We start from the raw sequence: 57,083 nt of genomic DNA on the forward strand, positions 1-57,083 counted from the left end.
AACGCCACGGTGACAGCCAGGTCAGCCGCCTGTCGAGCACCTATTTCCGTGGCCTGAACTACCTGCTCAACGAGCAGCCGGACAAGGCCATCGAGCTGTTCCTGCACATCGCCGAGCTGGACAAGGAAACCTTCGAGACCCAGGTCGCGCTGGGCCATCTGTTCCGCCGTCGTGGCGAAGTCGACCGCGCCATCCGCCTGCACCAGGGCCTGGTCAATCGCCATGACCTGAGTGACGCACAGCGCGTGCAGGCCCTGCTGGCCCTGGGCGAGGACTACATGAAGTCCGGCCTGCTGGATCGTGCCGAGACCGTGTTCACCGAGCTGGCCCAGCTGGATCAGCGCGCACCGCAGGCGCTCAAGCACCTGATCGGCATCTACCAGGCCGAGCGCGACTGGGAAAAGGCCATCGACAACGCCACCCGGTTCGAGGATGTCACCGGCGAGCCGATGGGCAAGCTGATCGGGCAGTTCGAGTGCGAACTGGCCGAGCGATTCCGTGGCGCCGGCAAGCTGGAAGAGGCGAGGGCAGCGATCGCCCGCGCCTACCAGGCCGATGCGATGTCGGTGCGCGCCGGCATCATCGAGGGCCGGTTGGAAACCGACGCGGGCAATCCTGAGGCCGCCGTGCGCGCCTTCGAGCGCGCCGCGCGCAACGACCCCGAATACCTGCCGGAACTGCTGCCGGCGTTGATGCAGAACTATCGCAAGGTGGGCGATCTGGCAGGTGCGCGCGCGTTCCTGTCGGAGATGACAGAGCATTACCGTGGCATTGCCCCGGTGCTGGCGCTGACCCGGTTGATGGAAGAGCAGGAAGGCGTGGCCCCGGCGCGTGCCTACCTCGGCCGCCAGCTGAAGGATCGCCCGTCGGTGCGTGGCGAGTCCGCGCTGATCGACCTCACCCTGGCCGAGGGCGCCGATTCCACAGCCACCCTGCATGACCTCAAGCACATCACTGACCAGTTGCTGGTGCGCAACCCGGCCTATCGCTGCACCCGCTGCGGTTTCGGGGCGCGTACCCACCACTGGCAGTGTCCGAGCTGCAAGGAGTGGGGGACGGTCAAGCCGCTGCTGAACTACGCGGTGCTCTGATCCATGCCCTGGCTTGTGATGGGCGCGCTGCTGTCGCTCGCCCTGCTGAGTGCGGTGCTGACCTGGGCGGCACGCGGCTATGCGCTGCGCCAGCAGTTGATGGACCAGCCCGGCGAACGCCGCAGCCATAGCGTCGCTACACCGCGCGGTGGCGGCATCGCCATCGTCATCAGCCTGCTGGTGACTGCAGCCGTGGCCATCTGGGCCTGGCCCGAGAGCACGCCGACAGTACTGGTGGCCAGCCTTGGGCTGGTGCTGGTGGCCGGTATCGGCTGGTGGGACGACCACAAGCCCCTGCCAGCGATGCGTCGCCTGCTGGTGCATTTCATCGCCGCGACGCTGCTGGCCGGCCTGGTGAAGGTGAATGGCGGCAGCTGGCTGTTGGCGGCGCTGGTGCTGCTGTTCACCGCCTCACTGATCAACATCTGGAATTTCATGGACGGCATCAACGGCATTGCCGCCAGCCAGGCCGTCGTGGCGATGCTGGGGCTGGCGCCGGTGCTGCCGTGGCCGTACTCGCTGGCTGCCGTGGCCCTGGGCCTGGCCTGCCTTGGATTCCTGCCGTTCAACTTCCCTCGGGCCCGGATCTTCATGGGCGATGTCGGTAGTGGAGCGCTGGGGTATGCGGTCGCAGCGGTGCTGGCACTCGCCAGCGTGCGTACCGATATCAACTGGATCCTGCTGCTGGTCCCGGTTTCGCCGTTCCTCGTGGACGCGGGCTTCACACTGCTGGCGCGCATCATTTCAGGACAACGCTGGATGGAACCCCACACCCAGCACGTCTACCAGCGCGCGGTGCAGGCAGGAGCCAGTCACCCCCAGGTGACAGGGATGTACTTTGCTTTGGGCCTGTTCAGTATTACAGTGTTCAATGTCTGCTCCAATTTGCAGCCGAGGTGGGAGGCTGCCGTGGCGATCGCGTGGTTCACCGCGCTGAGCGTCCTCTGGCTCCTCCTGCGCAATGGAATGCGCTACCGACAAGGAAATACCTGACTTATGGCTTCACCCTGGCGGGACAGAATCCTCGGCCTGATGCCGCGTTCGGCCATCGTCTGCCACGACCTTTTCATGGTCTGGGCATGCTGGCAGTTGCTCCATGCAGGGCGTTACTCGATCCTGCCCAACGCTCCGGCGCTGCCCCTGTGGAACGTCGATACCACCCTGGTCCTGCTGCTGCAGGGCCTGGTGTTCTGGCGCGTGGGCCTGTATCGCGGGCTGTGGCGGTTCGCCAGCGTCAGCGACCTGCTGAACATCTTCAAGGCCAGCTTCATCGGCATGGTCGCCATTGTCCTGGTGCTGATGTGGAAGCGCTTCGACGGCGTGCCGATGTCGGTGCTGGTGATCTACCCGTTCGCGCTGTCGGCCCTGCTGGGCGCACCGCGCCTGCTGTACCGGGCCTGGAAGGACTATCAGGCCCTGCAGTCCGATTCCAGCGCCCGCCGCGTGCTGATCCTCGGCGCCGGCCAGGCGGCGGAAACACTGGTGCGCGACCTGCGTCGTTCCGGCAACTTCGAGCCGGTCGGCCTGCTCGACGATGCACCGCACCTGCGGGGTGCCAAGCTGCAGGGCCTGCCGATCCTCGGCACCCTGGATGACGCCCCGACAGTGGTCCGCGAGACCGCTGCCAAGCTGCTGGTCATTGCCATGCCGTCACTGGACGCCGCAGGCATGCAGCGCGTTGTCGCGATCTGCGAAAGCACCGGCGTTCCGTTCCGTACCGTGCCCAAGCTCAGCGACATCCTGCAGGGCCAGTCGCTGCCGGGCCAGCTGAAGGAAGTGGCGATCGAGGATCTGCTGGGCCGCAAGCCGATCATGCCGGACTGGAACCTGATCCGCGGCTGGTTGGGTGGGCGCACTGTGATGGTCACCGGCGCCGGTGGTTCGATCGGCTCGGAGCTTTGTCGCCAGTGCGCGCGGCACGGTGCAGGTCGCATCATCCTGCTGGAGATCAGCGAGCTGCTGCTGCTGACCATCGAGGGCGAGCTGCGGCGCAGCTTCCCCGATGTCGAGATCGAGGCGGTGCTGGGCGACTGCGGTGACCCGGCGGTGATTCGCCATGCGTTGTCGCTGCACCCGGTCGATACCGCTTTCCATGCGGCCGCCTACAAGCACGTGCCGGTGCTGGAGCGCCAGCTGCGCGAAGCGGTGCGCAACAACATCCTGGCGACCGAAAACGTCGCCCGCGCGTGCCTGGAAGCCCGCGTGGAGCATTTCGTGTTCATTTCCACGGACAAGGCGGTCGACCCGGTCAATGCGCTGGGTGCGAGCAAGCGCTACGCCGAGATGATCTGCCAGAGCCTGGACCAGAAGTCCACGCACACCCGTTTCGTCACGGTGCGTTTCGGCAACGTGCTGGCGTCGGCCGGCAGCGTGGTGCCGCTGTTCCGCGAGCAGATCCTGCGCGGTGGTCCGGTCACGGTCACCGACCCGGAAGTCAGCCGTTACTTCATGACCATCCCCGAGGCCTGCCAGCTGATCCTGCAGGCGGCCGCGTCGGCGTCGCATGGTGCGATCTACACTCTGGACATGGGCGAGCCGGTGCCGATCCGCGTGCTGGCCGAACAGATGATCCGTTTGACCGGCAAGCAGCCGTACAAGGACATCCAGATCATCTATACCGGCCTGCGCCCGGGCGAGAAGCTGCACGAGACGCTGTTCTATTCGGACGAAGACTACCGTTCGACCGCGCACCCGAAGATTCTCGAGGCCGGCGTGCGTACGTTCTCGCGCGACCTGGTGCTGGGCAACGTTCCGCGCCTGCGTGAGGCGATTGCCAGCTACGACACTGCCAGCATCCAGGAAATCCTGTTTGCGACGATGCCGGAATTCTCGCCAATCGAACAGGATGCTTACATTTCATCCGCTAAAGTCGTGCCCTTTCCGGCACGTGAGGCGAACAGGCACCAATGAGCAAGCGAATTCGCAAGGCAGTTTTCCCGGTGGCAGGACTGGGAACGCGTTTTTTGCCAGCAACCAAGACTGTGCCGAAGGAGATGCTGCCGATCATTGATCGGCCGCTGATCCAGTACGCCGTTGATGAAGCCATCGAAGCCGGCTGCGACACGCTGGTGTTCATCACCAACCGCTACAAGCACGCGGTTGCCGATTATTTCGACAAGGCCTACGAGCTGGAGCAGAAGCTCGAGCGCGCCGGCAAGCAGGAGCAGCTGGAGCTGATCCGGCATGTGCTGCCCAACGGCGTGCGCGCGATCTTCGTGACCCAGGCCGAGGCGCTGGGCCTGGGGCACGCAGTGCTGTGTGCCAAGGCTGTGATCGGTGACGAGCCGTTCGCGGTGCTGCTGCCCGACGATCTGATCTGGAATCGCGGTGCCGGTGCGCTGAAGCAGATGGCCGACCTCAATGAGGCCAGCGGTGCCAGCGTGATCGCGGTCGAAGACGTGCCGCACGAAAAGACCGCCAGCTACGGCATCGTCGCCACTGAGGCGTTCGATGGCCGCAAGGGCCGCATTTCGCAGATCGTCGAGAAGCCGAAGCCGGAGGACGCGCCGAGTGACCTGGCGGTGGTCGGCCGCTACGTGCTGAGCCCGAAGATCTTCGAACTGCTGGAACAGACCCAGACCGGTGCCGGCGGCGAGATCCAGCTGACCGATGCGATTGCCGAGCTGCTGAAGACCGAAGAAGTCGATGCCTATCGTTTCGAGGGCACCCGCTTCGACTGCGGTACGCACCTGGGTCTGGTGGAGGCGACGATCCGCTTCGCGCTGGACAACCCGAAGCTGGCCGGCCCGGCGCGGGAGAAGCTGGCGGCGATGCTGGCGGAATAAGGGATTTATCAAGCGCTCCGTCAGCGCTTTGATTGATACATGGGGGAGGGGGCGGATGGCCCTCTCCAAAACACGCCAAAGCCCTTCCATGGTGCTCGATGGCGCCATCCATGGCGCCAACGGTTTTGGAGAGGGCCATCCGCCCCCTCTCGACAGTTTCCTGCGGGCGCGGACGGGAAGGGCGGAATCAAAGGCAGAAGCAAAGCAAAAAGGCAGCCAATGGCTGCCTTTTTTGCTTGTTGGGGTCAGATCCCTTTGCGCAGCAAAGGGATCTGACCCCGGCCTTTGACCCTGCCTTTGCTCATCCCTCCGCCGCGGGGAGGCTGGAAGGGCCGGGTTGGCAGGGCTGCCCGGGACCGTTGGCGCCATGGATGGCGCCATCGAGCCCCCATGGAAGGGTTCACGGCGTGTCCCGGGCAGCCCTGCCAACCCGACCCACGCCATGAAGCCCAACGAGGCAACGCTTTGAACCTTACAGCGCCTCGAAAATACCCGCCGCGCCCATGCCGGTGCCGATGCACATCGTCACCATGCCGTACTTCTGCTGGCGACGACGCAGGCCGTGCAGCAGGGTGGCGGTACGGATCGCGCCGGTCGCGCCCAGCGGATGGCCCAGGGCGATCGCGCCGCCCAGCGGGTTGACCTTGCTCGGGTCCAGGCCGCAATCGCGGATCACTGCCAGCGATTGCGCGGCGAAGGCTTCGTTCAGTTCAATCCAGTCCAGCTGGTCCTGGGTCAGGCCGGCCTGCTTCAGGGCCTTCGGGATCGCGGCGATCGGGCCGATGCCCATCACTTCCGGGCGCACGCCGGCCACCGAGAAGCTGACGAAACGCGCCAGCGGGGTCAGGCCGTAATCCTTGATCGCCTGCTCCGAGGCCAGCAGCACGGCACCGGCGCCATCGCTCATCTGCGACGAGTTGCCGGCGGTGACGGTGCCGCCGAACTGGCCGTTTCGGAATACCGGGCGCAGCTTGGCCAGGCCTTCAGCGGAGGAGTCCGGGCGCGGGCCTTCGTCGGTGTCGGCCACCTTGTTGCGGGTGATGATGCGCTGGCCGTCGGCCAGGTCCGGCAGGTGCGAGACGATCTCGTACGGGCTGATTTCGTCCTTGAACTCGCCGTTCTGGATCGCGGCCATGGCCTTCTGGTGCGAGGCCAGGGCGAACGCGTCCTGGTCTTCGCGCGAGACCTTCCACTCTTCGGCCACCTTCTCGGCGGTGATGCCCATGCCGTAGGCGATGGCGACGTGGTCGTTGTCGAACACGCTCGGTGCCATGGCGATCTTGTTGCCCATCATTGGCACCATCGACATCGACTCGGTGCCGCCGGCCAGCATCAGGTCGGCGTTGCCCAGGCGGATCGCGTCGGCGGCCTGCGCCACGGCCTGCAGGCCAGAGGAGCAGAAGCGGTTCACGGTCTGCGCGGCGATGGTGTTCGGCAGGCCGGCCAGCAGCACGCCGATGCGCGCCACGTTCATGCCCTGCTCGGCTTCCGGCATGGCGCAGCCGATGATGGCGTCATCGATGCGGTTGACGTCCACGCCCGGGGCCTGGGCGACGACGCTGCGCAGCACGTGCGCAAGCATGTCGTCGGGGCGGGTGTTGCGGAACATGCCCTTGGGCGCCTTGCCAACCGGGGTACGGGTGGCGGCGACGATGTAGGCGTCCTGGATTTGCTTGGTCATTGCAATGATCTCTTGAATAGGGGTTGGAAGAGGTTGCCGGCCAGCGGCCGGCACTACCGATGTCTTCCGTCAGTTCCGCAGCGGCTTGCCGGTCTTCAGCATGTGCGCGATGCGGGCCTGGGTCTTTTCCTGCTGGGCCAGTTCGACGAAGTGCTTGCGCTCCAGGGTCAGCAGCCACTCTTCGTCAACCAGGGTGCCGCGGTCGACCTTGCCGCCGCACAGCACGGTGGCGATGCGCTCGGCGATCTCGTAGTCGTACGGGCTGATGAAGCGGCCTTCCAGCATGTTGACCAGCATCATCTTGAAGGTGGCGATACCCACGTCACCGGCCACCTGGATGCGGCGTGCCGGCAGCGGCGGACGGTAGCCCGCTTCGGCCAGGGCGCGAGCTTCGGCCTTGGCGATGTGCAGCGCTTCGTAGCTGTTGAACACCACCTTGTCGGTGCTGCGCAGCAGGCCCAGTTCCTTGGCGTTGACCGCCGAGTTGGACACCTTGGCCATCGCTACGGTCTCGAAGGTCTTCTTCAGTTCGGCGAATACATCACCGCCCGGGCCTGCGGCCTGCGAGGCGCGCACGGCCAGTTCCTTCAGGCCACCGCCGGCCGGCAGCAGGCCGACGCCGGCCTCGACCAGGCCGATGTAGCTTTCCAGGAAGGCCACGGTCTTGGCGCTGTGCATCTGGAACTCGCAGCCACCACCCAGCGCCAGGCCACGCACGGCGGCAACCACCGGCACCAGCGAGTACTTGATGCGCTGGCTGGTGCGCTGGAAGTTGGCAACCATTTCTTCGAACTGGTCGACCTTGCCGGCCTGCAGCAGGCCCAGTGCACCGGCCAGATCGGCACCGGCAGAGAAGGGCTCCTTCTGCTGCCAGATCACCAGGCCCTGGAAGTCCTTCTCGGCGCGGCTGACGCATTCCTGCAGGCCGTCCAGCACCTGGTCGGACACGGTGTTCATCTTGGTCTTGAAGCTGACCACGGCAATGCCATCACCGTCGTGCCACATGCGCAGGCCGTCGTTCTCGAACACGGTCTCGCCCGGCGCGAACTTCTCGCCCAACAGCGGATCCGGGAAGCGCTGGCGCTGGTACACCGGCAGCGACGAACGCGGCAGCTTGGCGTTGCGCGACGGGCTGTAGCTGCCTTCGGCGGCATGCACGCCGTCGCGGCCATCGAACACCCAGTCCGGCAGCGGGGCGTTGCTCATGCTCTTGCCGGCCACGATGTCATCGGCGATCCACTGTGCCACCTGCTTCCAGCCGGCGGCCTGCCAGGTCTCGAACGGGCCCAGCGACCAGCCGTAGCCCCAGCGGATGGCCAGGTCGACGTCGCGCGCGGTCTCGGCGATGTCGGCCAGATGGTAGGCGCTGTAGTGGAACAGATCGCGGAAGGTCGCCCACAGGAACTGCGCCTGCGGGTGCTGGCTCTCGCGCAGCTTGGCGAACTTCTCGGCCGGATTTTTGATCTTCAGGATCTCGACCACTTCCGGCGCGGCAGCGCGATCAGCCGGGCGGTAGTCCTGCTTCTCCAGGTCCAGTACGACGATGTCCTTGCCGACCTTGCGGAAGATGCCGGCGCCGGTCTTCTGGCCCAGCGCGCCCTTGGAAATCAGCGCATCCAGCCACTTCGGCGACTTGAAGAACTCATGCCACGGATCATTCGGCAGGGTGTCGCCCATCGTCTTGATGACGTGCGCCATGGTGTCCAGGCCGACCACGTCGGAGGTGCGGTAGGTGGCCGACTTCGGGCGGCCGACCAGCGGGCCGGTCAGGCCGTCCACTTCGTCGAAGCCCAGGCCGAACTGCTGGGTGTGGTGGATGGTGGACAGAATCGAGAACACGCCGATGCGGTTGCCGATGAAGTTCGGGGTGTCCTTGGCGTACACCACGCCCTTGCCCAGGGTGGTGACCAGGAAAGCTTCCAGGCCTTCCAGCACGGCGTCGTCGGTGGTGGTGGCCGGGATCAGCTCGGCCAGGTGCATGTAGCGCGGCGGGTTGAAGAAGTGCACGCCGCAGAAGCGGTGCCGCAGCTGTTCGGGCAGCACGTCGGCCAGCTTGTTGATGCCCAGGCCGGAGGTGTTGGAGGCCAGCACCGCGTGGTCGGCCACGAACGGGGCGATCTTCTTGTACAGGTCCTGCTTCCAGTCCATGCGCTCGGCGATGGCCTCGATGATCAGGTCGCAGTCCTTCAGCTGCTCCAGGCCGGACTCGTAGTTGGCCGGGGTGATGGCTTCGGCAAGCGACTTGCTGGCCAGCGGCGCGGGACTCAGCTTGCCCAGGTTGGCGATCGCCTTCAGCACGATGCCGTCGGCCGGACCTTCCTTCGCAGGCAGGTCGAACAGCACGGTGTCGACGCCAGCGTTGGTGAGGTGGGCGGCGATCTGGGCACCCATGACGCCGGCACCCAGCACGGCGGCGCGGCGGACTAGCAGGGAATTGGACATGGTGTAGGGCCTTTGTTGGTCAGCAGTTACTGGGTGGAATCAAACGGAAGCAGGCAGGGCGCTGGCGCGTGCGGCGGCGCGGAACCCGGCTTCGGCGAAATGGATCAGTTCGTGGGCGGCATGGGCACGATGCGCCGCTTCGGTGACACCGGCGGGACGCTTGATCAGCCCGAAATCGGCCATGGCATAGGTGAGCGAGCCGGCAAGGAAGTCCAGGCGCCAGTACAGCTCTTCCTTGCTCAGGTCCGGCACGCACTCGCCGATGGCCTTGCCGAACGCACGCAGCACGTGGCCGTAGTGGTCGGACAGGAACTTGCGCAGGTTGTCGTTCTTCTCGGCGTAGGCGCGGGCGATCACGCGCACGAAGGCGCCGCCGTTCTGGCGGTCCTGGGCCAGCGCCAGCGCCGGCTCGACGAAGGCGGCCAGCACCGGGCGCAGTTCGCCCGGGTGCTCGGCGCGGGCACGTTCGAGCTGTGACAGGCGGGCGCCGGTCATCTCGTCCATGCGGCGGCGGAACACCTCGTTGACCAGGTTTTCCTTGGAGCCGAAGTGGTAGTTGACCGCAGCGATGTTGACATCGGCCTGGCTGGTCACCTGGCGCAGCGAGGTGCCGGCGAAGCCGTGCTGGGCGAACAGCTCCTCGGCCGCGCCGAGGATCCGGTCCTTGGTCGAGAAGTGGGCGGGTTTGGCCATCGGCGGGCGGACCTTAATCAAACGATTGTTTGATACTAGGACCAGACGGTAGCGTATGGCATTTTGCAGTGCAGCAAAACTGCCCGGGCCGGTCAGATTTCACTCAGGTGGGTGAATGCGATGGGGTGGGGTCGGATCCTCGAATGGGGCTCCGACCCCAACGGTGGGCCCCGGAATGGGTCAGAGCCCCTGCGGGAATCCGACCCTTGGCCCGCGACGGGGTTGCCGGCCAGCGGCCGGCACTACCATGCCGCGGCTTTATCTTTTACAATTCGCCTACGTTTATCAGGCTAAGCCCGCGTCCCGACGCGGGTTTTTTTCATGTTACCCTTCGGGCCATCAGCGGCCCGATTCCATTGGAGACATCCCATGGCGCTGGAGCGCACCCTTTCGATCATCAAGCCGGACGCCGTTGCCAAGAACGTCATCGGCGAAATCTACGCCCGCTTCGAGAAGGCCGGCCTGAAGGTCGTGGCCGCCAAGTACAAGCAGCTGTCCCGTCGTGAAGCCGAAGGCTTCTACGCCGTGCACCGCGAGCGTCCGTTCTTCAACGCGCTGGTCGAGTTCATGATCTCCGGCCCGGTGATGATCCAGGCCCTGGAAGGCGAGAACGCCGTCCTGGCCCACCGCGACCTGCTGGGCGCCACCAACCCGAAGGAAGCCGCGCCGGGCACCATCCGCGCCGACTTCGCCGAATCCATCGATGCCAACGCCGCCCACGGCTCGGACTCGGTCGAGAATGCCGCGATTGAGATCGCCTACTTCTTCGCCGCCACCGAAGTCGTCTCGCGCTGAGAGTAATGCCGTGAACGAGGTCGTACAGTCCCCCGCCATCCAGCCGCTGCCGAAGTCGGCACCCACGGCTGGCAAGCAGAACCTGCTCGACCTTGATCGCGCGGGCCTGGAGAAGTTTTTCGTCGAGGTTCTCGGCGAAAAGAAGTTCCGTGCCCATCAGGTGATGAAGTGGATCCACCATCGCTACGTCACCGATTTCGATGAAATGACCGACCTCGGCAAGGTCCTGCGCGCCAAGCTGCAGGCCCATGCCGAGGTGCTGGTTCCCAACATCGTGTTCGACAAGCCCTCCGCCGACGGTACCCACAAGTGGCTGCTGGCGATGGGCGTGGATGGCAAGAACGCCATCGAGACCGTGTACATCCCGGACAAGACCCGCGGCACGCTGTGCGTGTCCTCGCAGGTCGGTTGCGGCCTGAACTGCACGTTCTGCTCCACCGCTACCCAGGGCTTCAACCGCAACCTGACCACCGCCGAGATCATCGGCCAGGTGTGGGTTGCCGCACGCCACCTGGGCAACGTGCCGCACCAGATGCGCCGCCTCACCAACGTGGTGATGATGGGCATGGGCGAGCCGCTGATGAATTTCGACAACGTCGTGCGCGCCATGAGCGTGATGCGCGACGACCTGGGCTACGGCCTGGCCAACAAGCGCGTGACCCTGTCGACCTCTGGCCTGGTGCCGCAGATCGACCGCCTGTCTGCCGAAAGCGACGTGTCGCTGGCGGTGTCGCTGCATGCGCCGAACGACGCGCTGCGCGAGACGCTGGTGCCGCTCAACAAGAAGTACCCGATCGCCGAGCTGATGGCCTCGTGCGCACGCTACCTGCGCGCCAACAAGCGCCGCGAGTCGGTCACCTTTGAATACACCCTGATGAAGGGCATCAACGACAAGCCCGAGCATGCCCGCGAGCTGGCCCGCCTGATGCGCCAGTTCGACAACGCGGTGCAGGCCAAGGATTCGGGCAAGGTCAACCTGATCCCGTTCAACCCGTTCCCGGGCACCCGCTACGAGCGTTCGGAAGAAGCGCACATCCGTGCCTTCCAGAAGATCCTGCTCGACAGCAACGTGCTGACCATGGTCCGCCGCACCCGTGGCGACGACATCGACGCCGCCTGTGGCCAGCTCAAGGGCCAGGTGATGGACCGCACCCGCCGCCAGGCGGAGTTCAACAAGACGCTGCAGGCGGGGAAGGGGAGCGATGCCGCGGCCTGACCGCCTCTGGCTGGTTCTGTTCGCAGGCGGGCTGGCCGTTGCGGTCGGCGGCTGCAAATCCCATCCCAAGGCCAAGCTTGGGCCGAGCCAGGCGCCGGTCTATTCGGTGGCTGACCCGGAAAGCGTGCGGCGCGAAGTGCGCTGGCGCGACCTGTTGACCCTGGCGACCCGTGACATGCAGGTCGGCAATCTCGACGCCGCCGAGCGCAAGGTGCGCGAAGCGCTGAAGCTGGCGCCCGAGGCGCCCGATGCGCTGGTGCTGCAGGCCGGCATCGATGACCGTCGTGGCCGCACCCGCCAGGCGGGCGAGAATTTCCGCAAGGCCGCCGAGCTGGCGCCGCAGCGCGGGGACGTGCTCAACAACTACGGTGCCTGGTTGTGCCAGCAGGGCCAGTCGGCCGAATCGCTGGTCTGGTTCGACCGGGCGCTGCAGGCGCCGGGCTATGCCACCCCGGGCGAAGCGCAGGCCAATGCCGGCAGCTGCGCACTGGACGCTGGGCAGCTCGAACGTGCCGAGCGCGACCTGCGCGCGGCACTCGTCGCGGCGCCGGCCAACCCGGTTGCGCTGGAGTCGATGGCCCAGCTGAGCTTCCGCCAGGGCCGCTACATGGAGGCCCGGGCGTTCGCCGAACGTAGGATTGCGGCTGCACCCGCAACGCGTTCCGTGTTACAACTTGCGTCTCAAATCGAAGTGAAGCTGGGCGATCAGGCGGCATCTGATCGTTATCTGCAGCGGATTCGACAGGAATTTCCGCAGGAAGCGGGCTCCTAACTCCAGGGTTGATGCATTGTGATTGATGACCAGACTGTGAGCGCTCTCGAGACTGCGGCCGGCTGCGGCACCCGCCTGCGCCAGGCCCGTGAAGCGGCCGGACTGACCCTCGAAGATGTCGGCTCGCGCCTGCGCATGCCGGTCCAGGTGGTCAAGTCGCTGGAAGAGGAACAATGGCAGAAGCTGGGGGCGCCGGTGTTCGTGCGCGGCCAGCTGCGCAGCTATGCACGCCTGCTCGACGTGGACGTGGGCGAGCTGCTGGAACAGGCCCAGGTCGGCCCGGTGGTTCCGCCCACCCTGGTCAGCCATACCCATACCCCCCGTGCGCGCCGCATTGCCGAGAATCTCGGTCGGCGCGTGCTGTATGTCGGCATCACCGCCGTGCTGGCGGTGCCGGTGTGGTTCGCCACCCGTGGCCACTTCGACGGCAGCGCGACCCCGTCGCCGAGCACCGCCTCGCTGGACGTGATCCCGGCCGCCGTGCCGGTCACGCCGTCCGCAGCCGGTAGCGAGATGGCCGCCCCGGCCGAAGCGACCACGGCCCCGGCCAGCAAGCCGGCGGCCACCCCTTACGTCGCCTCGCTGGCCCCGGTGCCGCGCCCGGCGCCGGCCCCGGCTGCCGGCAATGCGCTGGAAATGCAGTTCAGCGGCGACAGCTGGGTCGACATCGGCGGCCCGGACGGCAGCACCGTCGAGAAGGCACTGATCAAGTCCGGCGAGACCCGCAGCTTCACGCCGGGCCAGGTGACCCGGGTGACCCTGGGCAACGCCTCGGCGGTCCAGGTTCAGCAGAACGGCGCTATCGTCGATCTGACCCCCTACCAGCGAGCCAACGTGGCACGCTTTCAGGTATCCTCTGAAGGCTCCGTAGTCCCGGTTTCGCACTGAGGCGCGGTTTCACCACCTTCGATTAAACCCAATGGTCCCTCCCGACGGGCGGGGCGAGAGTACGCATGGCGATCGACGATCTGCTCGACGAGCACGAACAAAGTGAACGCGTCCGCAGCTGGCTGCGGAAGAATGGCGCCAGCATCCTCGGTGGCGTAGTCATCGCCATCGGTGCCATTGCCGGCTGGCAGTGGTACCAGAAGGAGCAGGGCAGCAAGCTGGCCTCGGCCAATGTCGAGTACCAGAAGGCCCTGCAGGGCCTGCAGCAGAACAAGCTTGACGACGCCGCCAAGGCGGTCAAGGCGCTCGAAGCCGGCCCGTCCAGCATCTACGGCGACCTCGCGGCGCTGCAGCTGGCCAAGGCCCAGGTCGACGCCGGCAAGAACGAAGAGGCACTGGCCACCCTGCGCAACGTGAAGGTCGAAGGCGACCTGCAGCGCGTGGTCGACCAGCGTGTGGCCCGCCTGCTGGTGGCCACCGGCAAGAGCGACGAGGCCATCAAGCTGCTGGGCAGCGCCACCGACAGCAGCAGCCTGGAAATCCATGGCGATGCGCTGATGGCGCAGGGCAAGCGCGATGAGGCCCGTGCACAGTACGAGAAGGCGCTGAAGACGCTGGACGTGGCAGCGCCGCAGCGGCGCCTGCTGGAAACCAAGGTTATGGACGCCGGCGGCACCGTTGCCGCCCCTGCGGAGTCGGTTTGATGAGTCAGAAGGTCATGATCACCCGCGTCGCCACCGTGCTCCTGATGGGCATGGCCCTGACCGGCTGCGGCACCATGAAGGGCTGGTTCGCTGGCAAGGACGCGGCGGCGAAGAAGGCACAGGAACCGGCTGAGCTGGTCAAGTTCGAGCCGACCGTGAAGGTCAGCAAGATCTGGTCGGTCAACCTCGGCAAGGGCGAGCGTCGCATCGGTGTGCGCCAGGGCCCGGCGGTGGCCAACGGCCACGTGTTCGCTGCGGCGATCACCGGTGGCGTGCACGCCATCGACCTGCAGACCGGCAAGAAGGTCTGGACCTGGGAGCCGAAGAAGGAAAAGAAGAAGGCCAAGCTGCGCTTGTCCGGCGGCCCGGGTGTCGGTGAGAACCTGGTCGTGATCGGCACGCTGGACGGTCAGGTCATCGCGCTGGACATCAACGACGGCAGCGAGAAGTGGCGCGCCCGTGTTCCGGGTGAAGTGATCGCCGCGCCGGCCGTTGCCCAGGGCATGGTCTACGTGCGCAGCAACGACGGTCGTGTGACCGCCTTCGATGTCGGCAACGGCACCCAGAAGTGGTTCAACCCGAGCGAGCTGCCGGCGCTGACCGTGCGCGGCAACGCGCCGGTGGTGACCGGCCCGGGTGTGCTGTTCATCGGCAAGGACGAGGGCGCGGTTGCGGCCCTGGCCCAGCAGGATGGCCGCACGCTGTGGGAACAGAACCTCGGCAACGGCGAAGGCCGCACCGAGCTGGAGCGCATGGCGGACGTCGACGGCGCACCGGTGCTCGACGGCAACACCCTGTACGTGAGCAGCTTCAAGAACCAGACCATGGCCATCGAAGGCCCGACCGGTCGCCCGCTGTGGGCGCGCGACCATGGCGGCGCCGGTGGGGTGGCGGTATCGTCGGGCAATGTGTTCGTGACCGACAACAAGGGCGGCGTGTTCGGCCTGGACAAGGCCAGCGGCGCAGCCATGTGGTCGCAGACGGCACTGGCCCGTCGCTCCCTGACCGGCCCGGCACTGCACGGCGACTACGTGGTGGTCGGTGACTACAAGGGATATGTGCACTGGTTGCAGGCCTCCGATGGTGCGATGGCGGCACGGGCAAAGAGTGGCGGTGACGCCCTGCTGGCCCAGCCGGTCGTCGTCGACGGGGTGCTGCTGGTGCAGAACGTGGATGGCAAGCTGACCGCCTTCCGGTTGGCAAACTAAAAAATTGGAGTAATCGCGATGCTGCCTCTGGTCGCCCTGGTTGGACGGCCGAATGTCGGCAAGTCGACTATTTTCAATGCGCTTACGCGCACCCGTGACGCGCTGGTCCATGACCAGCCCGGCGTCACCCGCGACCGCAACTACGGTGTCTGCCGCCTCGACGAGGACAACCATTTCCTCGTCGTGGATACCGGTGGTATCGCCGGGGAAGACGAAGGCCTGGCCGGCGCCACCACGCGCCAGGCCCGTGCGGCCGCGGCCGAAGCCGACCTGATCCTGTTCGTCGTCGATGCCCGCGAGGGCACCTCGGCGCTGGACGACGAGATCCTGGCCTGGCTGCGCAAGCTGTCGCGCCCGACGCTGCTGCTGATCAACAAGATCGACGGCACCGACGAGGACAGCGTGCGTTCCGAGTTCGCCCGTTATGGCTTCGGCGAGATGCTGACCGTCTCGGCCGCGCATCGCCAGGGCCTGGACGACCTGCTGGACGAAGTGATCCAGCGCCTGCCGGAAGAAGGCAGCGGCGAAGAGCTGGACAACGACCCGAACCGCATCCGCATCGCCTTCGTCGGCCGCCCGAACGTGGGCAAGTCGACCCTGGTCAATCGCATCCTGGGCGAGGAGCGCATGATCGCCTCCGACGTGCCGGGTACCACCCGCGACTCGATCGCGGTGGACCTGGAGCGCGACGGCCGTGAGTACCGCCTGATCGACACCGCCGGCCTGCGCCGTCGTTCGCGCGTGGATGAGGTTGTCGAGAAGTTCTCGGTGGTCAAGACCATGCAGTCGATCGAGCAGTGCCAGGTGGCCGTGCTGATGCTCGACGCCACCGAAGGCGTGACCGACCAGGACGCCACCGTGCTCGGTGCCGTGCTCGATGCCGGCCGCGCGCTGGTGATCGCCATCAACAAGTGGGATGGCCTGACCGAGTACCAGCGCGAGCAGGCGGAAACCATGCTGTCGCTGAAGCTGGGCTTCGTGCCGTGGGCCGAATCGGTGCGCATCTCGGCCAAGCACGGCTCGGGCCTGCGTGAGCTGTTCCGTGCGGTGCATCGTGCGCACGAATCGGCGAACAAGACCTTCACCACCAGCGAAGTGAACAAGGCGCTGGAAGTGGCTTACGAGACCAATCCGCCGCCGACCATCCGCGGCCATGTCTCCAAGCTGCGTTACGTGCATCCGGCCGGTTCCAACCCGCCGACCTTCATCGTGCACGGCACCCGCCTGAAGGAACTGCAGGAGTCGTACAAGCGCTACCTGGAGAACTTCTTCCGCAAGCGCTTCAAGCTGATCGGTACGCCGGTGAGCTTCATCTTCCGCGAGGGGACCAACCCGTACGAGGGCAAGAAGAACGTCCTCACCGAGCGGCAGGTCAAGGCAAAGCGGCGCTTGATGAAGCACGTCAAGGGCAAGTGATTCACGGGAAGGCGGCCGCAGGGCCGCCTTCTTCGTTCGCGCTCCCACCGGTAGTGCCGGCCGCTGGCCGGCAACCTCGCGTCGTCCGGTGCGTTCATGGCCATGCCGGCCAGCGGCTGGCACTACCCCATGTTTGCAGGTATCGGTCAAGGCGGCCTGCCGCCACGTGCGCGATAATGCGGCCATGAGCATCCAAGAGCTTTCCCCCGCGCAGGCACGCGAGCGCCTGGCCCATGGCGCCGTGCTGATCGATGTGCGCGAGGCGCACGAGCGGGCCGGCGGCATGGCCGAGGGCGCGCGCGGCGTGGCCAAGGGCGAGCTGCAGGCCGACCCGGCGGCGCATCTGCCGCAGCGCGACCAGGAGATCCTGCTGATCTGCCAGAGCGGCAAGCGCTCGGCCGATGCCGCGCAGTTCCTGCTGGAGGCCGGGTACGCCCAGGTCGCTTCCGTGACGGGCGGCACCGTGGCCTGGCGCGAGCAGTCGCTGCCACTGGTGCAGCCGCTGGCCAGTGCCGCCGACCGCGATTTCTTTGATCGTTATTCGCGCCACCTGCTGCTGCCACAGGTGGGCGAGGCCGGCCAGCGTCGGCTGCAGCAATCACGCGTGCTGGTGCTGGGCGCGGGCGGCCTGGGTGCGCCGGCCGGCTTCTATCTGGCCGCCGCCGGGGTAGGGCACCTGCGCTTCGCCGACCACGACCGCGTGGAGCGCAGCAACTTGCATCGGCAGATCGTGCATACCGAAGCCAGCGTCGGCCAGCTCAAGGTCGATTCCGCGCGCGAGCGGCTGCTGGCGTTGAATCCGTCGATCGAGGTCGAGGCGGTGCCGGAGCGGGTGACCTCTGAGAACGTGGATGCGCTGCTCGAGGGCGTGGACGTGGTGCTGGATGGCTCGGACAACTTCCCGCTGCGCTACCTGCTCAACGACGCCTGCATCAAGCACGCCAAACCGCTGGTGTATGCCGCCATCGAGCGCTTTGACGGCCAGGTAAGCGTGTTTGACGCCGGCCGCCAGCGCGGCGTGGCACCTTGCTATCGCTGCCTGTTCCCCGAGCCGCCGCCTCCAGAGTTTGCGCCGAATTGTTCCGAGGCTGGTGTACTGGGCGTGCTGCCTGGCCTGGCCGGCGTGCTGCAGGCCACCGAGGTGCTGAAGCTGCTGCTGGGCATTGGCGAGCCGCTGGTGGGTCGGCTGCTGCGCTTCGATGCGCTGGGCATGCGCTTCCGCGAGACCGGCATCCGGCCGGACCCGCAGTGTCCGGTCTGCGCGCCGGGTGTGCCGTTCCCGGGATATATCGATTACGCCGCGTTCTGCCGGGGTGGGTGAATCGGAGCGTCATCCACGCATGGCGTGGATCTACTGTAGAGCCGAGCCCGTGCTCGGCTGTACAGTCACGTGCATGGTTTCGGGATGATGTTGGGGGTCACTCCCTGCATCGTTCCATCGCCAAGACAATCCGGCGCAACATGCGTGCTATTGCCGTCATCGGCATTGCTCTATTGTTGAACCCGATTCTGGATCTTGGGGAACACACCGCATGGCGGTAGAAGCAGCGACCAGCGAGCTGGTCAAGGTCGTGGCCCTGTTGGGCGCGGCGGTGGTGATGGTGCCCCTGTTCCGCCGGGCCGGCCTGGGCTCGGTGCTGGGCTACTTCGCCGCTGGCCTGGCGATCGGACCGTTCGGGCTGGGCTGGTTCTCCGACCCGCAGGCGATCCTGCATACCGCCGAGCTCGGCGTGGTGATGTTCCTGTTCGTGATCGGCCTGGAAATGCGGCCCTCGCATCTGTGGAGCCTGCGCAAGGAAATCTTCGGGCTGGGCACGCTGCAGATCGTCACCTGTGCGCTGGTGCTGACCAGCATCGCCAAACTGTTCGGCCTGCCGTGGCAGGTGGCCTTCATCGGCGCCACCGGCTTCGTGCTCACCTCCACCGCGGTGGTGATGCAGCTGCTGGCCGAGCGTGGTGACATCGCGCTGCCGTCGGGCCAGAAGATCGTCTCCATCCTGCTGTTCGAAGACCTGCTGATCGTGCCGTTGCTGGCGCTGGTGGCCTGGATGGCGCCGGGCGCTGGCAGCGCCGATGGCGAGGGCTCGCGCTGGCTGTCGGTGGCGATCGGCGTGGGTGCCATCGTCGGCCTGGTGCTGGTCGGCCGCTTCCTGCTCAACCCGCTGTTCCGCGTGCTGGCCGAATCGAAGGCGCGCGAGGTGATGACCGCCGCCGCGCTGCTGGTGGTGCTGGGCGCGGCGCTGCTGATGCAGCTGTCGGGCCTGTCGATGGCGATGGGCGCGTTCCTGGCCGGCGTGCTGCTGAGCGAATCGACGTTCCGTCACCAGATCGAAGCGGACATCGAGCCGTTCCGCGGCATCCTGCTGGGCCTGTTCTTCCTCAGCGTCGGCATGGCGCTGGACCTGGGTGTGGTGGCCGGCAACTGGCAGCTGATCCTCGGCCTGGTGCTGGCGCTGATGGCGGCCAAGGCGCTGTGCATCTACGTGGTCGCGCGCATCATGGGCAGCGACCACGCGCAGGCGCTGGACCGGGGCGTGCTGATGGCGCAGGGCGGCGAGTTCGCCTTCGTGCTGTTCTCCGCTGCCGCATCGGCCGGGGTGATCAACCTGGAGATCAATGCCAACTTCACCGCCGTGGTGGTGCTGTCGATGGCGCTGACCCCGCTGGTGGTGCTGCTCTACAAGCGCATCGCGCCGAAGCCGACGGTGAACATGGACGGCGTGGACGAGGCCGATGGCCTGTCCGGCAGTGTGCTGCTGATCGGCTTCGGCCGCTTCGGCCAGGTCGCCAGCCAGTCGCTGCTGGCGCGCGACGTGGACGTGACCATCATCGACAACGATGTGGAGATGATCCAGAGCGCGGCGCGCTTCGGTTTCAAGATCTACTACGGCGACGGTACGCGACTGGACGTGCTGCATGCTTCGGGCGCGGCCACCGCACGTGCGATTGCGGTGTGCGTGGACAAGGCCGAGGCGGCTGACCGCATTGTTGAGCTGGTGTCGCACGAGTTCCCGCAGGCCAAGCTGATGGTGCGCTCGTTCGACCGCGAGCATTCGCTGCGGTTGATCCATGCTGGTGTTGATTTCCAGATCCGCGAGACGTTCGAGTCGGCGGTGCTGTTCGGCCAGGCCGCACTGGTGGAACTGGGTGCGGACGAGGACGATGCGGTGGAGATTGCCGAGCAGATCCGGCGCCGCGATGCCGAGCGTTTCGAGCTGGAGATTGCCGGGGGCGGCTTGAATGCCGGGGCCAAGATGGTGTTCGGCAACTCCGGCCAGGGCGTGCCGACGCCGACGCCGTTCACCGCGCCGAAGCGGGCAAGCAAGACGTTGAACCCGCAGGACGTGCCGGAAGAGGAAGAATAAAGCCCGGTAGTGCCGGCCGCTGGCCGCCAAATGTGCAAACGTTCCGACGTCATGAGGTTGCCGGCCAGCGGCCGGCACTACCGGTGCGCGGAGTCGGCGCACGGCGGTGGGCGAGGGGGCCTGAATCGGGGACAATAGCGTCCCCGCCGCCCCACGCCTGCCCCCAATGAACGATTCCGCCCCCCAGCATCCTGCCCGCATCCTTGATGGCCGCCGCATCGCCGAGGACCTGCTCGACAGCCTGAAGGTGCGCGTCGACGCCCGCGTGGCCGCCGGCGGCAGCCGCCCGGGCCTGGCCGTGGTGCTGGTCGGTGGCGACCCGGCTTCGACCGTTTACGTGCGCAACAAGCGCCGTGCCGCCGAGAAGGTCGGCATCGAGGCGCATGACTACGACCTGCCGGCCGGCACCACCGAAGCCGAGCTGCTCGACCTGATCGACCAGCTCAACGCCGATCCGAAGATCAACGGCATCCTGATCCAGCTGCCGTTGCCGGGCATCCCCGACGCGCGCCGGCTGATCCAGCGCATTGACCCGCGCAAGGACGTGGACGGCTTCCACCCGGAAAACGTCGGCCACCTGGCCCTGCGCGAGTTCGGCCTGCGCCCGTGCACCCCGCGCGGCATCACCACGCTGCTGGGCCACACCGACCAGCCGGTGCGTGGCCGCAACGCCACCATCGTGGGCGTCAGCAACCACGTCGGCCGCCCGATGGGCCTGGAGCTGCTGATTGCCGGCTGCACCGTCACCAGCTGCCACAAGTTCACCCCCAAGGACGTGCTGGAGCAGGCCGTGCGCAACGCCGACATCCTGGTGGTGGCGGTGGGCCGCCCGGGCATCGTGCCGGGCGAATGGGTGAAGCCGGGCGCGGTGGTGATCGACGTCGGTATCAACCGGTTGGATGACGGCCGCCTGGTGGGCGACGTCGGGTTTGAGGCGGCGGCCCAGCGGGCCAGCTGGATCACCCCGGTGCCGGGTGGTGTGGGCCCGATGACCGTGGCCACGTTGATGCAGAACACCCTGGAAGCGGCGGAAGCGCTGAGCTGACCTCACCTGGGGCTGTTCTCAGGTGTCTGAGGGAAAGTGCGGACCAACGGTCCGCACCCACCAAAGGCGCTTCAGGGCTGGCTCGGGTGATCCTCTCAAGGTGGGTGCCGACCGTTGGTCGGCACAATGCCGGTGCACAGGTATATGAAGGCAGTGCGGACCAACGGTCCGCACCCACCAAAGGCGCTTCAGGGCTGGCTCGGGTGAACCTCTCAAGGTGGGTGCCGACCGTTGGTCGGCACAATGCCGGTGCACAGGTGTATGAAGGCAGTGCGGACCAACGGTCCGCACCCACCGAGGCAGGTTCCAAACCCTCCTGAACCGATCACCGCCCGCGCGACACTGCGTCGCATCTACCCCCTGCCACGCGGCGCGAAAACAGGGTAAAATGTCGCGCTTCCCCACATCTCGGGTATGCCGATGCTGCGCATCCAGGCTGAAGCACTCACTTACGACGACGTCTCGCTCGTCCCCGCCCACTCGACCATCCTGCCCAAGGACGTCAACCTCGAAACGCGGTTGACCCGAGACCTGAAGCTGAAGCTTCCGATCCTGTCCGCCGCGATGGATACCGTCACCGAAGCACGCCTGGCCATCGCCATGGCCCAGCTCGGCGGCATGGGCATCATCCACAAGAATCTCAGCCTGGAACAGCAGGCCGCGGAAGTGGCCAAGGTCAAGAAATTCGAGGCCGGTGTCATCCGCGACCCGATCACCGTCGGCCCGGAAACCACCATCCGCGACGTGCTGGCCCTGACCCAGGCGCACAACATCTCCGGCGTGCCGGTGGTGGGCAGCGACGGCCAGCTGGCCGGCATCGTGACCCACCGCGACATGCGCTTCGAGACCGAGCTGGATGATCCGGTCCGCCACATCATGACCAAGAAGGATCGCCTGATCACGGTCAAGGAAGGCGCCGCGTCCGACGAAGTGCTGCAGCTGCTGCACCGCAACCGCATCGAAAAGGTGCTGGTGGTCAATGATTCGTTCGAACTGCGTGGCCTGATCACCGTCAAGGACATCCAGAAGAACACCGACTTCCCGAACGCCGCCAAGGATCTGTCGACCCGCCTGCTGGTCGGCGCGGCCGTCGGCGTGGGTGGCGATACCGATCGCCGCGTGGAAGCGCTGGTCGCCGCCGGCGTGGACGTGATCGTGGTTGATACCGCGCACGGCCACTCGCAGGGCGTGCTGGACCGCGTCAGCTGGGTCAAGAAGAACTTCCCGAACGTGCAGGTCATCGGTGGCAACATCTGCACCGGCGAAGCCGCACTGGCGCTGCTGGACAGCGGCGCGGACGCCGTGAAGGTCGGCATCGGCCCGGGCTCGATCTGCACCACCCGCGTGGTCGCCGGCGTCGGCGTGCCGCAGGTCACCGCGATTGACCTGGTGGCCGAAGCGCTGCAGGACCGCATCCCGCTGATCGCCGACGGTGGCATCCGCTACTCGGGCGACATCGGCAAGGCGCTGGCCGCCGGTGCCTCGACCATCATGGTCGGCGGCCTGCTGGCCGGTACCGAGGAATCGCCGGGCGAGACCGAGCTGTACCAGGGCCGTTCGTACAAGAGCTACCGCGGCATGGGCTCGCTGGCCGCCATGGAAAAGGGGTCGAAGGACCGCTACTTCCAGGACGCCGCCACCGCCGACAAGCTGGTGCCGGAAGGCATCGAAGGCCGCGTGCCGTACCGCGGCCCGGTGGGCGGCATCATCCACCAGCTGATGGGCGGCCTGCGCGCCACCATGGGCTACGTGGGCTGCGCCACCATCGACGAGATGCGCAGCAAGCCCAAGTTCGTGAAGATCAGCGGCGCCGGCCAGCGTGAGAGCCACGTCCACGACGTGACCATCACCAAAGAGCCGCCGAACTACCGCGCCTGATGCGCTTGCGAACTGCTCTTGCGATTACGGGCAGCCTGCTGATGGCAGGCTGTTCGTTGTCCGAACCGCCGCCGCGCTCCGGGTCTCCGGGCGCGGCGGTTTCGCAAGTGAAGGACGTACAGGCGTGCCAGAACGCGTTCTCGCTGCCGAAGGGCTGGCAGGTGCAGGCCGCTGGCGCGCAGCGTTGGCTGCTGAAAGGCACCGGTGAGCGCCCGCTGCAGGTCACGCTGCAATGCATTACCGAGCTGCTGCACGGGCCGGATGATCCGGTGCTGACGCCAGTACTGGGCGCGCTGGAGCCCGCACGGATGAGCGTGCAATGGGCGTCCTGGGGCGCTGCAGATTCGGGCTTCTCGATGGCCGCACTGCAACGTCGCCTCGTACCTGGCACCGAAGTGCAGGAAATCGCCGAGCTGCCGCGCGCTGACCGCGCCAACCCCAACGCACCGCACGGCCTGCTGATGCTGCGCTGGGACGAGGAAGACCCCTCACATATTCAACAACGCGAGGCGTTCATCGCCACGCTGACGCAGAGCCTCGAAGCGCCGGGCGCTGCGAAAAACACCACTGGAACGGCACCATGACCAATATCCATAACGACAAGATCCTCATCCTCGATTTCGGCGCGCAGTACACGCAGCTGATCGCCCGCCGCATCCGCGAACTGGGCGTCTACTGCGAAATCTGGGCCTGGGACCACAACCCGGCCGAGATCGCCGCGTTTGGCGCCAAGGGCATCATCCTGTCCGGTGGCCCGGAATCGACCACGCTGCCGGGTGCGCCGACCGCGCCGCGGGAAGTGTTCGACAGCGGCCTGCCGATCTTCGGCATCTGCTACGGCATGCAGACCCTGGCCGCGCAGCTGGGCGGTGCTACCGAAGCCGCTGACCAGCGCGAGTTCGGCCACGCCGAAGTGAACGTGATCAACCCCGATGCACTGTTCAAGGGCCTGAGCGACCACGGCGGCGAGCCGAAGCTGAATGTCTGGATGAGCCACGGCGACCACGTCTCCGTCGCGCCGCCGGGCTTCACCATCACCGCCACCACCGACCGCATTCCGGTGGCCGCCATGGCCAACGAAGAAAAGCGCTGGTACGGCGTGCAGTTCCACCCGGAAGTGACCCACACCCTGCAGGGCCAGGCGCTGCTGCGCCGCTTCGTGGTGGACGTGTGCGGCTGCCAGACCCTGTGGACCGCCGCCAACATCATCGACGACCAGATCGCCCGTGTGCGCGAACAGGTGGGCGATGACGAAGTGATCCTGGGCCTGTCTGGCGGCGTCGATTCGTCGGTTGTGGCTGCGCTACTGCACAAGGCCATCGGCGAGAAGCTGACCTGCGTGTTCGTGGATACCGGCCTGCTGCGTTGGCAGGAAGGCGACCAGGTGATGGCGATGTTCGCCGAGCACATGGGCGTAAAGGTCGTTCGCGTGAATGCCGCCGACCGTTACTTCGCCGCGCTGGAAGGCGTGAGCGACCCGGAAGCCAAGCGCAAGATCATCGGCAACCTGTTCGTTGAGATCTTCGACGAAGAGTCGAACAAGCTGAAGAACGCCAAGTGGCTGGCGCAGGGCACCATCTACCCGGACGTGATCGAGTCGGCCGGCAGCAAGACCGGCAAGGCGCATGTGATCAAGAGCCACCACAACGTGGGCGGCCTGCCGGAGCACATGAAGCTGGGCCTGGTGGAGCCGCTGCGCGAGCTGTTCAAGGATGAAGTGCGCCGCCTGGGCGTTGAACTGGGCCTGCCGCGTACCATGGTCTACCGCCATCCGTTCCCGGGCCCGGGCCTGGGCGTGCGCATTCTGGGCGAAGTGAAGCGCGAATACGCCGAACTGCTGGCCAAGGCCGATGCCATCTTCATTGATGAGCTGCGCAAGGCCGACCTGTACGACAAGACCAGCCAGGCGTTTGCCGTGTTCCTGCCGGTGAAGTCGGTGGGCGTGGTGGGTGACGCGCGGGCTTATGAGTGGGTGATTGCGCTGCGTGCGGTGGAGACGATTGACTTCATGACCGCGCATTGGGCGCATCTGCCGTATGAGTTCCTGGGTACGGTGAGCAACCGGATCATCAATGAGCTGCGGGGGGTGTCGCGGGTGGTTTATGACATCTCGGGGAAGCCGCCGGCGACCATTGAGTGGGAATGATCCCACGTAAGGCATAGACCGGCTCCAAACAGCACGAAAGCACCTCTAAGCCCGCGTAACTGCGGGCTTTTTCTATTCTCGGTCCGGTGGCGGAGCCGTAAGCGCGGGTGCTATCGCAGGGCGGGCACTGGCGGGCGCTGCTATGACCGGGGGTGTCCTCCGGCTGCGGCCGCCGCAGAGGTGCGCAGGCGGCGACCGATAACGTCTCGGCTGGAACCGACATTGCAAGGGATCGGCTTGGGCGCTAAGGTGTAAGGTGTAACTTTACACTTTACGGTGAGGCGCAGGCCATGACTGATAATTCCCTCCCCCTTCATCCCGGGTCCTATGTTCGGAAAAATGTCCTTGATCCTCGCGGGCTCACGGTTACTGAGGTGGCGAGGTTGATCGGCGTTAGCCGTCCGGGCTTATCGAATTTCCTCAATGGGAAGGTATCTGCAACGCCCGATATGGCGGCACGTCTCCAACGTGCTTTCGGGATTTCCGCCAAGGCCATTCTCGATTTTCAGACAGAATATGATGCGCAAGCTGATAAAACGGCAGGCGCAGCTCAAAAGGCGCGCACTTACGTGCCTCCTTTTTTGAATGTCCAGGCCAACGATCTCGTAAATTGGTTTGCAACGACAATTCTTGCACGCACTAAGCTGTCGGTGCTGCTGCGAACGCTCATTCACTCCACGGGTCGCGATCTTCAGAAAGTGGATTTCCCCGGTAACGACGATGCGGAGCGTGCCGGCTGGGACGGCTTCATTGAGGCTAGTTCCGGCACGCCCTGGATACCTTCTGGCGCCTCTGGGTGGGAATTCGGTGTCACCGCGGACGTTAAGGCCAAGGCAGACGGGGATTTTGCAAAAAGCGTCCGGGCGATCAAGAGCGCTGAAAGAGCAAATATTACGTTTGTTTTTGTCACTCCACGACGGTGGCCGGGTAAGGCTGCCTGGATCGCGGAAATGAAGGGCAAGAAGCTCTGGAAAGACATTCGTGCATACGACGCCAGTGATCTTGAGCAGTGGATGGAGCAATCACTCGCGGCCCAGACCTGGTTTGCGAACCAGACGGATCGGCCTTCTAATGGTGTCAGAACCCTGGAGCGTTGCTGGAGCGATTGGGCAAACGTAGCGGCCCCCGTGCTTCATCCTTCTCTTTTTGCTACGGCGAACGAGGCGTGGAACGGAAGGATCCAATCATTCCTAGCGAAAGACGATGCGAACCCCTTAGTAATAGCGGCTGACTCCGTTGAAGAGGCGCTGGCGTTTTTAAATCAAGTCCTGGCAATCCCCGAGCTTGAACAGTATAGGGATCGGGTGTTGGTGTTTGACAAGGCAGGAGTACTGCCGAAACTCGCCCAAGGCACGACCGATTTCATTGCAGTAGCCCATACGCGGGAAGTGGAGCGTGAGCTTGGGCCCTACAGCACATTGCTGCGAACCATTGTTGTTTATCCCCGCAATGCTACTAGCGTGGAGCCTCATGTCGTGTTGGAGCCGCTCGGGTTCGAGCCGTTCACTAAAGCTCTGGAAGCGATGGGAAAATCGCGCGATGACATAGCGAAACTAACTAACGCCTCGGGGCGTTCGTTGACGGTTCTTCGACGTCAACTCTCGAATATTCCGGCAATCCACACACCTGCTTGGGCTGAAGATCCAAGAATCGCATCGGGGCTTGTTCCGCTTGTTCTTGTTGGCGCATGGGACGCCCAGAACAAGGCGGATCGAACTATTCTGTCCCACCTGGCTGAGGCACCTTTTGAGGTGTTGGAAAAGCGCATTCTTGATTTGTTGCGGCTCAACGACTCTCCAGTCTGGTCAATTGGTGGGTACCGGGGGGTGATTTCGAAAATCGACTCCCTCTTCGCAATTGCGGGCGCGGTCTCAAAGGTCGATCTTGACCGCTTTCTTGACGTTGCGCGGACTGTACTGGGTGAAGATGATCCTGCCCTCGACTTGCCCGAGGAAGATCGTTGGGCGGCGGCCATGCATGGCAAAAGACGAGAGTTCTCTGGGGCAGTGCGAGAAGGCATTTCCGAGACTTTGGTTTTGCTGTCTGTGTACGGCAAGAATCTCTTCGGGAAGCATCTTGGCTTTGATGGGGAATTTGAATCCGCGAAAATCGTGCGTGATCTTCTTGTCCCTGTAACAACTAGAAAGCTAGAGGCTAACGGGCGCGACCTTCCGCTTTATGCAGAAGCTGCTCCCGCTGAGTTCCTTGATATCATCGAGCGTGATCTGCGAGCAGAAAAGTCTGAAGTCACGGGTTTGCTAAGACCTGCCGATACCGGGCTTTTTGGTTCATGTCCGCGCACTGGACTGCTTTGGGCTCTCGAAGGACTTGCTTGGAATCCGACCACCTTTCCGCGGGTAGTGAAGATTCTGGGTCAGCTTTCTGAGGTGGAGATTAACGATAACTGGGCAAATAAGCCTATCGAATCGCTTGGCTCCATTCTTCGTGCATGGATGCCACAGACGGCGGCAAACCACGAGATGCGCCTGAAGGCGGTTAACATGCTTTTGGATAAGCACCCAACGGTCGGGTGGAGGGTTTGTCTCCAGCAGTTCGGTGATTATGGCAGTCGCGTGGGCGGCTATAGCCATAAGCCGAAGTGGCGTCCTGACGGCTACGGATTCGGGGAGCCTTTCAAGACATGGGGACCGATCCATGCATTCGTCAGAGAGATCGTGAAAGTCGCGCTAAGCAGGCCGTCCTACACTGTCGAGATGTTATGTGACCTTGTGTCAAGGCTGCATGCACTCGCGTCGGAGGATCAGGCGCGCGTATGGGACATCATCGACGAGTGGCGCAACGCGGGCGCTCTTGACGAGGAAGTTGCGAAGATACGCGAGAAAATTCGTGTGACTGTTCTCTCTCGCCGGGGGCGTAAAAAGGTCAATGAGGAAGGCAAAGCGGGCCTGACGGAAAAAGCCAAGGCAGTCTATGCCGAGTTGCAGCCCAAGGACATTGTGAACAAGTATGAGTGGCTATTTCGCCAGGGATGGGTTGAGGAGTCGGCGGACGAACTCGCAGGAGACGAGATGGACTTCCGAGCGCGTGAGCAGCGCATAGAAAAGCTCCGCGTTGAAGCCCTGACAGACATTGTGCAAGAACGAGGTATTCCGGGCATTCTCGCGCTCTCTGAAAAAGGAAATTCCCAACGCCAAATCGGCGCTCATCTAGTGTCCGGCATACTTACCGACGAGCAGATTGAAGATTTGATCTTGCAATGCCTGCGTCAGGCTGAAAATTATTCGGGTCGTGATGGTATCGTCGCCGGGGCGCTCTGGTCGTTGGACGAGGATGGGAGAATGGCCATATATGCGAGCCTTCGGGGTAAAGTTGCCGAAGAGGAAGCGCTCCGTCTCTTGCTCCTTTCGCCTTACCGGGCTTCTACGTGGGAGCTTGTAGATCAACTTTCGGCTGAAGCTCGGAGTCGGTACTGGGTTGAAGTGGTTCCGCAATATTCATTTGACTCGCCTGAGGAAAACAACGAGAGCGTTCGCCGCCTGCTTGAAGTCGAACGTCCTAGGGCAGCCTTCGCGTCGATGCATTTCAAGCTCGAAGAAATACACCCGGCCCTCCTTGTGCAGATGCTATCTGCTATGGCGAAAAGTAGCCAGGATAAAGTTGGAGATTACCAGCTGCACGACTACGATGTGCAGCGCGCCTTCCAGCTTCTCAATCGAAACTCAGACCTCACTCTAGAGGAAAAAGCTGGACTGGAGTTCGCATATTTAGAGGTTCTGGCTCGCTCTTTCCGAGGAGGAGGCCAGCAGCAGATTCCAAACCTTGAGCGCTACATTGAGGAACATCCTGAACTGTTCGTGCAGGCTGTAGTGTGGGCCTATAAGCGCAAGGACCGTGGCGAAGATCCCGCCGAGTTTCGCGTTACAGAAGGTCGCGAGCATTTGGCACAGCGCGGGTACCGCCTCCTTGAAGCCATTGAACGTATCCCTGGTCAAGACAAAGTAAATAAAGAGGAACAGCAGGAAAAGCTCGCAGAATGGGTTGCAACGGTAAGGCGGTCTTGTGCTGAAGTCGACCGCGCGGAGATCGCGGACGTGTGCCTTGGAAAGTTATTCTCTAACGCACCGGCTGGCGAGGATGGCGTGTGGCCGAACGAAGCCGTTCGCGATGTGATGGAGGACCTGCGGTCCGAGGACATCAGCAGCGGCGCACATACGGGTTTATACAACGCGCGCGGCGTCCATTGGCGCGGGGAAGGCGGTGGACAGGAGCGGGAACTTGCAGACAAATATCGCGCCTGGGTCGACGCCTTGCAATTTACGCATCCCTTCGTGTCGTCATCGTTGCTGATGTCAATGGTCAGTACGTATGAGCGTGAAGCTGAACAACAAGATACTGAAGCCGGTATCCGACGTCGGTTAAGGCATTAAAGGGGAGAGTATGGCCGTAGCTTGCACTTCATGGCATTTCTCATGGCATCATGGTTTCGGTGATATGCAGGAAATAGATGTGTAAGAGAAATATCACTCTGCTGACAATAGAGTGGGAGTGAGTTGAAAGAACGAGGGCGCCGAGAGGCGCCCTTGTTGTAGCAGGTTTCTAAAGTCAGCCGAGCAGCGCCCCTCGCATCGTTAGATATCGTATCTGCCCACTTGAGGGAAGGTCTAAGGACGGATTCACCGATGAATCAAGCAATGGGCGCGGTCAGTCCAGATGAGGCTCTTGCCGGTGTCGCTGCAATTGAGCGGGATAGACTTCAGCGAAGTTGCTTTGCAGCGGCTGCAACAAGCGCGCTGGATCGGGTCTCATCTACCGCGGGATTTGTAATTTCTATTGAGCGGTCTTGGGGAAGTGGAAAGACATCAGCTCTTGTAATGATGGAACATCTGATCCGGGTAGCCCAAATGTCTTTCAGCTTCAGTGGGGCCTTCTGGCCGACTAGCTTTCCTTTTTTCCAGGGTTCGAAGGGTTCAGGTGTATGAAAAATTACCATGGTCAACTCCTGGTAGAGGGATTGGCCAGCGTTCGCCTAGCTCGAGAAGCTGGGTGTGATGCGACTGATAGCAGACATTGCGCCTATCGGCGCGGCAACTGAGGCTGCCGCTGGGTCCGATTACTCACTGGCTTGTTAGCCGGACCCTGCGGCGCTAAGATCTAGCTGAGTCAAGGAAAACCCACCTTGCGGCGTTCTGTGGGTAAGTCTCATAACCGGGCCGACAGGTCTGTCTATTGGGTGGTTGGGCGAGTTAAGGAGAAGCAAGCATGTCGTTCAAGTCAGGCGACCCCGTCGTGCACAAGTCGGATAGGAAGCCGAGGAAAATGGTTGTTGTGGCTCGGGCTATCACAGAGCTTCCCCCATCCAATAGACACAATGAGCTTGTCAACATTGGACATGTCGCAGATGGCAGCTATTACTGCACTTGGATTTCAGGCGCAAAGAAAGGCGAGGGCTACTTCCATGAAGTCGAACTTGAGGCCCAAGCCTAACCGGGCCGCATGCCTATTTGGGTCCGGTCGCACGCCGGCTTGTTAGCCGGACCCAATCGCCCTAAAAACAAATTGATTGAAAGAAGATGTTCGTCAGTCGTTGCTTTTTGAGCAAGTCGTATCGCCGGAGCCAAGGGTCCGTCTATTGGGTAATTGGAGTGCTTTATGGATCTAAAGGAATTCGTAAGGGAAACCCTTGTGCAGATTGCCACAGGCGTCAAGGATGCACAGATTGACGTGCGCGCCTTGGGTGGCATTGTCAACCCAGCAACTCAGAATCCTTTGAAGGGCGGCAATTCTTATTTCTCCTCGGTCGACGATCTACACCACGTCTTCCTAGTCGACTTTGATGTTGCGGTTTCTGTCGCAGAGAACACCGGGACAAGCGCTCAAGCCAAGCTCAATGTCGCCACTATCCTTTCGCTTGGAGCGGGAGGTCAGTCTGCCAATTCCAGTGCTGCTACCAACCGCCTCACTTTCAAGGTTCCTCTTGCGCTACCGCTTGATGAGCCGTCACATACAAAGCTCTCAGGAGAGATTGCCGCGGACCGAGCAAGAGTGCGTGATGCCTTGGGCTACTAGGGCGACCTTTAACAATTCATTCAAGTCGAAGCCGCTTCGCTGCTCGGCTTAAGGAGTTAAGCCCCTATGCCCGCTGTGCTGATCGTCGGCACAAGTCATGAATTTCAGCGTGCCACTCCCAACGTTCCCCCGGATGCCATCGATGCTTTTCGCGACTACCTGCGGCAGGTGATTGTCACAAAGAATGTAGTTCTAATTGCTGAAGAGATGAGCAGTGCTGGTCTGGCTGAGAATGGCTTGGCGCAGTCCGTGGCCCAACACATTGCAGGGGAGCTCGGCATCGCTCATGACTTGGCTGACCCATCGCCTGAAGACAGGGAGCGGCTAGGCATTCAACAGCGCAATGAAATTGAGCTTGCCGGATTTTTCGCTGGCAGAGACCCTGATGAGGTCGAGGCCCAAGTTCGTCGTTCGTATGACATCCGCGAAAATTTTTGGGTTTCAAGATTAGTAGCTTCGGATCACTTCCCGGTTGTCTTCATTTGCGGCGCGTCTCACGTGCACACGTTTCGGGACAAATTGCTGGCACTAGGTCATGATGTTCTCATATTGGCTGACAACTGGGTGCCTGGTGACGGGGTCTAGCGATTCATTCAAACGGAACTCGCTTCGCTGGTCGTGGTGATTCAAGGGTCGATCGACCGCTCCTGGCTGAAAGAAGACGTGCCCGCGCTAGACAGCACAGTATAGCCGACTCTAGTTGTTCGGTGGATTTCGATGCTGAAAGGATAAGTGACTCGCAAACGTAGCGCAGCACGTTCCCACGAACGTTTCAAGCAGTTCTTTGGGGTGGGCTGGGACCTCAAATGGACGAGGGTGGGTCACCTTCTGCATGTAATCAACGAGTGGCAATAGTGCCTCGGTGTCGAGCTTTATTTCCAGCCGGTGACTGATCTTATTCCGAAGTGTATTCATGTGCTTGATTGCAGGGATCGGGTCATACTTCTGTTCACGTACCAGGACCTCCCATCTCAGCAAGCTAATCCGCTGCCCGAAGGTAAGCCTGGACTTCTCCCAATCTAGCTGAGGAAGAGTCACCTTCACATACTCATCCATATAGTGCTCGATCAATAGATGGCACGTCAGGAAGTAGCCGAGTAGCTCGTGGTCGATGTCTGAAATGCGCCTCCAAACTACTGAACCATCTTTGACGCCGTCGAACATTGGCGGGAGTTTCATGCGATTATTTTCTCTCATCTTAAGATCATAAGTCCGAATGGTCGCATGCGACCGGGGTGAGCCTCGGTGCTACGCCCAATCGTCGCAGGTAACCGCACGAAACCAGATCGTGTCACGGTCTCGATTTTCTGACTACGCCCCCCCCCCTTGTGCGCTGTGTTTTGTAACTCAAGCGACCGCTTCTGGCCGGAAGCGGGCGCTGGGCTTGTTAGCAGTGATCTGCGCTGCCAAGGGAAACTACTCTGGTCTGATCCCATGACAAGCCCACTCAGCTAGTCCCCGGCAAGCCAAAAACAACCCATCAACAACCCCCTCATCCAAATGCCGCTCCGGCTCCGCTGCAACCCGGCAGCGGTCTGCCGCGTGCAGCAGTTCCAGCACCGTGAGTGCCCCCACCATCGCGCGCTCGCTCCTGGCCAGGCTCACGCGACGGCCGGGTGACACGTCGGTCTCTGGCCACGGGTGCCCATCGGCTCCCTCGCAGCCACGCATGCGCTTGAGGATGCCGAGCAGGGAGTTCAGGTCGGGCAGGGGAGTGTCGTCGTTGATGGGCTCAACGACGGTGTACGAGGAGAAGGTGTCGGATTCGTTCATGGCGTCGGCTTCCGTGGCTGTGCTTAACAGCGCCACCGCGTAGCGGGGTGGCGGACGATGCGTGGCTGCAAACCGGGATGAAGCAACGAATGACCGGTGGGTCCGAAGACCCCCACGCACCGCCCGCCAGATAGGCCGACGGATTGCCCGCCGGCACCGGTTAAGGACGGTGCCGACGGGCAAGCGTAAACAACAGTCGTTGCTCATCGCGGGTTTGCAGACCCGGAGCCACCCGTTGTCGGTGGCACGTCATGTTGGTTACGCAGTTGCTTCGAATGCCAATAGAAATTCGCGAAGGAATCGCGGAATCCGAGAGCGAAGAACTATTGTTGCACGCACCATCCGTGCAGCACGCGACGCTAGCAGACGCATTCGCGCAGCTGCTCTGCTGATGGCGATTCAAACTGGCGCAATCGCCCACGCCACAAGCGAATAGCGCGACAGCCTTCTTTGCAACAGTTCTTAGTCCGCCTCGCCAATCAACGGCGTGCGATCAGCCGCACACCTCGAAAATCGGTTCAAACCCGACACCGTTAACAAGCCCCCGGCTTCAGCCGACGCCAGCCTCAGCCGCATTCCCCACCAGCAACTCAATCATCGCCCTTGCCGCCGCAGACTGCCGCCGATGCGGCGCATAGATCACCGAGAACGGCCGCGACCGCCCCCGCAGCTGAGGCAGCACTTCCACCAGCTGCCCACGTTGCAATCGCTCGCGCACGATGAACTCATAGCTCTGACAGATGCCAATACCCTGTTCGGCCAGCGACACCACGCCCAGCACATCGTCGGAGGTTTCGATGGACGAGCGCGGCAGCCAGTCCACGTCGCGCCCGTCGTCGCGGAAGATCCACGGCGCCAGCCGGCCGGTGCGCGGCATCACGAAGGGCAGGCACAGGTGCTGCTGCAGGTCGTCCAGCGTCTGCGGCGTGCCGTGGCGCTGCAGATAGTCCGGCGCGGCGACCAGCAGCAGCGGCGCGTCTTCCAGCTTGCGTGCCACCAGCCCGCTGTCCGGCAGCTGGCCCAGGCGGATGGCCAGGTCGAAGCCTTCGGCCACCAGGTCCACGTTGCGGTTGGTGATGTTCAGTTCCACCTGCACCTGCGGGTACTGCTGCGCAAAGCGCGCCAGCACGGGCGGCAGCCGGTAGTGGCCATAGGTGGTGGGCACGCTCAGGCGCACGCGGCCGGCCAGCGCACCGTCCTGGGCCAGTACGTCGCGCTCGGCGTCGTCCAGCAGGCCAAAGGCGGTGCGCACCTGTTCCAGATAGAGCCGCCCGGCGTCGGTCAGGCCCACGCGGCGGGTGGTCCGCTGCAGCAACTGCCGGCCCAGCCGCGCTTCCAGGCGGGTGACCGCGCGGCTCAGCACCGAGGGCGTGGTGGACAGCGCCACCGCGCCGGCCGTGAACGAGCCGTGCTCGACCACCGCCAGGAACACCTCCACATCGCCCAGGTAGTCGAACTTGCGGCTCATTTGGCTCTCCGGGGAACAGATGTTTTGCGATGGAGCCAATTTATCGCCGCTGGGGTGATGAATAAAGTGGCGGCCATTCCCCGATAGGAGCTCCCCATGAACCTGATGACCCGGCTGGCCGCAGCGCTGGCCCTGACCCTGGCCGCCAGCGGTGCGCATGCCGCCAATGTGCTGGTGGTGCTGTCCGACGAAAACCACCTGGACCTGAAGGACGGCAAGGTACTGTCCACCGGCTTCTATCTCAACGAGCTGATGCAGCCGGTCAAGCTGCTGCTGGACGCGGGCCACGAGGTGACCTTCGCCACGCCGCAGGGGCGGGCGCCCACGGTGGATGCGTCCTCGGTGACGCCGGCGTACTTCGGCAACGATGCCGCGCAGCTGACGCTGCACAAGAACCTGATGGAGAAACTGGCACTGACCTCGCCGACGGCCTCGCCGGTGGTCAGCCTGGCGCGCGTCGAGCAGCAGGGCTACGCGCGTTTCGATGCGGTCTACATTCCCGGTGGCCACGCGCCGATGCAGGACCTGCTGAAGAGCGCGGCGCTGGGCCGGCTGCTGGCCGACTTCCACCAGCGCAACAAGACCACCGCGCTGGTCTGCCACGGGCCGATCGCGCTGCTGTCCACGCTGCCGGATGCTGCGGGTTTCGTGGCAAAGCTGGAAGCCGGTGCGATGCCGGCCACGCCGAAGTGGATCTACAGCGGCTACCAGATGACGGTGATCAGCAACCAGGAAGAAGCGCAGGCCAAGCCGCTGCTGGGCGGCGGTGAGATGAAGTTCTACCCGCAGACGGCGCTGCAGCGTGCGGGTGCGAAGTTCAGTAGCAACACCGCGCCGTGGACCGGGCATGTGGTGGTGGACCGCGAGCTGATTACCGGGCAGAACCCGGCTTCGGCGCTGGAAGTGGGGCAGCGGTTGGTGGAGCGGTTGAAGTAGGGCGGGGCTGCGCAGCAGGTTGCCAGCCCTGGGCCGAGGGGCCAGCGCCTCGGCCTGTCTATGGAAGTGCCAACGTGGTCGGAAGAGAGGGCATCAGCCCTTCGCGAGCCCCCCTGACAGATCTTCAATCTGGGACAGCGCGTGACGCGTCGCGGTCCAATCGCCGGCGTGCCGGATCGCTACGCCTCCGGCCGCTGTCCAGGCATCACAGTTCGCTTCGAAATCGTCGATCAGAACATCGCCTGGCTGGTGCATGAAAAGAGGCTTGTGCCTGCCGCCGAGCACAGGCAACACCAGGCAGGTTGCTGACAGGTGCTCGCGGACCCACTGCCGCTTCTGCATGGCAGCGAGTGGATAGTTCGATTTCGGGCAGGCAGTGAGAATCACCGGGTTCAAGTGGTGGATGCTGTGGAAGAACTCCACTGCACCGTGCATTGGCGGAAGGTCGCGGAAGAATGATGGGTGGTTGTTGATGTGCCTCCACATTTCATCGTCGGCAAGCACGCGGTGGTCCAGGCCAAACAGGGCGGGAAATGCCGCGTCGAAGTCGGCCATTACGCCATCAAGATCTACGTAGATGGTGCGTCTGGATGCACTCGATCCACCGGTGTGCTGGTTCGCGAGCGGGTCCATCATCGGTATTGACTTCACATCATCAGCGTTCATTTACGCGCTCTCCTCTCAAGAGTGGGCTTTCTTCTTCATCGGTTCCCCAGTAGCGGGGCAAAGTGTTTGGCGAATGCGACAAACGTGGCAGCAATCGCGATGCCGACTGCGCCGGCACGGCTGAAGGGGCCGGCGACCCACGGATGCCGTAATCGGCATGCTGGAAATGCGGCTTATGTCGCGGCGCTTCTTCAAAGGCCTTCCGGGTGGCTGACCTGGCCCTTGGGCAAGACGCACGGCCCGCAGCCGCTGGCTCATTTCGCCAACCAAGGAGCAATCTGGCGCGCTGGTGGTTGGATAATCCCCAAGCGCTACGGAAAGGCCGAACGGGGATGTACCTGTTGCGCTCGTTCCAGACTGATCCAGGAACGTCACTGAACATGGATGTCCAAGCGCACTCAATATATCACGCCGACCAGCGCCAGCGGCTTGAACCCGCTCGATCTCCAGCAGTTTGATTGGGCATGGCAAGGCCGACATGGCACCATGACGGGCTTGCCTCGTCCCTTCGGGAGGGGCCGTTTTCCCAGGGAAGCCCTCGAACACGACATGCGAACGTCCTTCTTCATCCTCTCCGCCCTGTGCCTTGGCTTGCTGTCCGGCTGTGCCAGTGGCCCGGAGGAGCACGCCTCAAGCCGCGAGATCACCAGTGCGTTCGTCGCCGACGACGGCCAGCTGTACCTGTTGCCGCGCTATGACGAGCCGATGCGCTTCAATGCCGCACCGTTCCGCGAGTACCGCGCGCTCATGGACAGCCCGCTGCGCGAGGCGGTGGCCTGCGCGCAGATGTACTTCCATGAAGACTGGCGCGACCCGGCCAACAAGGCCAAGGTGCACGGCAGCTATGCGCTGCTGCTGCGGCCGGAGCAGGTGACGGCGGAGCAGGCCGCGCAGTTCAAGCTGGAGCGGATTGAGGTCCCCTCGCGTGAGGCCAAGGCCGTGGAGGAGCGGGCGCGCTACTACCTGCCGATGGACCGGACCCGTTACGCGCTGGCGTTTGACCGGGCTTGCAATCTTTCAAGGAAGGGCGGCAGCTATTACAGCGCGCTGTTCGAGGGCGACGGCGAGCGGGTGCAGTTGCCGGATGCTGCGGCACTGGCAGAGAAGGGGAAGCTGGCACAGCCGATCAATGCGCGCGCGCAGCGGATCCTGCCGGAGAGGGAGGACAAGCCGGGTGTGGGTTCGGCGGCGGGCAAGGTGCTGGGGGCCGCGTTGATCCCTGTGGCGGTTCCGGTGTTTGTGTTGAGCCTGCCGTTCCTGGGGCCGGATCACTGGAAGTGATGGGGCGCTGAGGGAGAGCATCCACGCATGGCGTGGATCTACTTGGGCATCGCCTGAACGTTCATCCTGGAGATCTGTGTGCCCAGCACGCTGGAAACTGTTTTGAAGACCGTAGGTTTCATTGTCCTTGCGGCACTTCCGTTGGTGATCCTCTGGTTCACCCTTCGGCGAATGGCAGCAAGTGCTCGCTCGTCCGTGAACTCGGGGCTGCGTTTGCATGCTCCGCGCCGGATTTCCGGCAGGTCCATGACCTTGGTGATGGTGGATGGCAAAGAGGATCGCGAGCACTACTTCTTCGATGCGGCGTCCTTTTACCTGCAGCGTGGGCCGGTGCCTACGGCGGTTCCGCTTTCGCAGATCACCTCAGTCACACGAACGTCCGACAGGATCTATGGGCGCTATGTCTGGCAGGTGTGCTTCAGCAAAGCATCGGGCAGAAAGTGCGTGACGTTCACCAACAACCTGACGCTGTTCAATCGGGATTTCCTGCTGTTCCTTGAGGCGGTGCGGAAGGCCAATCCGCTGGCGACCGTTGATCGGGCGGGCATCCGCTTCTAGCTGTGGGTCGTCATGGGACGCCAGTTAAAGGGAGTTGGCCCGTGAAGGTACACTGGCAGCCTACACCCAACGGAAGCTCGCCCATGTTCTCTGGAAAGGTTGCGGTGGTCACCGGCTCCACCAGCGGTATTGGCCTTGGCATTGCCACGGCGCTGGCGCGGAAGGGCGCCGATATCGTGCTGAATGGCTTCGGCGATGCGGCGGAGATCGAACGCATCCGTACCCGCCTGGAAGCCGAGTTCGGTGTACGGGTGGCGCACGATGGCGCGGACCTTTCCCGGGGCGAGGCGGTGCGCGCGATGATCGACCGCGCCGTGGCAAAGATGGGCCGCATCGACATCCTGGTGAATAACGCGGGCATCCAGCACACCGCATCGATCGAGGAATTCCCGGTCGAAAAATGGGATGCGATCCTGGCGCTGAACCTGTCGGCGGTGTTCCATGCAACGGCGGCGGCCTTGCCGCACATGAAGCAGCAGGGCGCTGGCCGCATCATCAACATCGCGTCGGTGCACGGGCTGGTCGGCTCAGTGAACAAGTCCGCCTATGTAGCAGCCAAGCACGGCGTGGTGGGCTTCACCAAGGTGACCGCGCTGGAGAATGCGGGCACCGGCATCACCGCCAATGCCATCTGCCCGGGCTGGGTGCGAACGGCGCTGGTCGAGCAGCAGATCACCGCGTTGGCGGAGAAGGAAGGCACGGATCAGGAGTCCGCCGCTCGCGCGCTGCTGGCTGAGAAGCAGCCTTCGCTGCAGTTCGTGACGCCCGAGCAGTTGGGCGGGATGGTGGTGTTCCTGGCCTCGGATGCCGCTGCCCAGATCACCGGCACGGCGCTGCCGGTGGATGGGGGCTGGACCGCGCGTTAGCTGGCCGGTTGGGTGCGCCGCTGCAGCGTCGCCAGCGTTAACAGGATGGTGAACAGCACCAGCGACGAGCCGACCGTACCGAAGCCCAGGCCGCCCTTTTCCAGCGGCTTGGTGAGCAGGTCGCCGAAGGTGGCGCCGAACGGGCGGGTGAGCACGAAGGCGATCCAGAACAGGATGACCCGGTTGATGCCCTTGATGCGGCTGGCCAGTGCGGTGAGCGCGATGAGGCTGCCGATCAGCAGTGCGCCGCCGGTGAGGCCCAACCCGGAATCGTCAGCGAGGAAATCCCCCAGCGCGGTGCCGAGCGTGTTGGAGAACAGCACTGCGGTCCAGTAGAAGCCTTCGGCGCGGCGCGATGCGATGTTGCTGACCGAGATCGACTTCTCTGACATGCGCCAGGCCAGCAACACCAGCGCCAGGCAACCGGCCAGCAGGCTGGCGCCGGTGGCGTAGCCCAGGCCGAGCGTGCGGTCGATCAGGTCCGACAGGGTGGTGCCTGCGGTGCTGGTGGCCAGCACCACCGACCAGAACAGCACCGGCTGGAAGCGCCGTGCCGACAATTGCAGGGTAAGCAGGCCGGCGAAGACCGTCAGCAGGATGGCCGAGCTGGCCATATAGCCCAGGTTGAGCGTCATCGACAGCAGGTCGCCGGCGGTCTCGCCGAGCGTGGTGGCGGCGATCTTCATCACCCAGAAGCCGAGGGTGACCGCCGCCACTTTGCTGTGCAGGGAATCTGCGTCTGAAGCACGCATCGAACGTCGCCTGGGGAGTCTGCGGGTGATGCTGTGGCGGGCGGCGTCGGAGCGTGGTCGGAACCGGTTTCGGTGAGGGTGAGCGTGGGGGCGGCGTTCAGCCGGCGACTGGTACATCGGCCAAGTCATGGTTGTTAGCCGCGGGAAGGGACAAGCCTCAGGACCGCAAGCGATCCTGAGGCCCGCTCTTAGTCCACGTTGAGTCGTGACAATGTGGTAGCAGCAGGGGTGATTTCAACTCTGCGCATGCAGCCAAACTTCGTGCCCTTGAACCAGAAAGCAATAACTGAATCTCCAACTTGGGTTCCGAGCGTATTCCATTCGAGATCACTCGCAGCGTGATTTAGCACCAGAATACTGGGGTACCGCTTGCGGACCGAGGAGAAGGGTATGCAGCTGCCTGAGAGATCGAATGAAACAGAATCGGCACGATTGTCCTTGCCCATCACAACTGCGAGGTCATCGGCAAACAGTGACGGGCCAATTACGGCGCGCTGTTCTTGTCTGGTCTTTGATTCGGAGACATCCTTGCGTGCAACGGAAGGGGAAATAAGCTTCTGCAGATCTCGCCCATCACCCGGAAGTGCAACGGCAATTCTCTCTGTTAATGCCCAGAACTTCTGCTGCGCGTCTGGGCTTGCCTTGGGTTCGGATGCCGAGACGCCGGAGGAGAGCGTTACGAATGAAAGTACTAGAGCGCTCGTGAGAAATTTCATCGATTACTGCTCCTCTTCGTCTTCGGGGCCGTACAGCTCATCATACACATTTCCCCAGTGGACTTTGTAGTTGACACCGGTTGTAGAGGTGACATTTGTGTCGCAAAACAAATCACCAACGCGCTTGTCTAGGTTCTGTCCGCCTGCGTTGATAAGTGCAAGTAGTGCGCCTGAATTCGCTGCTGCCAAGCCGATGTCTGAATATCCTTCGCTTGTGTTTAGTATTTCGCTTCGTGCGGTGGCGTTATTGAGGACGGCTCGGCCTTCATTGGTGCATGCCTTTTCAATATAGTCTTCTCGCGTTCCCAGGGGAAAGCTGGCATCGAAGTTTGCATGCCCCATCTCATGACTGACTTGAGAAACGCGCGAGTAGATCCCAGGTAGGTCCGGGCTTTGCGGATTGCATGTGAAGTTCTGTACGTACACCACTCCGTTTGCCTTGTCGAGGTAGGAGCTCGAAGAGTATGCAAACGAATAGGGTGTTGAGTTGACCTGTCCCGTCAATGTGGGAGATGCGTAGATGATGAAATCTATGCAGTCGCCTAACCCCGTATTGACCGGTGCCACCTGGGATCTAGCTTCTTGGGAACACACTCCTAGAATGATAACTACAAGAAAAGCCGTCGACTTCATGTCGCCTCCGCGCTCGATGATTGATTCGGATGTGCACTGCATGTGCGCAATCAGTATCAATAATTCGAGGATGAGCGGCTGCGCATTGGTTCTCATTTGGGCGTAGGAATTTTCCTATGTGGTTGCAGCATGCGTCGAAGTGGTGTGTGATCGTAAAGGTGAATTTGATTACTTGGCATATTGCCGCATCTGCAGCATGCTGCCTTGTATCGAGCTTTCCCAAGGTAGTGCTAGTGCACAGCTGGTACCACCATTACCCTTGCGGCTTCGCAAACACATCCAGCCCCTTGCCGGTCTCCAGCAGCGACTTCAGGCTCGACAGCACGATCGGCCAGCCCTGGCGGATGCCGGTATCCATGCCGCTGCCGGGTTCCAGTTCCTCATGGGTAACCGTCAGCCGCACCATGTCCTGGTAGGGCACGATCTCGAAGGTGACCCGGCTGTAGGCGTCCGGGTTGTCGGCCTGCGAGGCGGCGGCCCAGGTGATGACCAGCCGCGAGGGCGGGGTGCTTTCCACCACTTCGCCGACCAGCTCGACCGAGCGCGTTTCATTTGCACGCACGTGCTGCCAGCGCGAGCCCGGCTTCCAGTCCGAGACGTTTTCGTGGCCCCAGTAGCGGCTGGCGATCTCGGGGCGGGTGATGGCCTCGAACACCTTCTGTGGGGTGGAGGCGATATAGATCACGTGGATGAAGCGGGTCGATTCAACGGACATCGTCATTCTCCTTCCAGCTCTCGTTTCAGGTCATGCAGCAGGCTCAGGCGCTGCTGCTCGAACTTGCGTACCCAGCGTTCGTAGACTTCATGCAGCGGCACCGGGTTGATGAAGTGCAGCTTCTCGCGGCCACGGCGCACCGTGCTGATCAGGTTGGCGTCTTCCAGCAGGCCAAGGTGCTGGGTGACCGATTGCCGGGCCATGTCCAGGTGTTCGCAGAGCTGGCCCAGGGTCTGGCCGTTGTCTTCGCAAAGCAGGTCCAGCAGCGTTCTACGCGTGGGGTCGGCCAGTGCCTTGAACACCTTGTCTGCATTCATGCGGGGCGTCTTCAGTTCCAGTTGTCGATCCTGATGTCGTGTGGATTGGGCTGACCCTTGCCGGTTTCCAGCAGGGACTTGAGGCTCAGCAGGAAGACCGCCCACTTGGTGCTGCAGTGGGAGGTGAACTCGACGCGTTCCTTCCACCCTTCGTGGGTGAACAGGACGATGCAGTAGTCGCCTTCCTGCTTCAGCGCGAAGCGCACGTGGGTGCCGATCCATTCGGCAGGGCCGACCAGGAACTTCCAGAGCACGAGTTCGCCGGGAATGAGCTGTTCGAGCTGCATTTCCATGGCGCCGATTTCCTGGTCGTTGTTCGTGAAGCGCACCCTGACCGTGCCGCCGGTATCGCGGTCGCCATGGGTGTCTTCGGCCCACCAGGCGGCGACGCCTTCAGGGGTGGCCAGTGCTTGATACACCTGGCTTGCGGGGGCCTTGATGCCGACCCTGTGTGCGATATCCACCATTGCAGGTTCCTCGCGATGGGCCGGCAGGCGCCGCCCTTGGGATGGACTATATGCAGGTAAATGCCTGCATGTCAAATCCGGCCCAGGGACTTCCGACCCTGGTAGTGCTGGCCGCTGGCCGGCATCCTCGTGACAGCTGATTGACGCGTTGACAGGAGTACGTGCATGACTGAAACAGGAAAGGACACCTTGACCATCCGCCGCGCCAGTGCGGCAGATGCCCCTGCGGTGCTGGCGCTGTTCGACGAGGTGATCGAATGGTTCGTGTCGATCGGCAATCTGCAGCAATGGGGCAGCGAGCCATGGTCCACGGTGCCACGCCGGATCACCCAGGTGACCGATGCGTGCGCGCTGCCTGGCGCATGGGTGGCCCAGAACGAGCAGGGTGAGGTGCGTGCGTTCCTGGCGCTGGGCGAGTCGATGCCCTATGTGCCGGCGCCCGATGGGCCGGAGCTGTACGTGCGGGTATTGGTGGCCTCGCGTGATGCGCGCGTGCGCGGCATTGGGCGTCGCCTGATGGCGTTTGTCGATGAACAGGCGCGCGCCGCCGGCCTCGACCATCTGCGCGTGGACTGCTATGGCGGAGGCAGCGGTGATCTGGTGCGCTTCTATGAGTCCTGCGGCTACACGCGAATTGCGCCGTTCAACGTGGACGGCTGGCCAGGCATGCTGCTGGGCCGCCAGCTCTGACGCCGCTGCGTCATTCGGTCGCAGCATGCATGCAGGAATCGGTACATCGGTTCGGCGCTAGAGTGGGGTCACCCCCTCCAGGAAGGAGCAGCGCATGTACTACAGCAGTGGCAACTACGAAGCCTTTGCGCGCCCGCGCAAGCCCGCCGGTGTCGATGGCAAGCGCGCCTGGTTTGTGGGGTCGGGGCTGGCCTCGCTGGCCGGCGCCGCGTTCCTTGTGCGCGATGGGCGCATGGCCGGTGAACGCATCACCATTCTTGAACAGCAGCAGATTCCTGGCGGTGCGCTGGATGGCCTGAAGGTGCCGGAAAAGGGTTTCGTGATCCGTGGTGGCCGCGAGATGGAAGATCATTTCGAGTGCCTGTGGGACCTGTTCCGCTCGATACCGTCGCTGGAGATCGAAGATGCCAGCGTGCTGGACGAGTTCTACTGGTTGAACAAGGACGACCCGAACTATTCGCTGCAGCGCGCCACCATCAATCGCGGCGAGGATGCACACACCGATGGCCTGTTCACGCTGACCGAGCAGGCACAGAGGGACATCATCGCGCTGTTCCTGGCCACCCGTCAGGAGATGGAGAACAAGCGCATCAACGAAGTACTGGGCCGTGATTTCCTGGACAGCAACTTCTGGCTGTACTGGCGAACCATGTTCGCGTTCGAAGAGTGGCATTCGGCGCTGGAGATGAAGCTGTACCTGCATCGTTTCATCCACCATATCGGCGGCCTGCCGGATTTCTCGGCGCTGAAGTTCACGAAGTACAACCAGTACGAATCGCTGGTGCTGCCGCTGGTGAAGTGGTTGCAGGACCAGGGCGTGGTGTTCCAGTACGGTACCGAGGTGACCGACGTCGACTTTGATCTGCAGCCGGACCGCAAGCAGGCCACGCGCATCCATTGGATGCATGACGGTGTAGCCGGTGGCGTGGATCTTGGCGCGGATGATCTGCTGTTAATGACCATCGGTTCGCTGACCGAGAACTCGGATAATGGCGACCACCACACTGCGGCACGCCTGAACGAAGGCCCGGCGCCTGCCTGGGACCTGTGGCGCCGCATTGCCGCGAAGGATGACGCGTTCGGGCGTCCGGATGTGTTCGGCGCGCACATTCCAGAAACCAAGTGGGAATCGGCAACGGTGACCACGCTGGATGCGCGCATTCCGGCCTACATCCAGAAGATCGCCAAGCGCGATCCCTTCAGCGGCAAAGTGGTGACCGGCGGCATCGTCAGCGTGCGCGACTCGCGCTGGCTGATGAGCTGGACGGTGAATCGCCAGCCACATTTCAAGAACTAGCCCAAGGACCAGATCGTGGTCTGGGTGTATTCGTTGTTCGTGGATACGCCCGGCGACTACGTGAAGAAGCCGATGCAGGACTGCACCGGCGAGGAGATCACGCGCGAATGGCTGTATCACCTGGGCGTGCCGGTGGACGAGATCGACGAGCTGGCCGCGACCGGTGCGAAGACGGTACCGGTGATGATGCCGTACATCACCGCGTTCTTCATGCCGCGCCAGGCCGGTGATCGCCCTGACGTGGTGCCGGAGGGGGCGGTGAACTTCGCCTTCATCGGCCAGTTCGCCGAATCGAAGCAGCGTGACTGCATTTTCACCACCGAGTATTCGGTGCGTACGCCGATGGAAGCGGTGTACACGTTGCTGGATATCGAACGCGGCGTGCCGGAGGTGTTCAATTCCACCTACGACGTGCGCTCGCTGCTGGCCGCCGCCGGACGCCTGCGTGATGGGAAGGAACTGGACATTCCCGGGCCCGCGTTCCTGCGCAACCTGCTGATGAACAAGCTGGACAAGACCCAGATCGGTGGCCTGCTGCGCGAGTTCAAGCTGGTACAGGAGGACTGAGCGGGGCGTGGGTAGCGCCGGGCCATGCCCGGCGAGTGCAGCAGCGGGGAGTTGACAGTGTCTCAACCTACTAGTAGGTTGGCGGCATGAAAGAGTCGCTCTCGCCCAAGGCCCAGGAGATCCTGGCCCACGCCCGTTCGCTGCTGGAGGCCGGTGGCTACAACGGCTTCAGCTACGCCGACGTGTCGGCGCGGGTGAACATCAGCAAGGCCAGCATCCACCACCATTTCCCCAGCAAGGCGGATCTGGTGCGCACGGTGGTTGAGCTGTACCGGGCCGAGGCGCGTGAGGGCCTGGCGCTGCTGGACCGGCAGCTGGGCGACCCGTTGCAGGAGCTCAACGCCTATGTGGACTACTGGTCCAGCTGTATCGCCGGTGGCACGTCTTCGTTCTGCATCTGCGCGATGCTGGCGGCAGAGGCACCGATGATCCCTGCGGAGATTGCCGAAGAAGTACGCGGGCATTTCGAGGATTTGAGTGGCTGGTTGGCGCTCACGTTGGAAAAGGGCGCGGCGCTGGGTCAACTGCGCCTGCAGGGTTCGGTGGCCGATGAGGCCAGGGCGTTCATGTCATCGGTGCATGGCGCGATGCTGGCCGCGCGCGGTTTCGGCGATGCGGCGACGTTTGCTGCGCTGGCACGGTTGGCCATCGCGCGGGTGAGCGCGGCTGCCTGATGGATGTGTGCTGGGCCTGCGGCAACGTAGGCCTTTTCTTTGATCTAGAAGTCTACCTACTAGTAGGTTCAATCAATCCTTGGAGATGTTCCATGTCGCACTCTCTGTCCACGCTGGGCGTGATCCATACGGTCGTCAGCCTTGTACCGGTGTTCGCCGGCCTGTATGCCTTCATTCGCCATCGCGCGATCGACCCCGCGACACGCTCCGGCAAGCTGTACCTGCTTGGGCTGGTGCTGTCGGTGGCAACGTCGTTCACCGTCTCCAGTACGGGCGGGATCAACCCGGGCCACGCATTCGGAGTGATCGTGCTGCTGGTGGCGTTCGGCGGCGTGCTGGCGGCCCGGCTGCGCTGGCTGGGTGGCGCAGCACCTTACCTGTCGACATTTGCGCTGTCCTTCAGCTTCCTGCTGTCGCTGGTGCCAGGCGTGAATGAAACGCTGACACGGTTGCCGGCAGCGCATCCGATTGCTGCGGCGCCGATGGCGCCGGTGGTGCTGCACACGCTGCTGGGATTGACGGTGGTGTTTGTGATCGGCTTTGCCGCGCAGTGCTGGCGCATGCGGTTTCAACCGGTTCGCAGGCGCCCTTGAGCAGAGGCGCCTCAGTCCCGCACCGCGAGCGCGGCCAGCAGCGACTGCGGTTCGATCAGCGCAGCCGAACGTGTGGCATCCACCCGAACGTGCCGGCTGCAGAAGTTGAACGGTCGACCCTGCGCCGGCGAGGCTGCGTCTGGAGATGCGTCCGGTGTTTCGATTTCCAGCACTTCATCTACCGCCAGCGCCAGGGTTGCGGTGCCGGCGCTGATCAACAGCATGGCTGGGCTGCCGCCATCGAATGCCGGTTGCCCGCTGAGCCTGCGCAGGTCGGCTACCGGCAACGGCTGCCCCCGTACCTCCAGGGTCCGCCGGCCCTGATGATCTGCGGGGCCGAAGGTCTCGGGGCCGCGTATTTCCACGGCAGCCTGGACGTCGATCGCGAACAGGGCCGTGCCTGCACGCAGGACGACGACCTCGAACAACTCGGCGGGCGAGGCACGTGTTTGCGTTGAAGGTTGAGCGGGTACAGGCATGCTGTGGATCTGGCAGGAACGATGGGTAACGCGGCTTGAATGATGACGTCTGCAGGGAGCACGCGGCCGCGTGGGACTACGCGCGCAAGGCGGCGGTTCAGCTGGATCCGACGGGCGCATGGTGCGCACTGAGCGGGCCGATGCGCGGAAAGTGCGGACGCAGCAGGCCGACGAGCTGATCCATGCCCGGAACGGCATGGCCAAATTCGTCCCATCGCGCATTGACCAGGCCGGACACCACGACCTGCCCGGTGTCGATGCGGGTCATGGCCCAATAGGGAACAGCACGCGCGCTGATGGCCATGTCCAGTACCGGCACGACGGCAGCATGCGAGCGACTGTCATGGATGCGGTGCTTGACCGCCTCCAGGCCGTCGGGCGGACCTTCGACGTACTGGAAAAACCGCTGCCCGTCGACGAGCAGCGCTCCGGTAACGTCCACGCGACGGTTGAACGTGGCAGAGCGGGAGACGATCTGCCGGAGCATTTCATCGGAAAGCCCAGCCGACATGTGGCTGGAGTAGGCAAATGCGTGGAGCATGGAAGGGGCTTCTTGTGACGCCCGTCACTATACGTGGGTCGCCATAGCCTGCCGTGAGCCTTTCCTCACGCATCACCGGGGAGTGATGCGTTGGATCAGCAGCCCACCAACCGATCCGCGCCAATTCCGCCGCGATGCTGGCTGCGGTATTGGGTAGGACTGGCGTCCACCTGGCTGCGGAAGTGCCGGCGGAACGACTCCTGCGAACCAAAGCCGGCCTGCTCGGCAATCCACTGCAGCGGCCGGTCGGTGGTTTCCAGCAGCTCGCGGGCGAATGCCACGCGCTCGCGGATCAGCCAGTCGATGGGTGACAGGCCGGTGGCTTCCAGGAACTGCCGCTGCAGCGTGCGCTGGCTGAGCGCGGCCTGCTCGGCAAGACTGCCCAGCGAGTGCGGCTCGCGCAGGTTGCGGCGCATCCATTCCATCAGTTTTGCCAGACGCGAGGGCTCGCCATTGGGAATGGCCCGGCTGACACGCTGGCTGCGTTCGGCATCACGCCATGGCGCCAGCACCAGCCGTTCGGCCACCAGGTTGGCCACGCGTGCGCCGTAATCCTTGCGCACCATGTGCAGCATCATGTCCATGCCGGTGGCCGAGCCGGCCGAGGTGATGACGTTGCCGGTATCGACGTACAGCACGTCTTCGCGCACATCGATGCGCGGAAAGTCGCGTGCCAGCGCTTCGGTGAGGCGCCAGTGGGTGGTGGCCGGGCGGCCATCGAGCAGCCCGGCCCAGGCCAGCACGAAGGCGCCAGAGCAGATCGAGGCGATGCGTGCGCCACGGGCGTGGGCGCGGATGAGTGCATCGAGCAGTGCCTGCGGCGGGCGTTCGCTGGGTTCGCGCCATCCGGGAATGACGATGATGTCGGCGTCATCAACAGTGCTGAGATCGTAGGGCAGCTGCACCTGTGCATTGCCGAGCATGCGCAGTGCACCGGGTTCACCCGCGCACAGCTGGGTGCGGTACCAGGCCACGCCGAGTTCCGGCCGCACAGGCGCGAACAGGCCTACCGCGCAGCCGAATTCGAACAGCCCCTGGCCGTGGCAGGCAACGATGGCGACGAGCGGTGCGGTGGGATCGGCGGGTGGGCTGGGCATGGCTTGATGCTACGGATGCAGACGCGTGGCGCTGCGTGGTGCGAGGGCATGAGGTGATGCCGGGCAGGCATATGGAGCGGTCGCTCCCTTCCTGTAGGCCCGCGCCCACACTCGGTTCAGTGCCGGCGGGGTGGATGCATCTGACGCCGTCGCGAAGAGCAGCCGAACGTGGGCTCGGCTCTACAGGCAGCAGCGCACCGTTGCGGCCACCTAACGTCATTACCAGCGGTCATGTGGGTGGCCGGATGTTACGGCTGGGTGACGCGATCGCGCCTGTCGCGGTGGGTGAACAGGCCCTTGAATGGAAGCGTGTTTCCGGCCCACCCCCACGAGCCCCCATGCCTGCTGCCCACGCCCCTGTGCTGAACACTCTCGCCGTCCTGATCGCCAGCGTTCTGGCCGCATCGCCTGGCCATGCGGCTGACGCCGATGCGGATCCTGCTGCCACCGCTGCAACGGCCAACGTGGCAGCGTCCACGCTGGATGCGGTGGTCGTTACCGGGTCGCGCACCAGCACGCGCACGGTGAAGAACAGTTCCACCCCGATCGATGTGATTTCCGCAGAGGACCTTGCTGCGACCGGCCAGGCCAACCTGCTGGAAGCGTTGCAGCGCAGCCTGCCGTCGCTGAGCCAGATCGGTGGCTACCAGAGCGACCAGGAGAGCCTGATCCGTGGCTACCAGCTGCGCAATCTCTCGCCGGGTTACACGCTGGTGCTGGTGAACGGCAAGCGCCGCAATGCCAGTGCCTATGTGAGCGGTGCCAACGGCGGCGGTTTCCCCGGCCATGCCTGGGCTGACCTGGCGTTGATTCCAGTCTCGGCGATCGACCATGTGGAAGTGCTGCGCGATGGCGCGTCGGCCATCTATGGTTCGGACGCGATCACCGGCGTGGTCAACGTGATCCTGAAATCGCAGGCACACGGTGGCGAGCTTTCCGTGGAAAGCGGGCAGAGCATTGATGGCGATGGCGCGCGCACCAGCGTGCGTGCCAACGTGGGCCTGCCGTGGGGCGCCGATGGCTTCGTCAACCTGTCGGGCGAAACCACGCGGCAGCACCACGCGATCCGTACCCGCCGCTACATCGATGGCTATCTGAGCTATCCGGCGGTAGATGCCAACGGCAATCTGGTCGCGCTGCGACCGAACAACCGGTTGCCGGCCGGCGCATCGCCGAACCCGGCCGAGGCCAACCGCGATGCCGAGGCCAACACCATCCTCAGTTCGCCATCGTATGCGCTGAAGGCGTTTGCGGTGAACGTGGGCCATGGCCTGGGCGAGAGCGCCCAGTTCTACGCCAATGCCACCGCCAGTGATCGAACCGCGCAGGCGATCCAGAATTTCCGCCTGCCGGCGACCATCTTCACCACCTACAAGGCGCCGGGTGTGCTGAGCGTGTTTCCCGATGGCTTCCTGCCGGTGCTGGAAACCAAGGAGAAGCAGTACACCGGCACCGCAGGTGTCAAAGGCCAGATCGCGGGCTGGGATTACGACGCCAGCCTGACCGGCAACCGCAGCACGGTACGCACCTATACCCGCAACTCGGTGAACTACTCGCTGCCGTACCCCGGTTCGCCCACCGACTTCTATGACGGCAAGCTGGACTACCAGCAGGGCATCGCCAACCTGGACCTGCGCCGTGGCTTCGAGGTGGCGGCATTCGCTTCGCCGCTGGAAGTGAGCGCAGGTGCCGAGTACCAGCATGAACAGTACGAGCGCGGGGCGGGGCAGTGGGAGTCCTACACCGGCTTTGGTGCTGCAGCGTTCGTCGGCTATTCCACTGCGGACGCGGTGAAGGCCACCCGCAACAGCAAGGCGGTGTACGTGGGTGCGGCCGCCAACATCACCTCACGCTGGTATCTGGATGCGGCCGCGCGCTGGGAGGACCATTCCGACTTCGGCAGTGTCTCGACCGGCCGCCTGACCACCCGCTTCGATTTCACCGATGCGCTGGGTGTGCGCGCTACGGTCAGCAACGGCTTCCATGCGCCCAGCCTGGGCGCGCAGTTCTACCAGGCCACCGGCAGCTGCCCGTGCGGTACCACGCTGGTGGCGCAGGTGTCTTCGCCGGCGGCGGTCGCACTGGGTGCCACACCGCTGAAGCCTGAGAAGGCCACCAACTACAGCCTCGGCGTGACCTGGGATCCGAGCCCGGCCTTCCACCTGGCCGTGGATGCGTACCAGATCGATATCCGTGGCCAGCTCGGGCAGTCCAGCCAGATCGGCTACAACGCACAGGATCCGGCGCGCATCACCGACAACAGCGGCACGGTGCTGAGCGCAGCGCAGAAGAACACCATCGATGCGCTGCTGGGGTCGGCCGGCATCAGCATCCTGCCGGGTGATGCGTTCTACGCCAGCTACTTCACCAATGTGGGCAATACCCGCACACGCGGTGTCGAGCTGACCCTGGAAGCGAACCAGGAAACGGCGTGGGGCAAGCTGCGCTGGAGCTATGCGGCCAACGTCGGCCGCACCACGATCCGGAAGGTCAGTGATATTCCGGCGGCGCTGCAGGGGCTGCCCAATATCAACCTGCTGACCAAATCCAGCGAGTACGCACTGCGCTTCCGCACGCCCAGCTACACCCAGGTGGCGGGCTTGGGCTGGCAGAACGGGCGCTGGCGCTCGAATGTCGACTTCACCTACTACGGCCCGATCAAGCGCCTGAACAACGGCGTGGAATACAGGCAGCCGCCGGTGCTGGTGACCAACCTTTCAGGTGCGGTGGAGCTGGGTGCGGGCTGGAGCGCGGCGCTGGGCGTCAACAACGTGTTTGACAAGCGCACGCGCAGGGTGCCGGAGTACGCGCGCAGTGCTACCGATGTGGCCAGCATCGAGACGACGTGGGATTCGGGCGATGTGCTGAGCCGGATCGGGACGTTCTGGTACGGGCGGATCAATTACCGGTTCTGATCTGGAGCAGTCGAGCATGGCTCGACTCCACAAAGGCGAAAGCAGCCGAGCATGGCTCGGCTCTACACAAGGCGAAAGGCGGCCGGCGGTAGTTCGGCATCATCGAGGAGCAGTTCATGTCTTCTGCATTTAGGGTGGTTGCAGTGGTGGGGTCGCCGACCAGTTCGGCGACGTCGCGTACGTTGCTACTGGTGCGGCACCTGTTGGCGTCGCTGCAGCAGCGGGTGCACGCCAGCGTGGAGGTGGTGGAGCTGGCGCCGATCGCGCGCTCGCTGGGGCAGTCGTTGTCGCGCGATGAGGCGGAGCCTGCGGTGGAGCAGGCGCTGCAGACGATCGAGGCGGCCGAGCTGCTGGTGGTGGCCGCGCCGGTGTATCGGGGGTCGTATCCGGGGCTGTTCAAGCACCTGGTCGACTTCATCGGGCTGGAGGCGCTGGTGGATACACCGGTGCTGCTGGCGGCGACCGGTGGCAGCGAGCGCCATGCACTGGTGATCGACCACCAGTTGCGGCCGTTGTTCAGCTTCCTGCAGGCGCACACGCTGCCGATCGGGGTGTATGCCACGCCGGCCGACTTTGATGGCGAGCACCTCAACAGTGCAGCGTTGCAGGCCCGCATCGCGCTGGCGACCGAGCGTGCGGCCGGGCATCTGGCTACGCAGGCGCTGGCGGTAGCGGCGCCACTGCGACGCATCGCCTGATGCCATAACCGGCGGCGCTTTGCATATGGCCAAGGCGCATCTGCGTGGCCGGATCTGACCGCCGATTGTCGCCTGGCACCGCCACCGCAAGCACCGGCATCCCTAGCATCGAAATCGAAGCGGCATCGCATTGCCGGCCCTGATGAGGACACTCCCGTGGCGTTGGACGCAGCAAGCAAACCCATCCTGTTCCTGCTCGACCGCGAGTTCGAGGATGGCCAGATTCCTGGCCAGCGCTTCTTCTGCCGGCACAGCCTGCTGCTGGAAGGGGCGCTGTCGAGCATCGACGGCCTCGACGCGCAGCTGGACGTACGTCGCATTGGTTTCGCGCGGCCACGCCGCGAGGTGATCGCCGAGATCGGCGAGCAGGACCAGTCGTTGCCCAAGCTGGTGCTGCCGCAGGGCGTGCGCAGCGAGCTGGCCAGTGGCGCGCATCAGGACCGCCAGTACATCTCCGGTGCCGAGCCGATCCTGGCTGCGCTGAACGGATTGCTTGGCATTCCCGTGGCCCACCCCTGAGCGAGGACACGACCTTGAGCTATCTGATCAGCGTCTTGGACAAGAGCCCGGTGGCCGAAGGCGCCTCGCCAGAGCAGGCGCTGCGCAACAGCCTGCAGTTGGCGCAGCGTGCCGAGCAGCTGGGCTATCACCGGTACTGGTTTGCCGAGCATCATGCCGCGCCGGCGCTTGCCAGCCCGGCGCCGGAAGTGCTGGCCGCCTGGGTGCTGGCGCAGACCCGTCGCATCCGCATCGGCAGTGGCGGAGTGATGCTGCGCCACTATGCGCCGTACAAGGTGGCCGAGAGCTTCAACCTGCTGGCGGCGTTGGCACCGGGGCGCGTGGATCTGGGCGTGGGCAAGGCGCCCGGTGGCCTGCCAGCATCGACCGCCGCGCTGGCGGCGGGACGCCCGGCATTCGCCGATTTCGACCAGCAGCTGCGCGACCTGGAGGGCTATCTGTCCGGTGCCGCAACCGAGGCGCTGGCGCGCCCGATTCCACAGCAGGCGCCGGAGCGCTTCCTGCTCGGTGCCAGCCCGCAGAGTGCGCAGCAGGCGGCCGAGCTCGGCTGGCGCTTCGTGTATGCCGCGCACTTTGATGGCGACCCGAAACACATCGAGGCCGCGTTCGACGCCTACCGCGGTGTCTCCACGCAACCGCCGTTGCTGGCCACGGTGGCCTTCGCCGCGCCGACTGCCGAAGCAGCCGCACGCCATATCGGTGCGCTGCGCGTCTACAAGCTGCATCTTGGCCCGGGGCAGACAGTGAACCTGCCCAGCCCCGAGGCAGCTGCCGAGTATGCACGCCAGGTAGGTGTGGCGGACTTCCGCATCGAGGAAACACGGCCAAGCGTGCTGTCCGGCGATGCGCAACAGGTACGCGGCGAACTGGATGCGCTGCACCGACGCTTCGGCGTGGGTGAGTTCATCCTCGACGCGCCGGTGGCCGACCTCGACGCACGCCTGACATCCCTCGAACTGCTGTCGCCCGCGCCGCGCGCGGCGGTGGCCTGACCTGCAGGAGCGATCCCCAATGAGCACGACCGCGCGCCACATTCCGTTCGGCATCATGCTGCAGGGCCCCGGCAGCCACATGCATGCCTGGAAGCATCCGTCCAATCCGGCTGATGCCAGCGTCAACCTGCAGTTCTACATCGACATCGCGCGCACCGCCGAGGACAACGGCATCGCCTTCGGCTTCGTGGCCGACGGCCTGTACATCAACGAGAAGTCGATCCCGCACTTCCTCAACCGCTTCGAGCCGATCTCGCTGCTGTCGGCACTGGCCACGGCAACGAAGAAGATCGGCCTGGCCGGCACGCTGTCGACCTCCTACAGCGACCCGTTCACCGTGGCCCGCCAGTTCGCCTCGCTGGATCTGCTCAGCGGCGGCCGCGCCGGCTGGAACGTGGTGACCTCGCCGTTGGAGGGTTCGGGCCGCAACTATGGCCGGCCACACCCGGAACATGCGCTGCGCTACCAGATCGCCGCTGAGTACCTGGACGTCGTGCAGGGGCTGTGGGATTCGTGGGACGACGACGCCTTCGTGCGCGAGCGCGACAGCGGTACATTCTTCGCGCCGGAAAAGTTCCGCCGCCTCGACCACAAGGGCCGCTTCTTCCAGGTGGAAGGGCCGCTCAACATCCAGCGTTCGCCACAGGGCCAGCCGGTGATCTTCCAGGCCGGTTCGTCCGACGACGGCATCGCGCTGGCCGGCAAGTATGCCGACGCGGTGTTCACTCATTCGCCGTCGCTGGAAGAAACCCGCGCGTTCACCCAGAAGGTGAAGAACTCGGCGATCGCGCATGGCCGCAGCGCCAACGATGTGAAAATCTTCCCGGGCATCGGCCCCATCGTCGGCCGCACGGCCGAAGAGGCCGAAGCCAAGTACCAGGCGATTGCCGCACTGGCCACGCTTGAGGATGCGCTGGCGTACCTGGGGCGCTTCTTCGATCACCATGATTTCAGCCAGTACGATCCGGACGCGCCCTTCCCGGAGTTGGGTGACATTGGCAGCAACTCGTTCCGTTCCACCACCGATCGCATCAAGCAGGATGCGCGGGAAAAGGGGCTGAGCCTGCGCCAGGTGGCACTGGAAGCAGTGAGCCCACGGCCGAACTTCATCGGCACACCGGAGCACGTGGCCGATGAGCTGATCCGCTGGTTCGATGCCGGTGCCAGCGATGGCTTCATTCTCGGCTTCGCCGCGCAGCGCGAGGGCCTGGACGATTTCGTGACCCAGGTGCTGCCGATCCTGCAGGCGCGCGGCTACCACCAGCGCGGGCTGGAAGGACAGACCCTGCGCGAGCATCTGGGTCTGCCGTACAAGGCCAGCCGCTATTCGACCGACGCCGAACCGGCGCGGAAGGTGGGGTAGGGCGATGAGCGGAGAAACTGCGGCAGCACCGGGCCACGCCCGGCGGAATCCCGCGTCCATCGGCGTGCTGCCGGAAATTGCAGCACGCGCCGAGGCCGCCATCGCGATCCGCCATGACCTGCACCAGCACCCGGAGCTGGCCTTCGAGGAGCACCGCACCAGTGCCCGCGTGGCCGAGCTGCTGCAGCAATGGGGCTATGAGGTGACCACCGGCCTCGGTGGCACCGGCGTAGTCGGCACGCTGCAGCGCGGGCAGGGAAGCCGTCGCCTGGGCCTGCGTGCCGACATCGATGCGCTGCCGATCCGCGAGGACTCCGGCCTGGCCTACGCCAGCCAGACCGAGGGCCTGATGCATGCCTGCGGCCACGATGGGCATACCGCGATCCTGCTGTCCGCTGCGCACTATCTGGCCCATCACGGCAATATCGACGGCACCCTGCAGCTGGTGTTCCAGCCTGCGGAAGAAACCGGTTCGGGTGCATCGAAGATGCTTGCCGACGGCCTGTTCGAGCGCTTCCCGGTGGATGCGATCTATGGGCTGCACAACTGGCCCGGCGTACCAGTCGGCCACTTCGGCTTCGTCGATGGCCCGGCGATGGCGTCGGTGGACTGGGCGCGGCTGAAGGTGATCGGCAAGGGCGGCCACGGTGCCGAGCCACAGGGCAGCGTCGATCCGATCCTGGCGGCAGCGCACATCGTCACCGCGCTGCAGAGCGTGGTGTCGCGCAATGTCGATCCGCGGCAGATGGGCGTGGTCACCGTCGGCTCAATCCACGGTGGGCAGGCTGCCAATGTGATTCCGGACGTGGTCGAGCTGAAGCTGACCGTGCGCGCCTACCTGCCCGAGGTGCGCGACACGCTGCGACACCGGGTCACGGAACTTGCCGAGCAGACCGCCGCCGCGTTCGGCGCGCGCGCCGAGATTGAATTCCCGCGCGGCTTCCCCAGCGTGATCAACCACCCGCAACAGACGGCCTATGTCCGCAAGGTGGCGGTGCAGTGCTTCGGCGCCGAACAGGTGGTGCCCGGCTTCGCACCGCGCACCGCCAGCGAGGACTTTGCCTTCCTGCTGCAGGCGCGGCCCGGCAGCTTCGTGTTCGTCGGCAACGGCGACAGTCCACCGTTGCACAGCCCGCGCTATGTGTTCAACGACGCCGCCATTGCACCCGCTGCCAGCCTGTGGGCGCGGCTGGCCGAAGACTACCTGGTGAAGGACGTGGCATGAGCAACAACGAACGCTTCCTCTATACCTCGGTCGATGACCCGCTGGCGCGGCCGCTGTTCGCTGGCCTGGAACAGGAGTACGACCGCCGTTACGCCGACGTGCGCCGACGCATCGGTGGCAGCGCCCGCGAGGAGCTGCAGCGCTATCCGGCGCAGGCCTTCGCGGCGCCGGTAGGGGCCTTCGTACTGTTGCTGCGCGACGGTGTGGCGATCTCTGGCGGCGCCTTCATGCCGCACCGCGATCCAGACACCGCCGAATTCAAGCGCATCTGGACGCTGCCGGGGTTGCGACGCCAGGGCATCGCGCGGCGCGTGCTGCAGGAACTGGAAGAACAGGCGGCACGCCAAGGCTATCGGCGTGTGTTCCTGACCACCGGCTTCCGCCAGCCCGAAGCTGTCGGCCTGTACCTCAGCCATGGCTACACCGCGCTGTTCGATCTGGATGCAGATCCGGAAACCGTCGCGCACCTGCCCTTCGAGAAGCACCTGCGGGCGACGACGCCTGTCGTTACCCCTGCACAGGCACTGCTGCACGGAGCCCACGCATGAGCACACCGTCGACCGCGCTGGAGGGCATCGCCGCTCGTCCGGCGCCCGGACAGGCACTGAAGATCGTGCCGGCCCGGCATCCGCTGCAGGTCTTCGGCACGGTGCTGGCACTGGCGCTGATCCTGATCGGGCTGCAGTCCGTGCTGGGCAATCCGCGCTGGGGTTGGGGCACCTTCGCCGAGTGGTTCTTCGCACGCCCGGTGCTGGAAGGCCTGGGTCGCACGCTGCTGCTGACCGCGCTTGGCACCGGCCTCGGTTTCGCGCTGGGTACGCTGCTCGCGCTGGCACGCGTCTCCGGTTCGCCGCTGCTGTCGGCGGTGTCGTGGGGCTATGTGTGGCTGTTCCGCTCGATCCCGCTGCTGGTGCTGTTGCTGCTGCTGAACAACCTGGGCTATCTATACAGCACCATCGAGCTGGGCGTGCCGTTCACCGGCATCAGCCTGTTCTCGTACCCGACCACGCAGCTGATCGGCGTGTTCACCGCCGCGGTGCTGGGCCTGACCCTGAACCAGGCAGCGTTCTCGGCCGAGGTGATCCGCGGTGGCATCCTCTCGGTCGACCACGGCCAGTACGAGGCCGCGGCCG

51 protein-coding genes and 1 pseudogene (2 of these 52 only partly in view) are annotated in these 57,083 nt (G+C 64.1%); 37 read left to right on the plus strand and 15 right to left on the minus strand.

The features are described 5' to 3' along the window. The 4 genes in view from lapB to galU are tightly spaced (at most 3 nt apart) and all read left to right on the plus strand, a layout consistent with a single transcriptional unit that may run on beyond the window. Positions 1–1,091 carry the 3' portion of a lipopolysaccharide assembly protein LapB gene (gene lapB, locus ACS0OT_RS08465; protein WP_005416232.1) on the plus strand. The gene continues 88 nt to the left of window position 1, outside the view, so 1,091 of the gene's 1,179 nt are visible here — the last part of the coding sequence; its start codon lies off the left edge, out of view; it ends in the stop codon at positions 1,089–1,091. Between the two features lie 3 nt (positions 1,092–1,094). Further along, positions 1,095–2,084 (plus strand): MraY family glycosyltransferase, encoded by a 990-nt coding sequence (locus ACS0OT_RS08470; protein ID WP_164093589.1) that lies wholly within the window; start codon positions 1,095–1,097, stop codon positions 2,082–2,084. A gap of 3 nt (positions 2,085–2,087) precedes the next feature. Further along, a complete protein-coding gene (locus ACS0OT_RS08475; RefSeq protein ID WP_032954120.1) occupies positions 2,088–4,001 on the plus strand; it encodes a polysaccharide biosynthesis protein in 1,914 nt (637 codons plus the stop codon). Next, on the plus strand, positions 3,998–4,876 hold the full coding sequence (gene galU, locus ACS0OT_RS08480) for a UTP--glucose-1-phosphate uridylyltransferase GalU (protein WP_032954121.1): 879 nt from the start codon (positions 3,998–4,000) through the stop codon (positions 4,874–4,876). The genes ACS0OT_RS08475 and galU overlap by 4 nt, the downstream gene beginning before the upstream one ends. A 472-nt stretch (positions 4,877–5,348) precedes the next feature. On the opposite strand, the gene ACS0OT_RS08485 is transcribed toward galU, so the two are convergent. From ACS0OT_RS08485 to ACS0OT_RS08495, 3 genes are all read right to left on the minus strand, one after another. Beyond that, on the minus strand, positions 5,349–6,557 hold the full coding sequence (locus ACS0OT_RS08485) for an acetyl-CoA C-acyltransferase (protein ID WP_005416236.1): 1,209 nt from the start codon (positions 6,555–6,557) through the stop codon (positions 5,349–5,351). A 69-nt stretch (positions 6,558–6,626) separates the two neighbouring features. Next, positions 6,627–8,999, minus strand: coding sequence for a 3-hydroxyacyl-CoA dehydrogenase/enoyl-CoA hydratase family protein (locus ACS0OT_RS08490; RefSeq protein ID WP_111201353.1), 2,373 nt, complete (start codon positions 8,997–8,999; stop codon positions 6,627–6,629). A gap of 39 nt (positions 9,000–9,038) precedes the next feature. Further along, positions 9,039–9,692: a TetR/AcrR family transcriptional regulator gene (locus ACS0OT_RS08495; protein WP_005416238.1), complete on the minus strand. Its 654-nt coding sequence runs from the start codon at positions 9,690–9,692 to the stop codon at positions 9,039–9,041. Positions 9,693–10,061: 369 nt separating this feature from the next. On the opposite strand from ACS0OT_RS08495, the gene ndk reads away from it, so the two are divergent. The 17 genes from ndk (at position 10,062) to ACS0OT_RS08580 (ending at position 31,737) form a co-directional block, all read left to right on the plus strand. Next, positions 10,062–10,487 (plus strand): nucleoside-diphosphate kinase, encoded by a 426-nt coding sequence (ndk, locus tag ACS0OT_RS08500; protein WP_005409295.1) that lies wholly within the window; start codon positions 10,062–10,064, stop codon positions 10,485–10,487. Between the two features lie 10 nt (positions 10,488–10,497). Continuing rightward, on the plus strand, positions 10,498–11,703 hold the full coding sequence (gene rlmN, locus ACS0OT_RS08505; RefSeq protein ID WP_005409296.1) for a 23S rRNA (adenine(2503)-C(2))-methyltransferase RlmN: 1,206 nt from the start codon (positions 10,498–10,500) through the stop codon (positions 11,701–11,703). Beyond that, on the plus strand, positions 11,690–12,475 hold the full coding sequence (pilW, locus tag ACS0OT_RS08510; protein WP_442256231.1) for a type IV pilus biogenesis/stability protein PilW: 786 nt from the start codon (positions 11,690–11,692) through the stop codon (positions 12,473–12,475). Before rlmN ends, pilW begins: the two co-directional genes overlap by 14 nt. Before the next feature lie 18 nt (positions 12,476–12,493). Beyond that, entirely contained in the window at positions 12,494–13,363 is an 870-nt protein-coding gene (locus tag ACS0OT_RS08515) for a RodZ domain-containing protein (protein ID WP_069139967.1), read from the plus strand. A 65-nt stretch (positions 13,364–13,428) separates the two neighbouring features. Continuing rightward, a complete protein-coding gene (locus tag ACS0OT_RS08520) occupies positions 13,429–14,067 on the plus strand; it encodes a YfgM family protein (protein WP_005416242.1) in 639 nt (212 codons plus the stop codon). After that, entirely contained in the window at positions 14,067–15,275 is a 1,209-nt protein-coding gene (gene bamB / locus ACS0OT_RS08525; protein ID WP_005416243.1) for an outer membrane protein assembly factor BamB, read from the plus strand. Before ACS0OT_RS08520 ends, bamB begins: the two co-directional genes overlap by 1 nt. Positions 15,276–15,293: 18 nt before the next feature. Beyond that, positions 15,294–16,691: a ribosome biogenesis GTPase Der gene (der, locus tag ACS0OT_RS08530; protein ID WP_005413118.1), complete on the plus strand. Its 1,398-nt coding sequence runs from the start codon at positions 15,294–15,296 to the stop codon at positions 16,689–16,691. Positions 16,692–16,875: 184 nt separating this feature from the next. Beyond that, a complete protein-coding gene (moeB, locus tag ACS0OT_RS08535; RefSeq protein ID WP_164093660.1) occupies positions 16,876–18,012 on the plus strand; it encodes a molybdopterin-synthase adenylyltransferase MoeB in 1,137 nt (378 codons plus the stop codon). A 211-nt stretch (positions 18,013–18,223) separates the two neighbouring features. Next, entirely contained in the window at positions 18,224–20,056 is a 1,833-nt protein-coding gene (locus ACS0OT_RS08540) for a monovalent cation:proton antiporter-2 (CPA2) family protein (RefSeq protein ID WP_375365990.1), read from the plus strand. Between the two features lie 166 nt (positions 20,057–20,222). Further along, a complete protein-coding gene (folD, locus tag ACS0OT_RS08545) occupies positions 20,223–21,101 on the plus strand; it encodes a bifunctional methylenetetrahydrofolate dehydrogenase/methenyltetrahydrofolate cyclohydrolase FolD (protein ID WP_164133639.1) in 879 nt (292 codons plus the stop codon). Between the two features lie 420 nt (positions 21,102–21,521). Continuing rightward, complete coding sequence (guaB, locus tag ACS0OT_RS08550; protein WP_032958143.1) at positions 21,522–22,979, plus strand: IMP dehydrogenase; 1,458 nt, start codon at positions 21,522–21,524, stop codon at positions 22,977–22,979. Between the two features lie 107 nt (positions 22,980–23,086). After that, a complete protein-coding gene (locus ACS0OT_RS08555) occupies positions 23,087–23,563 on the plus strand; it encodes a hypothetical protein (RefSeq protein ID WP_171955986.1) in 477 nt (158 codons plus the stop codon). Beyond that, positions 23,560–25,125, plus strand: coding sequence for a glutamine-hydrolyzing GMP synthase (gene guaA / locus ACS0OT_RS08560; protein ID WP_442256234.1), 1,566 nt, complete (start codon positions 23,560–23,562; stop codon positions 25,123–25,125). The genes ACS0OT_RS08555 and guaA overlap by 4 nt, the downstream gene beginning before the upstream one ends. A 290-nt stretch (positions 25,126–25,415) precedes the next feature. Next, positions 25,416–29,513, plus strand: a complete 4,098-nt coding sequence (locus tag ACS0OT_RS08565) for a HigA family addiction module antitoxin (protein WP_442256236.1) — start codon at positions 25,416–25,418, stop codon at positions 29,511–29,513. Between the two features lie 264 nt (positions 29,514–29,777). Beyond that, a complete protein-coding gene (locus ACS0OT_RS08570; RefSeq protein WP_442256424.1) occupies positions 29,778–30,065 on the plus strand; it encodes a P-loop NTPase fold protein in 288 nt (95 codons plus the stop codon). 670 nt (positions 30,066–30,735) lie between these two features. Further along, complete coding sequence (locus ACS0OT_RS08575; protein WP_414607380.1) at positions 30,736–31,152, plus strand: hypothetical protein; 417 nt, start codon at positions 30,736–30,738, stop codon at positions 31,150–31,152. A gap of 66 nt (positions 31,153–31,218) precedes the next feature. Next, positions 31,219–31,737, plus strand: coding sequence for a hypothetical protein (locus tag ACS0OT_RS08580; protein WP_414607379.1), 519 nt, complete (start codon positions 31,219–31,221; stop codon positions 31,735–31,737). An 831-nt stretch (positions 31,738–32,568) separates the two neighbouring features. On the opposite strand, the gene ACS0OT_RS08585 is transcribed toward ACS0OT_RS08580, so the two are convergent. Together ACS0OT_RS08585 and ACS0OT_RS08590 are read right to left on the minus strand one after the other, a co-directional pair. After that, positions 32,569–32,925 (minus strand): hypothetical protein, encoded by a 357-nt coding sequence (locus ACS0OT_RS08585; RefSeq protein WP_442256239.1) that lies wholly within the window; start codon positions 32,923–32,925, stop codon positions 32,569–32,571. 550 nt (positions 32,926–33,475) lie between these two features. After that, positions 33,476–34,393, minus strand: a complete 918-nt coding sequence (locus ACS0OT_RS08590; RefSeq protein ID WP_197600476.1) for a LysR family transcriptional regulator — start codon at positions 34,391–34,393, stop codon at positions 33,476–33,478. Between the two features lie 96 nt (positions 34,394–34,489). On the opposite strand from ACS0OT_RS08590, the gene ACS0OT_RS08595 reads away from it, so the two are divergent. Next, the gene (locus ACS0OT_RS08595) at positions 34,490–35,329 is read left to right on the plus strand and encodes a type 1 glutamine amidotransferase domain-containing protein (RefSeq protein ID WP_262219628.1); all 840 of its coding nucleotides are present in this window, start codon (positions 34,490–34,492) and stop codon (positions 35,327–35,329) included. Between the two features lie 93 nt (positions 35,330–35,422). On the opposite strand, the gene ACS0OT_RS08600 is transcribed toward ACS0OT_RS08595, so the two are convergent. Beyond that, complete coding sequence (locus ACS0OT_RS08600; protein ID WP_262219627.1) at positions 35,423–35,995, minus strand: 5' nucleotidase, NT5C type; 573 nt, start codon at positions 35,993–35,995, stop codon at positions 35,423–35,425. A gap of 549 nt (positions 35,996–36,544) precedes the next feature. Between ACS0OT_RS08600 and ACS0OT_RS08605 the strand changes: the two genes are divergently transcribed. The 3 genes from ACS0OT_RS08605 to ACS0OT_RS08615 all read left to right on the plus strand — a co-directional run bounded on the left by ACS0OT_RS08605 (position 36,545) and on the right by ACS0OT_RS08615 (position 38,700). Next, positions 36,545–37,276: a hypothetical protein gene (locus tag ACS0OT_RS08605; protein WP_262219743.1), complete on the plus strand. Its 732-nt coding sequence runs from the start codon at positions 36,545–36,547 to the stop codon at positions 37,274–37,276. Between the two features lie 78 nt (positions 37,277–37,354). Next, a complete protein-coding gene (locus ACS0OT_RS08610) occupies positions 37,355–37,834 on the plus strand; it encodes a hypothetical protein (protein ID WP_262219626.1) in 480 nt (159 codons plus the stop codon). Positions 37,835–37,917: 83 nt separating this feature from the next. Further along, positions 37,918–38,700 (plus strand): 3-hydroxybutyrate dehydrogenase, encoded by a 783-nt coding sequence (locus ACS0OT_RS08615; RefSeq protein WP_262219625.1) that lies wholly within the window; start codon positions 37,918–37,920, stop codon positions 38,698–38,700. On the opposite strand, the gene ACS0OT_RS08620 is transcribed toward ACS0OT_RS08615, so the two are convergent. The 6 genes from ACS0OT_RS08620 to ACS0OT_RS08645 form a co-directional block, all read right to left on the minus strand. Then, positions 38,697–39,452 carry a COG4705 family protein gene (locus tag ACS0OT_RS08620; protein WP_262219624.1) on the minus strand — a complete coding sequence of 252 codons (756 nt, stop codon included), beginning with the start codon at positions 39,450–39,452 and terminating at the stop codon, positions 38,697–38,699. The genes ACS0OT_RS08615 and ACS0OT_RS08620 overlap by 4 nt on opposite strands. 188 nt (positions 39,453–39,640) lie before the next feature. Next, positions 39,641–40,168, minus strand: coding sequence for a hypothetical protein (locus tag ACS0OT_RS08625; RefSeq protein ID WP_262219623.1), 528 nt, complete (start codon positions 40,166–40,168; stop codon positions 39,641–39,643). A gap of 3 nt (positions 40,169–40,171) precedes the next feature. Continuing rightward, positions 40,172–40,897 (minus strand): hypothetical protein, encoded by a 726-nt coding sequence (locus tag ACS0OT_RS08630; protein ID WP_442256243.1) that lies wholly within the window; start codon positions 40,895–40,897, stop codon positions 40,172–40,174. 157 nt (positions 40,898–41,054) lie between these two features. Further along, complete coding sequence (locus ACS0OT_RS08635) at positions 41,055–41,516, minus strand: SRPBCC family protein (protein ID WP_442256245.1); 462 nt, start codon at positions 41,514–41,516, stop codon at positions 41,055–41,057. A 2-nt stretch (positions 41,517–41,518) separates the two neighbouring features. After that, on the minus strand, positions 41,519–41,833 hold the full coding sequence (locus tag ACS0OT_RS08640; protein WP_005416268.1) for an ArsR/SmtB family transcription factor: 315 nt from the start codon (positions 41,831–41,833) through the stop codon (positions 41,519–41,521). Positions 41,834–41,844: 11 nt separating this feature from the next. Continuing rightward, entirely contained in the window at positions 41,845–42,300 is a 456-nt protein-coding gene (locus tag ACS0OT_RS08645; RefSeq protein WP_442256247.1) for an SRPBCC family protein, read from the minus strand. Positions 42,301–42,465: 165 nt separating this feature from the next. On the opposite strand from ACS0OT_RS08645, the gene ACS0OT_RS08650 reads away from it, so the two are divergent. The 4 genes and pseudogenes from ACS0OT_RS08650 to ACS0OT_RS08665 all read left to right on the plus strand — a co-directional run bounded on the left by ACS0OT_RS08650 (position 42,466) and on the right by ACS0OT_RS08665 (position 46,121). Beyond that, the gene (locus ACS0OT_RS08650) at positions 42,466–42,990 is read left to right on the plus strand and encodes a GNAT family N-acetyltransferase (protein WP_442256249.1); all 525 of its coding nucleotides are present in this window, start codon (positions 42,466–42,468) and stop codon (positions 42,988–42,990) included. 94 nt (positions 42,991–43,084) lie between these two features. Further along, positions 43,085–44,854, plus strand: a pseudogene (locus tag ACS0OT_RS08655) (oleate hydratase). An 86-nt stretch (positions 44,855–44,940) separates the two neighbouring features. After that, positions 44,941–45,528 (plus strand): TetR/AcrR family transcriptional regulator, encoded by a 588-nt coding sequence (locus ACS0OT_RS08660; RefSeq protein WP_442256251.1) that lies wholly within the window; start codon positions 44,941–44,943, stop codon positions 45,526–45,528. A gap of 92 nt (positions 45,529–45,620) precedes the next feature. Continuing rightward, positions 45,621–46,121 (plus strand): hypothetical protein, encoded by a 501-nt coding sequence (locus ACS0OT_RS08665; RefSeq protein ID WP_442256426.1) that lies wholly within the window; start codon positions 45,621–45,623, stop codon positions 46,119–46,121. Positions 46,122–46,132: 11 nt separating this feature from the next. Here ACS0OT_RS08665 and ACS0OT_RS08670 read toward each other — a convergent pair whose 3' ends face one another. From ACS0OT_RS08670 to ftrA, 3 genes are all read right to left on the minus strand, one after another. Further along, positions 46,133–46,600, minus strand: coding sequence for a chemotaxis protein CheW (locus ACS0OT_RS08670; RefSeq protein WP_065185142.1), 468 nt, complete (start codon positions 46,598–46,600; stop codon positions 46,133–46,135). A 97-nt stretch (positions 46,601–46,697) separates the two neighbouring features. Next, a complete protein-coding gene (locus tag ACS0OT_RS08675) occupies positions 46,698–47,141 on the minus strand; it encodes a BLUF domain-containing protein (RefSeq protein WP_235649934.1) in 444 nt (147 codons plus the stop codon). Between the two features lie 95 nt (positions 47,142–47,236). Further along, a complete protein-coding gene (gene ftrA, locus ACS0OT_RS08680) occupies positions 47,237–48,238 on the minus strand; it encodes a transcriptional regulator FtrA (RefSeq protein WP_235649933.1) in 1,002 nt (333 codons plus the stop codon). A 338-nt stretch (positions 48,239–48,576) separates the two neighbouring features. Here ftrA and ACS0OT_RS08685 point away from each other — a divergent pair, with 338 nt between their 5' ends. The 8 genes from ACS0OT_RS08685 to ACS0OT_RS08720 all read left to right on the plus strand — a co-directional run. Continuing rightward, complete coding sequence (locus tag ACS0OT_RS08685; RefSeq protein WP_329953450.1) at positions 48,577–51,153, plus strand: TonB-dependent receptor plug domain-containing protein; 2,577 nt, start codon at positions 48,577–48,579, stop codon at positions 51,151–51,153. Positions 51,154–51,269: 116 nt separating this feature from the next. Continuing rightward, entirely contained in the window at positions 51,270–51,851 is a 582-nt protein-coding gene (gene msuE, locus ACS0OT_RS08690; RefSeq protein WP_065177488.1) for an FMN reductase, read from the plus strand. 156 nt (positions 51,852–52,007) lie between these two features. Continuing rightward, a complete protein-coding gene (locus ACS0OT_RS08695) occupies positions 52,008–52,370 on the plus strand; it encodes a DUF3088 family protein (RefSeq protein WP_065197036.1) in 363 nt (120 codons plus the stop codon). 14 nt (positions 52,371–52,384) lie between these two features. After that, positions 52,385–53,362 carry an MsnO8 family LLM class oxidoreductase gene (locus ACS0OT_RS08700; protein WP_005416278.1) on the plus strand — a complete coding sequence of 326 codons (978 nt, stop codon included), beginning with the start codon at positions 52,385–52,387 and terminating at the stop codon, positions 53,360–53,362. A 19-nt stretch (positions 53,363–53,381) separates the two neighbouring features. Further along, complete coding sequence (locus ACS0OT_RS08705; RefSeq protein ID WP_442256253.1) at positions 53,382–54,725, plus strand: LLM class flavin-dependent oxidoreductase; 1,344 nt, start codon at positions 53,382–53,384, stop codon at positions 54,723–54,725. Positions 54,726–54,729: 4 nt separating this feature from the next. After that, positions 54,730–55,950 carry a M20 aminoacylase family protein gene (locus tag ACS0OT_RS08710; protein ID WP_442256255.1) on the plus strand — a complete coding sequence of 407 codons (1,221 nt, stop codon included), beginning with the start codon at positions 54,730–54,732 and terminating at the stop codon, positions 55,948–55,950. Beyond that, positions 55,947–56,498, plus strand: coding sequence for a GNAT family N-acetyltransferase (locus ACS0OT_RS08715; protein ID WP_065177493.1), 552 nt, complete (start codon positions 55,947–55,949; stop codon positions 56,496–56,498). Before ACS0OT_RS08710 ends, ACS0OT_RS08715 begins: the two co-directional genes overlap by 4 nt. Continuing rightward, on the plus strand, positions 56,495–57,083 hold the start of the coding sequence (locus ACS0OT_RS08720) for an amino acid ABC transporter permease/ATP-binding protein (RefSeq protein ID WP_315973889.1). Its footprint extends 1,157 nt past the window's final position; only the first 589 of its 1,746 coding nucleotides appear in the window; the start codon lies at positions 56,495–56,497; its stop codon lies off the right edge, out of view. Before ACS0OT_RS08715 ends, ACS0OT_RS08720 begins: the two co-directional genes overlap by 4 nt.

Source organism: Stenotrophomonas maltophilia group sp. RY12688 (genome assembly GCF_052149045.1).
Lineage (GTDB): Bacteria > Pseudomonadota > Gammaproteobacteria > Xanthomonadales > Xanthomonadaceae > Stenotrophomonas > Stenotrophomonas sepilia.

Excerpts from the sequence above, each read along its gene's own strand:
- ndk (WP_005409295.1), top strand. The coding sequence starts at position 10,062 with ATGGCGCTGGAGCGCACCCTTTCGATCATCAAGCCGGACGCCGTTGCC.
- ftrA (WP_235649933.1), bottom strand. The coding sequence starts at position 48,238 with ATGCCCAGCCCACCCGCCGATCCCACCGCACCGCTCGTCGCCATCGTT.
- moeB (WP_164093660.1), top strand. The coding sequence starts at position 16,876 with ATGAGCATCCAAGAGCTTTCCCCCGCGCAGGCACGCGAGCGCCTGGCC.
- ACS0OT_RS08670 (WP_065185142.1), bottom strand. The coding sequence starts at position 46,600 with ATGCCTGTACCCGCTCAACCTTCAACGCAAACACGTGCCTCGCCCGCC.
- ACS0OT_RS08660 (WP_442256251.1), top strand. The coding sequence starts at position 44,941 with ATGAAAGAGTCGCTCTCGCCCAAGGCCCAGGAGATCCTGGCCCACGCC.
- ACS0OT_RS08490 (WP_111201353.1), bottom strand. The coding sequence starts at position 8,999 with ATGTCCAATTCCCTGCTAGTCCGCCGCGCCGCCGTGCTGGGTGCCGGC.
- ACS0OT_RS08675 (WP_235649934.1), bottom strand. The coding sequence starts at position 47,141 with ATGCTCCACGCATTTGCCTACTCCAGCCACATGTCGGCTGGGCTTTCC.
- ACS0OT_RS08710 (WP_442256255.1), top strand. The coding sequence starts at position 54,730 with ATGAGCGGAGAAACTGCGGCAGCACCGGGCCACGCCCGGCGGAATCCC.
- ACS0OT_RS08470 (WP_164093589.1), top strand. The coding sequence starts at position 1,095 with ATGCCCTGGCTTGTGATGGGCGCGCTGCTGTCGCTCGCCCTGCTGAGT.
- der (WP_005413118.1), top strand. The coding sequence starts at position 15,294 with ATGCTGCCTCTGGTCGCCCTGGTTGGACGGCCGAATGTCGGCAAGTCG.
- ACS0OT_RS08615 (WP_262219625.1), top strand. The coding sequence starts at position 37,918 with ATGTTCTCTGGAAAGGTTGCGGTGGTCACCGGCTCCACCAGCGGTATT.
- guaA (WP_442256234.1), top strand. The coding sequence starts at position 23,560 with ATGACCAATATCCATAACGACAAGATCCTCATCCTCGATTTCGGCGCG.
- ACS0OT_RS08650 (WP_442256249.1), top strand. The coding sequence starts at position 42,466 with ATGACTGAAACAGGAAAGGACACCTTGACCATCCGCCGCGCCAGTGCG.
- ACS0OT_RS08520 (WP_005416242.1), top strand. The coding sequence starts at position 13,429 with ATGGCGATCGACGATCTGCTCGACGAGCACGAACAAAGTGAACGCGTC.
- ACS0OT_RS08485 (WP_005416236.1), bottom strand. The coding sequence starts at position 6,557 with ATGACCAAGCAAATCCAGGACGCCTACATCGTCGCCGCCACCCGTACC.
- ACS0OT_RS08715 (WP_065177493.1), top strand. The coding sequence starts at position 55,947 with ATGAGCAACAACGAACGCTTCCTCTATACCTCGGTCGATGACCCGCTG.
- ACS0OT_RS08570 (WP_442256424.1), top strand. The coding sequence starts at position 29,778 with ATGGGCGCGGTCAGTCCAGATGAGGCTCTTGCCGGTGTCGCTGCAATT.
- ACS0OT_RS08705 (WP_442256253.1), top strand. The coding sequence starts at position 53,382 with ATGAGCACGACCGCGCGCCACATTCCGTTCGGCATCATGCTGCAGGGC.
- ACS0OT_RS08635 (WP_442256245.1), bottom strand. The coding sequence starts at position 41,516 with ATGTCCGTTGAATCGACCCGCTTCATCCACGTGATCTATATCGCCTCC.
- guaB (WP_032958143.1), top strand. The coding sequence starts at position 21,522 with ATGCTGCGCATCCAGGCTGAAGCACTCACTTACGACGACGTCTCGCTC.
- ACS0OT_RS08605 (WP_262219743.1), top strand. The coding sequence starts at position 36,545 with ATGCGAACGTCCTTCTTCATCCTCTCCGCCCTGTGCCTTGGCTTGCTG.
- ACS0OT_RS08475 (WP_032954120.1), top strand. The coding sequence starts at position 2,088 with ATGGCTTCACCCTGGCGGGACAGAATCCTCGGCCTGATGCCGCGTTCG.
- ACS0OT_RS08540 (WP_375365990.1), top strand. The coding sequence starts at position 18,224 with ATGGCGGTAGAAGCAGCGACCAGCGAGCTGGTCAAGGTCGTGGCCCTG.
- ACS0OT_RS08585 (WP_442256239.1), bottom strand. The coding sequence starts at position 32,925 with ATGAACGAATCCGACACCTTCTCCTCGTACACCGTCGTTGAGCCCATC.
- ACS0OT_RS08590 (WP_197600476.1), bottom strand. The coding sequence starts at position 34,393 with ATGAGCCGCAAGTTCGACTACCTGGGCGATGTGGAGGTGTTCCTGGCG.
- galU (WP_032954121.1), top strand. The coding sequence starts at position 3,998 with ATGAGCAAGCGAATTCGCAAGGCAGTTTTCCCGGTGGCAGGACTGGGA.
- ACS0OT_RS08640 (WP_005416268.1), bottom strand. The coding sequence starts at position 41,833 with ATGAATGCAGACAAGGTGTTCAAGGCACTGGCCGACCCCACGCGTAGA.
- ACS0OT_RS08580 (WP_414607379.1), top strand. The coding sequence starts at position 31,219 with ATGCCCGCTGTGCTGATCGTCGGCACAAGTCATGAATTTCAGCGTGCC.
- pilW (WP_442256231.1), top strand. The coding sequence starts at position 11,690 with ATGCCGCGGCCTGACCGCCTCTGGCTGGTTCTGTTCGCAGGCGGGCTG.
- ACS0OT_RS08665 (WP_442256426.1), top strand. The coding sequence starts at position 45,621 with ATGTCGCACTCTCTGTCCACGCTGGGCGTGATCCATACGGTCGTCAGC.
- ACS0OT_RS08625 (WP_262219623.1), bottom strand. The coding sequence starts at position 40,168 with ATGAAATTTCTCACGAGCGCTCTAGTACTTTCATTCGTAACGCTCTCC.
- ACS0OT_RS08595 (WP_262219628.1), top strand. The coding sequence starts at position 34,490 with ATGAACCTGATGACCCGGCTGGCCGCAGCGCTGGCCCTGACCCTGGCC.
- ACS0OT_RS08495 (WP_005416238.1), bottom strand. The coding sequence starts at position 9,692 with ATGGCCAAACCCGCCCACTTCTCGACCAAGGACCGGATCCTCGGCGCG.
- ACS0OT_RS08620 (WP_262219624.1), bottom strand. The coding sequence starts at position 39,452 with ATGCGTGCTTCAGACGCAGATTCCCTGCACAGCAAAGTGGCGGCGGTC.
- ACS0OT_RS08630 (WP_442256243.1), bottom strand. The coding sequence starts at position 40,897 with ATGAGAACCAATGCGCAGCCGCTCATCCTCGAATTATTGATACTGATT.
- ACS0OT_RS08565 (WP_442256236.1), top strand. The coding sequence starts at position 25,416 with ATGACTGATAATTCCCTCCCCCTTCATCCCGGGTCCTATGTTCGGAAA.
- ACS0OT_RS08575 (WP_414607380.1), top strand. The coding sequence starts at position 30,736 with ATGGATCTAAAGGAATTCGTAAGGGAAACCCTTGTGCAGATTGCCACA.
- msuE (WP_065177488.1), top strand. The coding sequence starts at position 51,270 with ATGTCTTCTGCATTTAGGGTGGTTGCAGTGGTGGGGTCGCCGACCAGT.
- bamB (WP_005416243.1), top strand. The coding sequence starts at position 14,067 with ATGAGTCAGAAGGTCATGATCACCCGCGTCGCCACCGTGCTCCTGATG.
- folD (WP_164133639.1), top strand. The coding sequence starts at position 20,223 with ATGAACGATTCCGCCCCCCAGCATCCTGCCCGCATCCTTGATGGCCGC.
- ACS0OT_RS08600 (WP_262219627.1), bottom strand. The coding sequence starts at position 35,995 with ATGAACGCTGATGATGTGAAGTCAATACCGATGATGGACCCGCTCGCG.
- ACS0OT_RS08685 (WP_329953450.1), top strand. The coding sequence starts at position 48,577 with ATGCCTGCTGCCCACGCCCCTGTGCTGAACACTCTCGCCGTCCTGATC.
- ACS0OT_RS08645 (WP_442256247.1), bottom strand. The coding sequence starts at position 42,300 with ATGGTGGATATCGCACACAGGGTCGGCATCAAGGCCCCCGCAAGCCAG.